Raw genomic sequence first — 52,880 nt, 5'->3', positions numbered from 1 at the left:
CAGAAGGCCTCAGCAAGCAGGAGATCCTGCGCTGCCTCAAGCGCTACATCGTCCGCGACGTCTACACGGCCCTACGCGCCGACTTCGCCGCCCTCACCCCTTGACCTCCATAGGAGCATCGGGATGGCATTACGCCGTCAGTTTGGCGCTGCCGCTCTAACGCCTGGACCGCTTGGTGTTCTCTCTGCGCATCGACTGAAGCAGACCAGCAGCGGCGACCATGATGGCCGCGGCCTCAGCTCCGGTCAGCTTCAGACCGATTGCTTGGCTCAACGCGTGGACTGGGTAACGGTCGTATATGGGGGCCCTGAGCTGCGACTCAGAGCCCCCAAGCAACACCTCCGGACTCCTCCAGCGGGTCAAGCGGGCTTGGCCTGCAAGATCGTCGTCGGATGCGCGTCGGCGAGTTTACGGACCACGGCGCTGTGAGGTCCCGGGCTGCTCCGCTCGCCGTCGGATGGCAAGCTCATGCCTCATGATCCATGACTTCGCTAAGGACTATCTGCACCGCCAGCTCAGGTCGAGACGTCAGGCGCTGATCTGGAAGCTCGGTGGGGACGCCGTGAGAAGTCCGGATCGCGTGGAGGTTCGCCCGTGAGGGCGGTCATCGTCGCGGCCGCGGTCGCGTTCATCATCTCCCTGTTCGGCACGCCGGTGGCGATTCGCGTCTTCACCGCGCTCAAGGCAGGCCAGCCGATCCGATCCATCGGGCTCGCCAGCAACCAGGGCAAGAAGGGCACGCCCACGATGGGCGGCGTCGTCTTCATCGTGGCGACCGTCTTTGCCTACGTCGCCGGGCACATCGCCCTGACCACCCTGCCTGAGCGGCAGATCGCGCAGGAGGGCCCGACAATGACGGCCCTGGTGCTGCTCGGCCTGTTCGTCTTCTGCGGCGCGGTCGGCTTCTTCGACGACTTCCTCAAGGTGCGCCAGCGTAACTCCGACGGACTGTCCGCCAAAGGCAAGCTGCTCGGGCAGGCGATTGTCAGCGCAGGCTTCGGCATCGCCGCGCTCTACGTGCCGAGCACCAACGGCCAGACCGTGGCCAGCGAGCACATCTCGCTCATCCGCGACATCAGCTGGCTCGACGTCGGCAAGGTCGGCGCGGTCATGGTCATCGTCTTCGTGATTACGGCGATGTCGAACGGCGTGAACCTCACCGACGGCCTCGACGGCCTGGCCACCGGCGCGTCGATCCTGGTGCTCGGCGCGTACGCGCTGATCGGCTTCTGGCAGTACCGGCACTGGTGCGCCGACGACGCGTACGGCCGCGTGAACGACTACTGCTACCAGGTCCGGGATCCCCTGGAGATCGCCATAATCGCGGCGGCGGCGGCCGCCGCCTGCGTGGGCTTCCTGTGGTGGAACACGTCCCCGGCGCGGATCTTCATGGGTGACGTGGGCGCGCTCGGACTCGGCGGCCTGATCGGCGGGCTCGCGGTGGTAACCCGCACCACGCTGCTTTCGATCATGATCGGCGGGCTCTTCGTCATCATCACGACGACCTGGGTGATCCAGATCGTCTCGTTCCGGACCACCGGTAGACGCGTCTTCCGGATGGTGCCGTTGCACCACCACTTCGAGCTGGCCGGATGGAGCGAGGTCAATATTGTGGTCCGGTTTTGGATCGTGGCCGGCGTGTGCGTGGCGGTCGGCCTGGGCCTGTTCTACTCGGATTTTCTGGCGGTCGTTGGATAAGAGCCACGCGACAAGCCTTGTCGCGCCACCGACGGTGATCCACCTGGCAGCCTGGTTCCCCACCCGGGTGCCAGCTGGGGTGGCTGTGACCGAAGCTGTTTGGGTACCTCTTGCCTCCGGCGTTCCCCTCCTCCGTCAGCAAGACGTCAGCGAGACGCGCAACAACGGTCGACAACCGCCGGCACAAGACAGCAAGGTTCTTGACGCCAACGCCACCCGCCGGCACCTATCGGCAAGCGCCCAATCCATGGAGCCGCCTTTGCAAGGCAGGGGTTAGGGGTTCGAGTCCCCTGGGCTCCACCAGCACTTCGGTTGATCTCGGTCCCGGGTGCAGCCGAGCGGTCACGCCGCCACCACGTCGCTCAGCATCTGATCGACGGCCGAGGCAGAGGCCACGTCATCATCGGGCTGGCCGTCACCACGCCAGCAGCCGCACCGACCTGGCCCGAGGCGGAACGCGACTCGCGATCGTTTACCGGCATAGAGGGCGCGGGGAACCAGCCGCCCGCTCGATTCTCGTGCTTCCATGCCGCTCTGGCACTCGGAGGCGTTGAACCGCCACGGCTGGGCGACGAGCACGATTTGCAGGGGGCATGAGCGGGGAGCGTCCGGCCAAGCGAGCCGCCGAGAAGTCGCGAGAACTCACCGAGGAGGACGACCTCCTTCGGGGGACCGCGGAACAGAAGCTGGGGGGCTTCTACGCGATCGCGTTCGGTGCCTCGCTGTACGCCTGGGACGTCGCGTTCACCCTCGGCGCCCACCGGACCATCTTCTACTACCGGCGGCAGGAACTGTTCGTGCTGTCCCTCGTGGTGCTGCTGAGCGTTATCCTGCTTCGCCGCCAGGTGCACACCCACCGTTGGGTGCTGCTTCTCTTCCTGCCCCCGTTTGTGCTCCTGCTGCTGCGGCTCGCCGTGCCACACCCCCTCGGGGACGTGGGGCGGATCGCCGACCGGGTGCTGAACGTCGCTTCCCTCGCCGTGGTGCCGTTCGTGGCGGCCATTGTCCTACGGTTGCTCGCGCCCGAGTACTTCACTCTCCCTGGCCGTCGTCTCAAACTCACGGTGGCGGCGATCGTCGCCACCGTGGCGCTGACCGGCCTTCTCGTCGGGCACTTCAATTACCGCTTTGTCACCTGTGCGGACTTCACTGTGGCCGGTGAAGACCCTCCGTCGAACTGCGCCCATGGCGCGGAGCAGTGAGCCGCGCGCGGCCGGTTCGTTCGCATGGTCGAGGGCGGTCGGGGTAGGAGGAACAGCAACAACCCCCCTCGGAAGTGAGGTGTCAGACCAATGCCGACCGCACGCGAGATCATGACGAACGACGTGAGCTGCGTACGTGAGCAGGACGACCTGAAGTCGGCCGCGAAGCGGATGGCCGAGCTGGGGGTCGGCTCGCTGCCGATCTGCGGCGACGACAACCGACTCAAGGGCATGCTGACCGACCGCGACATTGTCGTTAAGGTGCTGGCGGAGGGTCGCGACCCGGCCAACGTGACCGCCGGCGAGCTGGCCCAGGGTGAGGCGGTGACCATCGGCGCGGACGACGACGCTGCCGAGATCCTGCGGACCATGGGCCGGCACAAGGTACGCCGGCTGCCGGTGATCGACGGGCATCAGCTCGTCGGCATCGTGGCCGTGGCCGATGTGGCCCGGTCCCTGCCGGAGCGACCCGTGGGTGACCTCATCGAGGCCATCTCCGAGCGCAGCTGACCGTCGTCCGTCCCTCGATCGTCGTCACCGGCCGGCCGGTGACGACGATCGGTGTGCTGGTGCCTGCTTCGATCGGCGGGTCGGGCCGAGAGGGCCGCCGCGGGGGTGAGTCCGTGTCGAGCGTGATGACTCTGAGGTATCAATATGACTCTGAGGTATAGCGCTCCTGAGTGGAGGTGGCCGTCCGCCGCCGGTCGTGGGGTGCGCGGGCCGCAGGCGGTCAGGCGGGCGAGGTGAGGGGGACGGTCTCACCACGGGCGATGGTGCGTACCTGCGCCAACCAGCCCCGGCGTCGGGCCTCGTCCACGAAGTGCGCCAGCGGTGAGCGGAAAACCCCGTAGTCGTCGTAGTGGATCGGCACGGTCAGCTTCGGCCGAAGCAACTCCACCAGGTCGGCGCCCTGCTGGGCGTCCATGGTGAGCAGAATCCCGGCAACCTTCGTGCCGCCGAGGTGGATCAGCATCGCGTCGATGTCCGGGTACCGCTCGGGGATGGCGGCGAGCAGCGGCCGGTTCAGCGTGTCGCCGGTGACGTAGAGCCGGAACTCGCGTCGCCCGGCGCGCTCCACGTCGATCATCGTGCCCATCACATCGGGCAGCAGCCGGTCCAGGGGACCCGGGCCGTGCTTGCCGGGCATCGAGGTCAGCCGCAGGGTCGCACCGTCGCGGTGCAGCTCCCGGGACGACCAGGTCGGCAGGCCCTCCGCGGCCCGGAATCCCCAGCGACGCAGCTTGCGTTCCGCCGCTGGGGTGGTGACGATGGGCAGCTCGCGGTCCAGGTCGCGGCGCGCCACTCGATCGAAGTGGTCGCCGTGCAGGTGGGAGAGGACCACCGCGTCCAGCTCCGGGAGTTGGGCGATCCGCAGTGCCGGATCCGTGCGTCGGCGCGACCACATGCCCTTGCCCAGGTACGCCCGCTGGCCCCGGTGCAGGAAGTTCGGATCGGTCAGCAGGGTGAACCCGCCGATCCGTAGCACCGTTGTCGCGGTACCGATGAACGTCACCCGCGGCTGCTCCGTCACCGTGCCCACCTCCTCCCGTGCTGCGGTACCCCGGCATGGGGCGGGCATGCGCGGGCGGGCGGTCAGCCCTCGGAGTCGCTCGCTCCACCGCCGTGGGGCCGGGTCTGCGGCAGGTGCTCCACCAGCTTGGTGAGCGCACCGTTGGCGAAGGTGGCACCGAGCGCGGACCCGGCCCCGATGGTCCAGCCGACCGGTCCGAGCGGGGTGCAGCCGAAGAACTGGCTCACCCCCGGCGTCTGCACCACCACGACCAGCACCCCCAGGGACGCCGCCGTGGACGCCAGAACCGCAGGGCTGGTGCCGCCGGCCAGGATCGTCTGGCCGAGCTGGGTGCCGACCAGCGAGACCAGCGCGACCGTGCCGGCCCGCTGACGGCGGCCGGTGTACCGGGCCAACGTCCAGCCGGCGGTGGCGCCCAGCGTGGTGGCCGCCGCGCGCAGCCCGATCTCCCTGGTGAGCGTCTCGCCGAGCGACGCGTCCGGGCCCTCCCGGAGCAGGCCGTCGGTGCGGTCCGACGCGGGCGGGCGGATCGCGATGGCGAGCGCCGGCGCCAGGTCGGTGAGGAGGTTGACCAGCAGCAACTGCCGTCCGGTGAGCGCGGAACGGCCCGTCGCCGCGGCGGTGAGCACGCTGAACGCGATCTCGCCGAGGTTGCCGCCGACCAGGATGCTGAGCGCGTGCCGCACCGACGACCACATCGCCCGCCCCTCGACCAGGGTGGCGATGATGGTCTCCAGCCGGTCGTCGGTGACCACCAGGTCCGCGGCGGCCCGAGCCGCCGGGGTGCCCCGCTGGCCGAGGGCGATCCCGACGTCGGCCAGTCGGATCGCCGGGGCGTCGTTGGCACCGTCGCCGGTCATCGCCACGGTCCGCCCGCACTTCTGCAACGCCTGGATGATCCGTACCTTGTGCGTCGGGGTGCAGCGGGCCACCACGTCGGTGTTGGCCAACCGCTCGGCGAGCGCCTCGTCGTCCAGCTGGTCGAGTTCGCCGGCGGTGACCACCCGCTGCTCGTCGTGCTCACTGATGGTGGCGGCGATCGCCTCGGCGGTGGCGGGATGGTCCCCCGTGATCATGATGGTGTGTACGCCGGCCTGACGGATCCGGCGTACCGCCGGGGCGGCACTCTCCCGGACCCCGTCCGCGAGGGCGAGAAAGCCCACGAAGGTCAGGTCCCGGACGTCCCCGTCGGCCACCTTCGGGTCGTCCACCTCGCACTCGGCGACGGCCAGGATTCGGTGCCCCGCACCGGCCCGATCGGCCAGCATCCGGTGCAGCTCCGCCCGGCCGGCGTCGTCCAGCGGCTCCTGGCGGCTATCGGTGCGCCGGGCCGAGCAGCGCGGCAGCACCGTCTCCGGGGCACCCTTGACGCTCAACAGCAGGTGCCCGTCGGTCTCCCCGATGCTCGCGTGGTAACCGCGCGAGGGTTCGAACGGCAGCCCGCCGGCGGCCCGCCAGCCTGCGGCACCGGTCTGCTCCACCACCCCGGCCACCCGGGCGCCCCGCCGGACCGCACGGTCGGTCTGGAGCGCCAGCTCCTCCGGGTCATTCGCGGCGGGGGTGGCCCGCAGGCCCGCGGCCAGCGTCAACCGGAGGCGGTCGTCCAGCCGGTCCACCGGCGCGTACCGGTCGCCGACGCTGTCGCCGACCCCGGCGAGCAGCAACTGGCCCTCGGTGAGAGTGCCGGTCTTGTCGAAGCAGAGCACATCCACCCGGCCCAACGCCTCGATGGTGCGCGGGTTGCGGACCAGCGCGCCGTGCTCGGCCAGCCGGCGGGCGGCGGCCAGCTGCGCCGCGCTGACCAGGAACGGCAGCCCCTCCGGCACCGACGCCACGGCGAGGTTCGCGGCGGTCGCCGCCGTCTCGGCCAGCGGTACGCCCCGGAGCAGGCCAGCGCCGGCCACCGCCACCGCCGAGCCGGCCGCCAACGGGATGGCGGCGCTGGTCAACGAGCCCAGGCGGGCCTCCACCCCGCTGGCCGGTGGCGCCTGCCGGACCAGCGCCAGGCTGCGGCCGGCCTCAGTGTCGGCGCCGGTGGCCACCACCACGGCGGTGCCGTGCCCGGCGGCGACGGTGGTGCCCTCGTACAGCATCGAGTGCCGGTCGGCGACGGTGGCGGCGACCACCGGTCGGTCGCTCTTGGCGACCGGCAGAGACTCGCCGGTCAGCGACGACTCGTCCGCCTCCAGCCCCACCGATTCGAGCACCCGGCAGTCGGCGGGCACGGAATCACCCGGCTCGACGGTGATGACGTCCCCGAGGACCAGGTCCTCGGCGGCGACCACCCGCTCGGCGCCGTCCCTATGGACCCGGGCGGTCACCGCCGAGCGGGACAGCAGCTCCGCCAGCGACCGTTCGGTGTTGCGCTCATGCACGGCCCCGATCAGGGCGGACCCGCCGACCACGCTGCCCACCAGCGCGGCATCGACCAGCGAGCCGAACGACGCGGACAGCACCGCGCCGGCGACCAGCACCGGGGTGAGCGGGTTCGCGAGCTCGTCCACGAAGGCACGCAGCAGGCCACCACTTCCGGGTGCGTCGCCGCCGCGCCCGCCGTGCCCGTCCTGTCGACGCTGCGCCTCAGCGCTGTCCAGCCCGTCCGGTCCGGTGCCGAGCCGGTCGAACACGGTGCCGACCGGCATCAGGTGCCAGGCGGTCGCCACTGGCGCCGGGGTGTCCGACCGGTCCGGCAGCCGCCGAGCCCGCCAGACGCCGTGCGCGAAGGCCAGCCCGGCCGCGCCGTTCACGGCACCCAGTGACCTGCCGGGCAACTGGGTCGGGGCGGCGGTGAACGCGCCCAGCGCCCCGAGACCGGTGCCGGCCATGGCCAGTCGGATGTTCTGCTGGGTCATTCGCCGGGCCACCCCGGTCGCCTCCACCAGCAGCGCCACCACCCGGAGGTCCGCCCCGACCAGCAGATGCGCACCCCACGGCGGCAGCTCCTCCGGAGCGGACACCCCGAGGCCGCAGTCGGACGCGCCGAGCGCCGACCGGTCCGCGGAGACCAGCATCACCACCGCCCCGTCGCGCTGCAACGCGCGTACCGAGTCGGTCAGCCGGTCCCCGCCGGGCAGCATCGCATCGGCGAAGCCGTACCGCTGCTCGTCACCGCCGGCCACGACCAGCCGCAGGCCGGCCTGTCGGGCCGCGGCCGGTAGGCCGTCGACACCCGGCGCGGGCTCCGGTTCGACCCGGAGCAGCGCCGCGAGCCGGTCGCCATGGGCCAGGCCGAGCAGCTGACCACCGGTCGCCCGCAGCCGGTCGCTGTCCGGAGTGTCATCAGGGTCGCCGGAGGGCAGTTGGTCGAGTGGCGCGAGCCGCCAGCCGTCCACCGCCCGCGAGCCGGCCGGATCAGCCGGGTCGAACAACGCGAACGCCTGTTCCGCCACCTGCTCGACGTCCACTCCCCGCGCCGGGGCCAGGTCGGCCAGCACGCCCCGGTCCGAGCCGAGCACCGCGGCGTCCAACACCAGCGTGTCGATCCGGTCCAGTTCGCGCAGCACATTGCGGTCCATCGCGATCACGCCGCGGCGGGCCAGGATCCGGCCGAGCTGGGCGGCGTACCCCTCGCGGCCGCCGCCCGGGGCCTTGGGCAGCGCGGACAGGCCCAGCGCGGCGGCCCGCTTGGGGCCCGCGAACGGCGCCGCGGCCGCGGCAGCCGCCGCGCCCGCGGCCAGCATCCGGTTGACGTACCGCTCGACCGGGCCGTGCGGCTTCGGCCGGGGGCGGTCCATCACCGGCCACGGGGCCGTAGCGCGCTCCGGGTCGCCGGTCAGCCGCGGCTCGGCCTTCTCCCACGCGGAGAGTTGGGCCCGCGCCTCGCCCCACTGCACCACCCGTTGGGCGCCATCGAGGACGATCCCGGTCCAGCGGCCGGTCAGGCCCTGCACCACCGCTTCGGCCAGGGGAAAGAAGATGTCGGCTCGCGGGTCGGAGCTCAGGCGTTTGCCGACGAACGCGTGCAGCTTCGGTTGCAGGTCCACTGCGGCAAGCAGGCCGGCGACCTCGCCGGGCAACGGCGCGAACGGCAGGATCCGGGTCGCCGCCGAGATGGTCAGGCCCAACGCGTCCGAGGCGAGTGCGCCGAGGGTGCGCGGAGTGCGCGGCCCCTCCTCCGGTGGGTGCGGTGGCGGGATCTCCGGGTCCGGCTCGTGGTCACAGGTCTGCTCGACCCGGGCGATCGTGGCGATCAGGTCGCGCAGCTTGGGCTCGGGTGCCTGCACGGCCACCACCACCCGACCGGACGGCGCGTTCACCCGCGCCCAGGCCACCCCGGGCAGCCGCTCCAGCGCGCTCTCCACCTGCCGTGCCAGCCGGTCACCGCCGTCCTGGCAGACACCGTGCACCTCGATGTGGTGTCGGCCGGGCCGGGACCAGACCCGACGCCGGGTCAGGCCGGCCGTCCGGGCCAGCCGGGTCGCGGCCGAGCCCACGGTCCGGGACGCCTCGCCGACCAGACTCGGCACGCCGATGGAGGGCAGGAGGCGGCCGATGCTTCGGCCTGCGGCCGTCATCGAGGCGTACGGCCGGACGGACGCCGGCCCGACTCCCCATCGCCGCTGGTCCTGCGCTCGCCCATCGCCGCCCTCCCACCGCCTCACGTCCGGCGGCCTGGCTTCCCGGCCTGCCATCCGTTATGCCCTGCGAGCAGCGGAACTTTCCGCCGTCGGCGGCGCATGGACGGGATGGGCGGTGGAATCCGGCGAACGTCAACGGATACGGGGAGGCCGGAATGAGCACGCTGACGCGACACCTGAACGGTGCGCAGGAGACCGTCCGGACGTACAGCCGGCGGGTGGAGGTGCCGATGCTGGGTGAGGTGGCGGTGCCACCGCCGGACCGGATCGCGTACTACGCGGGGCTGGGGGTGCTCGCCGCACTCCAGGTGATCGAGTGGCCGCTGGCCCTGGTGATCACCGCCGGCCACCTGCTGTCGGACCAGCACTTTTCGGGACTCGTACGGGGCGTCGGGCAGGCACTGGAGAACGCCTGACGAGAGGCGGGTCACCACCGGTTGACATGAATTCGGGTTGAGGTCGCAGGCTGGGCGCATGCCGAGGACACCGCTGGGGACCCGCCCGCCCGACGACAGCTCGGCGGGTGCGCGGTGACCGCCACCGCCGTACCGGCCCCGCCGGGACTGTTCGCGCCCCGGCTGCGGGCGATGACGGTGGGCAGCGTCGCGCTGATCTCGCTGCTCGCGTTCGAGGCACTGGCGGTCGGTACGGCGATGCCGACCGTTGCCCGCAACCTGGACGGGCTGGCGCTGTACGGCATCGCCTTCGGCGGCCCGTTCGCCGCGGGCGTGCTGGCGATGGTGGTGTCCGGGATCTGGTGCGACGCGCGCGGGCCCCGGGGGCCGATGTGGCACGGCGTCGCCTGGTTCGTGGTCGGGCTGCTGATCGCCGGGACCGCCCCCGTGATGGGTGCGCTGGTCGTCGGCCGGGTGGTGCAGGGGTTCGGCTCCGGACTGCTCTCGGTGGCGCTCTACGTGATCGTCGCGCAGGCGTACCCGGAGGAGCTGCACCGGCGGATCTTCGCCGCGTTCGCGGCGGCGTGGGTCGTACCGTCGCTCGTCGGGCCGGCGCTGGCCGGCCTGATCGTGGAGTACCTGGGCTGGCGGTGGGTCTTCCTGGCGGTGCCGGCGGTGGCCGTGCCGGCCGTGCTGCTGATCCATCCCGGACTGCGGTCGCTGGACCGGAGTGTGCCGACCCGGCCGCCGGCGGGCGCGGCGGCCCGGATCGGGTGGGCGTGCGGGGCGGGGGTGAGCGCCGCACTGCTGCACATCGGGGGACAGCAGCGCGGTGCGGTCGCCGTGGTCCTGATCGCGCTCGCGGTGGCCGGCCTGCTGGTCTGCGCCCCGCGCCTGCTGCCGCCCGGGTTCCTGCGGGCGGCCCGGGGTCTGCCCACCGTGGTCGGGCTGCGGGGTCTGGCCTCGGCGGCGTTCGTCGGCGCCGAGGTGGTCATCCCGTTGATGCTGTCCCGGGAGCGGGGTCTGTCGCCGACCGCCGCCGGGCTGGTTCTCACGGTCGGGGCGCTGGCCTGGTCGGTGGGCTCCTGGTTGCAGGGCCGGATCCCGCTGCCGGCCTCCCGCGCCAGCCTGCCGCGGGCCGGGTTGAGCTGCATCACGATCGGCACCGCCACGGTGGCGCTGGCCGTCCGGCCCGAGCTGCCGGTGGCCGTCGCCGTGCTGGGCTGGGCGGTGGCCGGCCTCGGCATGGGATTGCTCTATCCGTCGTTGTCGGTGCTCACCCTGGAGTTGTCCGCCCCCGGGGAGCAGGGCCGCAACAGCTCCTCGCTGCAACTGGGCGACTCGCTGTTCGCGGCGACCGTGCTGGCGCTCACCGGCGCGGTGCTGGCCGCCGGGAGTGCGCCGGGCCCGGCCAGCTACGCGGCGACCCTGGTGGTGGCCGCCGGGCTGGCGCTGTTCGGTGCACTGCTGGCCGGCCGGGTGGTCGTTGGCGGGAGCGCGCGCCCGGGCGGGTGATCCGTGGATTCCGCGGCGTCCGACGCCGGTGGGCCGGGAGGATGGCGGGCGATGAGCTTCCTGACCGTCCTGCCACTGGCCGTGGTGATGGTCGCCGGGACCCAGTTGGTCGTGGCGGTCTTCCTCGCCTCGTCGGACCGTCCCCGGGCCGCGTCGCTGGGCTTCCTCGCCGGCGCCGGGCTGGTGGTCGCCGCCGGGGTGACGGTGGCGTGGCTGCTCGTCCGGCTGGTGGGCGGCCTGGCCGCCGATGCCACCGCCGTCGCCGGCCGGCTCGAGCGCGGGCCCGTCATCGATCTGGTGGTGCTCGTCCTGCTGGTCAGCCTCGCCGTGGTGGTCTGGCTGCGCCGGGGCCGGGCCGGGCAACCGAAGTGGCTGGGGAGCATCGGGCACGCCGACCCGGCCTGGGCGTTGCGACTGGGTGCGCTGCTCTTCGTGGTGACGCCCACCGATGACCTGACCATGGCCGCCGTCGGGGCGAGCGTGGCCCGGCACAACCTGCCGTGGTGGCACCTGCTGCCGTTCGTTCTGCTCACGGTGACGCTGCTCGCTCTGCCCCTGCTGGTGCTGCTCCTGCTCGGGCAGCGAGCGGCACGGGTGCTGGCGCGGATGCGGGAGTGGGCCCAGGGGCACGCCTGGGTAGTCAGTGAAGTGTTGATCGCATTCTTCGCGTTGCTGACCGTGCTGGACCTGATCCGCTCGGGATGACCCACCGCACACCCGGTCACGGGTCGTTCCGGCGCGCCGTCAACAGCAGGTGGCCCACGGGCGACGCGGGCAGCGTCGGACGGATCGGTGGGCTGGTGGATGCCGTGGTTTCGCGGCGGGACGGGAGGACGGGATGAGGGTTCTGGTCACCGGGGCGAGCGGTCGCCTCGGCCACGAGGTGCTGGCCCGGCTGCGCGACGACGGGGTCAGCGTCCGGGCCACCAGCCGACGGCCGCGTACCGGCGGTGAGGTCGAGTGGGTGGTGATCGACCTGGCCACCGGGGAAGGGCTGACCGAGGCGGTGGCCGGGATGGACGCGGTGCTGCACCTGGCGTCCGCGCCCCAGGGCCGGCAGGCCTACCAGGTGGACGTGCTCGGCACGCGCCGGCTGGTGGCCGCCGCTGGCGCCGCGGGTGTCCAGCACCTGGTGTACGTCTCGATCGTCGGCGTGGACCGGGTGCCGATCCCGTACTACCGGCACAAGCTTGCCGCCGAGAAGGTGATCGCGGCCGGCCCGGTGCCGTGGTCGGTGCTGCGGGCGACCCAGTTTCCGCAGCTCCTGGACGACCTGCTGACCGCCAGCGCGCGGCTGGGGGTGGTGATCGGGGACCGGGCGGTGCTCGCCCAGCCGGTCGACCCGGGCGAGGTGGCCGCGCGGCTGGCGGCTCGCCTGGTCGCCGGCCCGCTGGGTGGCATCGAGGAGTACGGCGGGCCGCAGGTGCTCCGCTTCGACGAGGCGGTACGCGCCTGGCGAGAGGCCCGGGGATCGCGTCGACCCCTGCTGCCGGTTCGGATCCCCGGCCGGCTCGGTCGTGAACTGCGCGCCGGCGGCCTGGTCACCGAGGCGCTGCCCCGGGGCGTTCGCACCTGGGCCGACCATCTCGCTGACACGTACGGGGGAACCGGGCGGAGATGAGACGTACACCGGTTCACGTTCGTCTTACGGTGACGCCATGTTCGCTGTCGTCACCACCGTGATCCTTTACGTCTTCGGCTTCGTCTTCCTCTACGGCGTGATCCGGCTGGGTGTCCGGCACGCGCTGGAGGACGTGGAGCTGTACCGCGCCAAGGCCCAGCGCGCCGAGGAGTTGGCCGCCTCCCGCGACCGCACCTTCCTGCGCGAGAACGCCTTCCTCGCCGGCAGTTGAGCCGCCGGTCCGCTCGGCCCGGACGGGCGGTGCCGCGTGGCGGCTCGGGAGTCGCCGGCGGTTCGGGAGTCGCCGGGCGGTTCGGCGTGGCGGGTGCGAGGATCGCACCCGTGATGGGAACGCTGAAGACCGAACCGGCCCGTGCCCGCCTGGACCTGCTCGCCCCGCCGGTGGCGGAGGCGATCGCGCAGTGGCCCGCCAACGCGCCCGTGGATGTCGATGAGGTGCTGGTCGCGCCGATCGACGCCGACCTCGCCGACACGGCCGCGTTCTGCGCGGCGTACGAGGTGGGGCTGGACGTCTCGGCCAACTGCGTGGTGGTGGCCGGCAAGCGCGAGGGTGTGGTCCGCTACGCGGCCTGCATCATCCTGGCCACCACCCGTGCCGACGTGAACGGAGTGGCTCGCCGGGCACTGGACGTGCGTAAGGCGAGCTTCGCTCCGATGGACGACGCGGTCGAGCTGACCGGCATGGAGTACGGCGGCATCACCCCGATCGGGCTGCCGGCCCAGTGGCCGATTCTGGTGGACGCGCGGGTGATCGCCACGCCGCACGTGATCATCGGGTCGGGCGTACGGCACAGCAAGATCGCGCTGCCCGGGCCGGCGCTGGGCGTACTGCCCGGCGCGCAGGTGGTGGAGGGCCTGGCCCGACCGGCCTGACCAGGCATCGGCATCGATACCGTTGCACGTGAAACATCACGCCGGTCGATGCCGGTGCCGTGGCTGGCTGCGGCCTGACTCAGTGCGAGTGCGCTCCGGACTCGCGCTGCTCGACCTCGGCCAGCGCGGCGAGCAGCGTCCGGGTCTCCTGGGCGCCGGTGACCGCGTACTTTCCGGCCAGCACGAAGGTCGGCACGCTGGTGACACCCAGCTCACGGGCGGCGGCCAACTCGGCGGTGATGTCGGCGGTCCGCTCGTCGGAGTCGAGGAACCTGCGCACATCGGCGGCCTCCAGACCGATCCCGCCGGCCAGCGTGGCCAGGGCCTCTCGGGAGCCGACGTCGACGCCCTGGGTGAAGTGCGCCTGGTAGAGCGCCTCCACCATGTCGGCCGCCCGGCCGTGGTCGGTGGCGTACGAGACCAGCCGGTGCGCGTCGAAGGTGTTCGCGATCACCGCCCGGTCGAAGTCCAGCCGGAGCCCGTCACCCGCCGCGACCTCGGTCACGTGGGCGAACATCTGCCGGGCCCGCTCCGGGCCGCCGAACTTGGCGGCCATCGCCTCCACCAGTGGCCGGGGCTCGGCCACCGGCGACGGATCGAGCTGGAACGGCCGGTAGCGGACGGTCACCTCGCCGCCGTAGCTGGCGAGCGCTTCCTCCAGCCGGCGCTTGCCGATGTAGCACCACGGGCACACGACGTCCGCGTAGATCTCGATCTCCATGATCGGTGCCAACTCGCCGGTCAGCCGATCTGTTCCCGGACCTGGCGCTTGAGCCGGCCCAGGATCGCGGTGCCGCCGCGTACCCGCAGCGGGCTGATCGCCTGCGCCAGGCCCATCCGCTGGTAGAGGTCGTCCGGCACGGCCAACACCTCCTCGGCGCTCGCGCCGGCCAGCCCCTCGGCGAGGATTCCGGCGAACGCCCGGGTGGTCGGCGCCTCCGGCGGGCAGTCGAAGAGCGTCTCGACGACCCCGTCCGGCGTCACCCGGGCGCGCAGGAAGAACGCCGTCTGGCACTCCGGCACCTGCTCCATGCCCTCGCGCTCGGCGGCCTCCAGTTGAAGCGGCGGGATGACGTCGGCGTACTCGAGCAGCATCTCCAGCACCAGGTCGCGCGGTGCGGAGGCGAACTCGTCGACGATCTCGGCCAGTCGGGCCGGCATGTCAGCCATGCGTCGAGGCTACCGCTGTCAACAGGGGGCCCTTCCTCTACCTCAGGCGATAAGAAGGGGCCCTTCCTTACACCGTGGGGGACTGTTCGCTGATCTCGCTGAGGGCGCTCGTCGGGTCGAGCTGCATGGCCAGGTCGCCGAGCGAGACGATGCCGACCAGCTTGCGGTCGGTGTCGCAGACCAGCACGCGCCGGATGCCCCGGTCCCGCATCAACGCAGCCGCCTCGCCCGCCGTGCAGTGCTGCTCGATCATGACCACCTCGCGGGTGACGATCGAGCCGATGGTCGTGGCGGCCGGCGAGCTGTTCTCGGCCACCGCCCGGATCACGATGTCCCGGTCGGTGAGCATGCCGGCGAGGCTGGCGCCGTCGGTGACCACCACGTCGCCGATGTCCGCCTCCTTCATCACCCTGGCCGCCTCGTCCAGGGTGGTCTCCGCCGGCAGGTACACCACCTGCTTGGTCATCACGTCGCTGACCCGGTAACCGGTCATGAGAGCCTCCGAAGACGTTTCCACCCGATCGAACTGCGGTACCCCGTGACGCGGTGGCTACACCACGTTCCCACGTTCCCGGCGCACCTCGTCGACCAACCGTTCCACCAGACCGTCCAGCGGCAACTCGGTGCGGCCGTCGCCGGCCCGCTCGCGCAACTCGACGTACCCGTCGGCCAGCCGGCGGCCGACCACGACGGCGCGCGGAACGCCGATCAGCTCGGCGTCCGTGAACTTCACCCCGGCCGAGACGTGCGTCCGGTCGTCGAGCAGCACCCGCAGGCCGGCGGTCGCGAGCTGCCCGCCGAGCTCCAGCGCCGCGTCGAGCTGCGGCCCCTTGCCCGCCACGACCAGGTGTACGTCGCACGGCGCGACCGCCGCCGGCCAGACCAGCCCCCGGTCGTCGTGGTGCTGCTCGGCGATCGCCGCCACCGCCCGCGACACCCCGATGCCGTAGCAGCCCATGGTCGGCCGGACCGGCTTGCCGGCCGGGCCGAGCACGTCGACCGCGAACGCGTCGGTGAACCGGCGGCCGAGTTGGAAGATGTGCCCGATCTCGATGCCCCGCCGGATGGTCAGCTCGCCGCTGTCGCAGCCGGGGCAGGGGTCGCCGGCACGCACCTCGGCCGCCTCGATCGTGCCGTCGGGCGTGAAGTCCCGCCCGCAGACCACGTCCGTCGCGTGCCGGCCCGGCTCGTTCGCCCCGGTCAACCAGGCTGAGCCGGGCACCACCCGCGGGTCGACGAGGTAGCGGATGCCCAGCTTGTCGAGCAGTTGCGGCCCGATGTACCCGCGAACCAGCTCGGGGTGGTCGGCCCACCCCTCGAAGATGGCCACCTGGGCCGGGTGCAGCGCGGCGCCCACCCGCTTCAGGTCGACCTCCCGGTCACCAGGAACGCCGACCACCAGCGGCTCGGCGCGGTCCGCGCCGGGCTGGCGCACGGCCAGCACGACGTTCTTCAAGGTGTCGGCGGCGGTCCAGCCGTCCCGACCACCCAGGCGGCGGGCGTTGGCCAGTGCCACCAGGCTGGCGATCGTCGGGGTCTCGGGAGTGTCGTGCACCTCGACGGCCGGCTGCGCGGTCGGGTCGCCGGCAGCGGGCGCCCGGGTGGTGACCGCCTCGGTGTTCGCCGCGAAGTCGCAGGCGGTGCAGCCGACGAACGTGTCCTCGCCTACCGGCGTCACGGCCAGGAACTCCTCCGACGCCGAGCCGCCCATCGCCCCGGACATCGCGTGCACCACCGTGTAGTCCAGGCCCAGCCGGTCGAAGATCCGCCGGTACGCCGCCCGGTGCCGTCCGTACGCGTCCCGCAGCCCCTCCTCGTCCAGGTCGAAGGAGTACGCGTCCTTCATCAGGAACTCCCGGCCGCGCAGCAGACCCGCCCGCGGGCGCGCCTCGTCACGGAACTTGGTCTGCACCTGGAACAGGGTCACCGGAAAATCCCGGTACGAGGTGAAGAGGTCCTTGACCAGCAGCGCCGCCAGCTCCTCATGGGTGGGTGCCAACAGGTGCTCGGCGCCGCGCCGGTCGGCGAGGGTGAAGATGTCGTCGCCGTACTCCGTCCACCGGCCGCTGGTCCGGTACGGCTCCGCCGGCAGCAGCGCCGGGAAGTGCACCTCCTGGTCGCCGATCGCGATGAGCTCGCCGCGTACCACCTCGGTGATCCGGTCCAGCACCAGCTTTCCCAGCGGCAGCCAGGTGTAGCCGCCCGGCGCGGCGCGGCGGATGTAGCCGGCGCGCAGCAGGAGCCGGTGGCTCGGCACCTCCGCGTCGGCCGGGTCCTCGCGCAGGGTCCGCAGCAACAGGGTCGACATGCGTAGCAGCATCAGCGCAGCCTACGACCGGTGCGGTGGGATGAGCGATGTATTTCGGCCAGTAGCGACCGGCTGATGTTCCGCCTGATCGACTCGGCTTTCATGATGTCGGGGTGTCCAGGTCGTGGGGATGCCCCGGTTTCCGGGATCCCGAGTGGGTCAGCGCCCGTGCGGCGAAGTCAGCGTCGTTTGGCCGCGGTGACGAAGGCTCGCCAGGACTGTGGGTCGAAGGTGAGCACCGGGCCGGCCGGGTCCTTGCTGTCCCGCACACCGACGACGCCGACGAGGTTGTCGGCCACCTCGACGCAGTCGCCCTGCGTGCCGCTGCGGGTGGACTTGCGCCAGGTAGCGCCGATCAGCTCCATGACGTCATCACTTCCTTCATCAGCTCGACCGACTGCCGGTGAGGCAGCGCTTGACTGCGGACGCTCTCCCACCTGGCGAGCAGGATAGCCACATCCTCGTCCCGGTCGACCACCACGCCGCCGAGCTGAGTCTCCAGATGGCCTACCCAGCCACCGTCGCCACCTCGCGCCAGAGCGAACGGGCCCACCAGTCCGACGTGCATGGGGATGTCGCCCGGGATGATGTGGATGCTGATGTGCGGGCGGTCCGCACACTCGACAAGGCGTGTCACCTGCTCCGCCATGAGCGCTTGGAAGCTCTCGTCTGAACGGCGCAGAACGGTTTCCTCGACGACGGCGACGTACACGGGCGGGTCGGCTTGGCAAAGGATGGTCTGCCGATCCATCCGGACCGCGAGACGCTTCTCGACCTCGTCGTCGCTGATCGTGTTGTCGCTCCGGATCACTGCCCGGGCGTAATTTTCCGTCTGTAGCAACCCTGGAACGAGAGTCGGCTGGTAACACCGCATCTGCTGGGCCTGGCGTTCGGCTTCCAGCCACGGTCGCAGCCAGCTCGGCTGACCGTCCCGCTCGGCCAGCTTGAGCAGCGACGTCAGCAGCCCACCCGTGCCCAACACCTCGTCCGCCCGCTTGAGGAAGAACCGGTCGAGGGGGCGCTGACCCAGCTCGACGGCGGACACCTGTGAGCCCGAGAAGTGGACGAGCTTCCCGAACTCCTCCTGACTCAGCTCGGCGCGCAGCCGCAGCCGCCGGAGTTGTGCCCGGATCAGCTCGGCGGTCGGTTCACCTTCCACACTTCCTCCACGCTCTTTCCGGCGTTGCCCCGGCCGGTCCGGACGATCGCCGGGGACCGACCCGACCTTGCCCCGACCACCGTCGATGCCTTCCGACAGTAGTGCCGTACTCAGCAGAGTGTCACGTAGCGCCTGAAGGAGGTCGAGATGCGCAAGCGCCTTTCCGGTGAGCTGCCCGTACCCCGGCTCGGTCCGCACGCCGATCGGCCTCGGCCGTACCCGCCGGGCCACCGGCCGCACCTACCGATCCGCCCGCTGTGGTTGTGCCGGAGCTGCGGGCTGCCCTGGCCCTGCGCGGAAGCGCGGCTGCTGCTCAAGGTCGAGTACGACGATCACCACGTCGACCTGGCCATCTACCTCTCCGGGCTCTACCACGAGGCGACCCACGACCTGTTCCGGTTGAACCCGCACGACGGCCCGACGCCGCGCGAACTGTTCGAGCGGTTCGTCGCCTGGGGGCCGTACCGCCGACCGATCGTCGAGCCGGACCGATGATTGCGACCCGGGCGTCGCGGGTGTGGCAACCATGGCCGCCCCAGCTCGCGTCTGGGATGGCAGCACATCGCCACTCCGGGCGCGACTGATGACCTCCGCCACGTCGTCCCTCCGGGGACACCGAAGGCCGCGTCTCCGGTGACAGACTGGTCGCCGCAGGCAACGAGTGGCGTGAGGGAGGCGCGGGTGCGCTGGCGCAGTTTTGTCGCGGTCGGGGACAGCTTCACCGAGGGTATGGACGACGCCTACCCGGACGGCACCTACCGCGGTTGGGCGGATCTGGTGGCGACCCGGCTCGCCGCCGACGTGGGCCCCGACTTCCGCTATGCCAACCTGGCCATCCGGGGCCGGCTCTTTCCCAGTGTGGTCGCCGAGCAGGTGCCCGCGGCGGTGGCGATGAAGCCCGACCTGATCAGCTTCGCGGCCGGCGGCAACGACGTGCTGCGCCGCACCTTCGATCCGGACACGATGGTCGCCCGCTTCGACAACGTGGTGCGGCAGTTGCGCTCGGGCGGCGCGGACGTGCTGCTCTTCCGGTTCGCCGACGTGATGGCCCGGCTGCCCGGCCAGCGTCTCGTCGCCCCCCGGGTGGAGCTGCTCAACCAGGCGGTCGGCGAGACCGCGGAGCGGCACGGCACCATCCTGGTCGACCTCTACGCCGACGACACCTTCCTCAACCCGATGCTCTGGAGCACCGACCGGCTGCACCTGAACCCGGCCGGGCACCGGCGGGTGGCCGGGCAGGTGCTCAACGCGCTCGGCGTCGGCTGCGACGAGGAGTGGCTGCTCGTTCCGGAGCGACCGCTGCCGAAGCCGTGGCTGGCCTCCCGGGGAGACGATCTGCGCTGGGCCGGCCGGCACCTCGCCCCATGGATCAAGCGCCGGCTCACCGGCCGCTCGTCCGGCGACACGGTCACCGCGAAGCGCCCCTCACTGAGCCCGGTCACCGACTGACCATGCTGACCCTGCACACCGCACCGCTGCTGCGGCTCACCCCCGAGGGCGAGCCGGTGCCGGAGCACGCCGTGGTGGTGAGCGGCGACCGGATCGAGGCCGTCGGCCCACGGGCCGAGCTGAGCGGGACGTATGCCGGGGTCCGGGTCCGCCGCTGGCCCGGCACGCTGGGGCCGGGGCTGCTGAGCGACGAGCCGCTGCCGGCCGCGCCGACCCCGCGCGAGCGGGTGTACGCGCTGCTGCGGCGCGGGGTGACGGCGGTGCTGGCGGAGAATCTCGCCGACCCGGCGCTGCGGGCCGCCGTCGACAGGAGTGACCTGCTGGTGCTGCCGGCCGCCGTACCGCCGACCCTGCTTCGGGGCGGGCGCGCCGATCTGGCGGTCCTCGACGCCGACGGTGCCTGCCTGGTGACCGTGGTCGCCGGTCGGATCGCCCACCGCCGCGCCTGACCAGTGCGCGGCGTCGCACCCGATGGCCGGTCGCCAGGCAGGGTTGCGGCGTACCTTGGGGATCATGTCTGTGCCGAACGATCCTGATCCCCGCCTCCAGTCGTACGCGGACCCGCAGCGGCTCGTCACCACCGACTGGCTGGCCGAGCACCTGGGCGACGAGGGCCTCGTCGTGGTCGAGTCCGACGAGGACGTACTGCTCTACGAGTCCGGTCACATCCCCGGCGCCATCAAGATCGACTGGCACCTGGAGCTGAACGACCAGGTGACCCGGGACTACCTCGACGCGAAGAGCTTCGCTGAGATGTGCGCCGCCAAGGGCATCGGCCGAGGCGACACGGTGGTCTTCTACGGCGACAACTTCAACTGGTGGGCCGCGTACGCCCTCTGGGTCTTCTCGCTCTTCGGGCACGCCGACGTGCGGCTGCTCGACGGTGGCCGGCAGAAGTGGATCGCCGAGGGGCGTGAGGTGACCCGGGACAAGCCGTCCCGTCCGCGCGCCGACTACCCGGTGCCGCTGCGTGACGACACGCCGCTCCGGGCGTTCCGCGAGCAGGTGATGGCGCACATCGCCTCGGGTCGGCCGCTGGTCGACGTCCGGTCCCCGGGCGAGTACACCGGCGAGATGCTGCACATGCCGGACTACCCGCAGGAGGGTGCGCTGCGTGGCGGGCACATCCCGGGTGCGGTGAACAAGCCGTGGAAGTCCGCGGCCAACGAGGACGGCACGTTCAAGTCTTCCGACGAGCTTCGCGCGATCTACGCCGACCAGCTCGGGCTCAGCCCGGACGACGACGTGATCGCGTACTGCCGGATCGGTGAGCGGTCCAGTCACACCTGGTTCGTGCTGCGGCACCTGTTGGGCTACCCGCAGGTGCGCAACTACGACGGCTCCTGGACCGAGTGGGGCAACCTGGTCCGGGCCCCTGTCGTGAAGGGCGACCAGCCGGGCGGCCTCGCCGCCTGAGCAGCCCAACCGTCCCCGCGCGGCCGTTGTGGTCTCGCGGGGACGGTGCTCAACCGGCCAGCGCCACCACGCCGGGCAGTTCGCGGACCACGCCGGTGATCTCGCCGGTCTCCGGGTGCCAGCGCGCCACGCCGGCCGGTTGCAGGCGGAGCAGCACGGCGCCCTCGTTGTCCCAGCCCAGCACCTCGCAGCAGCCCTTCCACCGGTCCCGACCCAGGTCGAGCACGTGGGCCACGGCGCCGGTGCGGGCGTCCAGCACGGCCACCCCCTCGGCCCCGTCGATCTCGCCGCTGGTGATCCACGCCGCCCGGGCCAGCCGCTCGCCGTGCAACCAACCCCGGCCGTAGAACTCGTTGACCTGGTAGGGCGAGGGCAGCGCCGAGCCGGTGATCCGCTGTTCGGAGCGAATCGTGCCCTCGCGGGTGCGGCTGCGCAGCATCAGGCCGCCCCGCTCGCCGCCCACCTCGACGAGCGCCGCCTCGCGGCCGGCCGCCGGATCGGGTGCGACCAGGTCCCAGGCCGAAACGTCGACCTCACTCGCCGCGCCGGTCACCCGGTCCACCGCGTACGTCCGGTCGTCGCCGCCGACCAGCACCCGGTCGCTCGCCCAGACCACCAGCTCCAGGTAGCCCTGAAGGGGGATCCGGCGCACGGTCGCCCTGGTGAGGTCGACCATGATCAGTTCGTCGGTCTGGGCGAACGCGGCCGATCGACCGTCGGGTGACAGCACTCCCGGCTTCACGGGGAGCGCTTCGTTGCCGCCCTCGTCCCGGGTGGGCGCCGGGGTCACGACGTCGAGGCTGCGCACCACGCCGTCGTCGCCGAGGACCCGGATCGGGCCGTTCGCGCGGTGCTCCTGATCCACTGGCTGGAACAGGGCCAACGCCCGCTGGACTGGTCGCGCGGAGAGTGGCACGGTCGCCGGGTCAACGAGCCGGGCCAGCGGGTCGGGCGGAAAGGTCAGCTCGGCGGGCGCCCGCACCACCGGCGGGGCATGGCTGGGCTCGACGGTCGGTGCCACCGAACGCTCCGGCGCCACCGGAAGGTCCGGTGCCACCGAAAGGTCCGGCGGCCGCTCGGCGGGTGGTCGCAGGGCGGCCACCGTGCCGCCGCCGATCAGTGCCACGGCCAGGGCGACCGCGCCGACCGCCCGTCGGGTACGCCGGGTACGCCGTGCCCGCTCCCAGCCGGCCACCGCCGGGTGGCTGGGGCGGACGTCCTCGACGCTGACCGTCAGCAGCCGGCGCAGCTCCTGCTCGTTCACGGGTTCACCTCCAGGCCGGTGGCCAGGTCGCCGCGCGCCGCCGGGTCCTGGGTCGGCCGGGAGTCCCGGGCGAGGTCCGGGGCCACCTCGCGAAGGCGGCGCAGCCCCGCGTGGCACTGGCTCTTCACGGTGCCGACGGTCACCCCGAGCGCCTCGGCGGTGGCCACCTCGGTCAGGTCCTCGTAGTAGCGCAGCACCAGCACGGCCCGCTGCCGGGGCGGGAGCAGGCCGAGCGCGTCGTGCAGCGTGAGCCGGAGCGTGCCGTCACGGTCCGGGGCCACCTGCTCCGGCGGCTCGGCGCTGAGCCGTTCCCGCCGCCGGCGGCGCCACCACGACACCGTGTCCCGGTAGAGGATGGCCCGCACGTACGCCGCGGGATCGCCGTCGCGGACCGTTGTCCAGCGCAGCGCCAGTTTGAGCAGCGCGTCCTGGAGCAGGTCCTCGGCCTGGTGCCGGTTGCCACAGATCAGGTAGGCCGCGCGCAGCAGGCGGTGCTGGTGGCTCTCCACGAAGGCGAGGTAGCCGTCGCGTCCGTCGCTTGCCGCCGGTCCCATCCGCCCACCTCCCGGCCGTCGCGTTCGGCCTCACCTGGCAGACGCACGGGGAGGGGGAAAAGGTTGGGTCAGCTGTCCGGCTGCCCGGTCAGGTAGCGCTGAAGGGTTGGTGCGACCCAGGAAACCATTTCTTCCGGATCCAGCTCCACCATCGGCGGCAGGCGGACGATGTAGCGGGTGAAGGCGAGGCCGAGGATCTGACTGGCCACGAGGCCGGCACGCCGAGCGGTGGTGGCCGGGTCGGTCCCGAACGTCGCCACGGCCGCGGTGAGCTGGTCGGCGAAGATGCCGCGCATTCGCTCCGCCGCGCCCGGATTGGTGCTGGCGGCCCGGAGCAGTGCCACGAGCGTCTCGTCGCCGTCCCACCGGGCGAGGAAGTGCCGTACCAGCACCGCACCGAACCGCCCGGGTGGCACGTCGGTCAGGTCGGGGAGCCGGAGGTCGAACTCGGCCGCAGCTGCGAAGAGCCCCTCCTTGCTGCCGTAGTAGCGCATCACCATCGACGGGTCGATCCGGGCGTCGGCGGCGATGGCCCGGATCGTGGCGCGCTCGTACCCGTCCGCCGCGAACCGTTCGCGAGCGGCTCGCAGGATCGCGGCCCGGGTGACGTCCGAGCGGCGGGGTCGGGTCGGGTGGGCGGGCGCTGTCATGTCAACGACCGTATGCCAACACCTGTTGACACACAATGAGCGGCGACCTAGCGTTGCCAACAAGTGTTTGCCAACAAGTGTTGGCAACGTCGTTCGGGAGGTGGCCATGCTGCCCACACATACCGACGTCCTGGTGGTGGGCGCCGGCCCAACCGGCCTCGCCACCGCGCTGACACTGGCTCGCCGAGGAGTCGAGGTGGCCGTGGTGGACCAGCTCGGCAGCCCGCCGGTGACCTCCCGCGCGGCCGTCGTGCACGCGTACACCCTGGAGGTGCTGGACCGGATCGGCGCCGCGGCGCCGCTGGTCGCCCAAGGGGTGCGGGCGCCGCGCTTCACCGTCCGGGATCGGGACCGGGTGCTGCTGTCGGTCCCGTTCCACCAGTTGCCGTCCCGCTTTCCCTACGCGCTGATGGTCTCCCAGTCGGTCACCGAGGCCGTGCTCACCGAACGCCTGGCCGACGTCGGCGTCCAGGTGCGGCGGCCGTGCCGGCTGACCGGTCTGAGCCGGACCGCGGACGGGGTGGTCGCGCAGGTCGACGGCGCCGGGGTGCGTGCCCGGTTCGTGGTCGGCGCGGACGGTCTGCACAGCACGGTCCGGCAGTTGGCCGGCATCGGCTTCACCGGCCCCAGCGACGAGGAGTCGTTCGTGCTGGCCGACGCCCGGGTGCGCAGCACCCTGCCCCGCGACGAGGCGGCGCTCTTCCTCGCCCGCTCCGGGCCGCTGATCTGGGCGCCGCTCCCGGACGGGGTGGTCCGGCTGGTCGCCGCCGTGCCGGCGGCACCGGCCGAGCCGGACGCGGCGTACCTCCAGGCGCTGCTCGACGAGCGCGGCCCGGCCCGGCGACCCGACCGGGTGACGGAGGTGCTCTGGGGATCCCGGTTCCGGGTGCACCACCGGATCGCCGACACCTTCCGGGCCGGCCCGGTGCTGCTGGCCGGCGACGCCGGGCACGTGCACAGCCCCGCCGGCGGGCAGGGCATGAACCTCGGCATCTGCGACGCGGTGGCGCTCGGCACCGCACTGGCCGATGTGCTCGGCGGCGGCCCGGAGACGCTGCTCGACGAGTACACCGCCCGGCAGCGCCCGATGGCCGAGGACGTGCTGAGGTTCGCCGCCGGGCTGACCCGGCTGGCCACCCTCTCCCCGGCCCGCCGGCCGGTCCGGGACGTGCTGCTCCGGCTGCTCGGTGCCCTACCGCCGGCCCGGCGCCAGATCGCGCTGCGCCTGTCCGGGCTGTCCCACCGGGAACGAACGCCGGGCTAGGCCCGCAGTGTCCGCCACGCCGCCAGGGTGACCAGTGCGAACGTCCCGGCCGCCGCACCCGCCACCGGCACGGTTCCGTACGCCGAGGCGACCAGCCCGGCGAGCGCCGCGCCCACCGGTGCGGTGAGCAGCCCGACCATCCGCTGGGCGGCACCCACCCGACCGAGCAGTCCGCTCGGCACGTGCCGCTGCCCGTACGACGCCCACAGGCTGTTCCACACCACGGTGCCGGCGGCGAAGACGGCCAGCGCGATCCCGCCGGGCACCGGATGCCGGGCCAGCGCGAACCCGGTCAGCGCGACGGTCTGCACGGCGAGAACCGCGCCGAGCGCGGGCACCGTGCCGAGTCGGGCGGCGAGCCGACCCGCCCCGAGCGCCCCGGCCACGCCGCCGAGGATCGCACCCGCGGCGAACAGCCCGTACCCGGCCGGTGGCACCCGCAACACGTCCAGGGCGTAGAGCACCAGCACCGCCAGCACGCCGCTGATCGCCAGGTTGCTCGCGGCGGTGAGCAGAGTGACCCGCCACAGTGTCCGGTGCCCGCGCAGCCACCGCACCCCCTCGACGATCTCGCCCCACACCGACCCCCGCCGAGCTCCGGTCACCGCGTGCGGAGCGGGTGTCGGAGTGAGGGCCAGGACGAGCAGGGCGGCCACGGCGAAGGTGACGGCGTCGACGGTGAACGGAAGGGCGGGAGCGGCGGCGAAGAGAATGCCGGCGGCGGGCGCGCCGAGGAAGCCGCCGGCCACCGCCGTACCGGCCTGGAGCCGGCCGTTCGCCCGGGTTAGCGCGGCCGGCGGCACCAGCGCGGGCAGCAGCGCGAACGAGGCCGCGTCGAAGAGGGTGCCCAGCGCGGCGAGGAGGAACGCGGCCACCAGCAGCGCCGGGACGCCGGCCCGGTCGAAGGCGACCGCCACGGCCAGCGCCGCCACCACGACGGCGCGTACCCCGTCCACCAGGGCCATCGTCCGCCGGCGGTCCCAGCGGTCCGCGTACACGCCGCCGAGCAGGCCGAGGAGCAGCGGCGGCAGCTGAGCGACCACGGTGACCGCCGCGATGACCCGGGGGTCGTGGGTCAGCGTCGCGGCCAGCAGCGCCAGGGCCGGGGTACGCAGCGCGTCCCCCAGCCGGGAGGAGACGGCGGCGGACCAGAGCAGCCGGAAGTCCCGGCCGAGAGCGGAGGAGGTCATGGCGGTGACCGTGCGGGTTCGACCGGGTCGAGGGTCAAGCCACCGGGCGAAAGGGGGACGCACGCGTCGGTGATCATCGGTACGGTGGGCGCCGGCATCGGACCGGGGAGAACTCAGGCGTGGACCACACCTTCCAGGTTGACCTCCGTGGCGTGGTCGACCTGCTCAGTCATCACCTCTACGGCAGCCCGCGGGTCTACGTCCGCGAGTTGCTCCAGAACTCGGTGGACGCGATCACCGCGCGGCGTGCGAGTGAGCCGGACGCTCCCGCGCTGGTCCGCATCGAGCCGCCGGACAGCACCGGCGACGGCACGCTGCGGGTGCACGACACCGGCATCGGCCTCACCGAGGCGCAGGTGCACGAGCTGCTGGCCACCATCGGCCGCAGCTCCAAGCGCGACGAGCTGGGTTTCTCCCGGCACGAGTTCCTCGGCCAGTTCGGCATCGGCCTGCTCTCCTGCTTCCTGGTGGCCGACGAGATCCAGGTGCTCACCCGACACGGGGACCACCCCACGGTCCGCTGGACCGGGTACGCCGACGGCCGCTACGCGGTGACGGTGGCGCCGCCGGAGGCCGCCCGCTCCGAGCCGGGCACCACGGTCACGCTGGTGCCCCGCCGCGACGCCGACCAGTGGTTCAGCACCCCGACCGTCACCGACCTGGCCCGGCTGTTCGGTTCCCTGCTGCCGGTCACCGTCCGGGTCGGCGACGTGGTCACCACCACCGGCGAACCACCCTGGCCGACGACGGCGGGAGCGCCGGTCGACCGGGCGGCGCTGATCCGGTACGCCCGGGAGATGCTCGGCGTCGACCCGTTCGACGTGGTGCCACTGACCGTGCCGGAGGCCGGGGTGACCGGTGTCGCCTTCATCCTGCCCACCCCGGTGAACCCGGCGGCCCGGGCCGGGCACCGGGTCTACCTCAAGCGGATGCTGCTCACCGAGCACGCCGACGGGCTGCTGCCGGACTGGGCGTTCTTCGCGCACTGCGTGGTGGACGCGACCGAGCTGCGCCCGACCGCCAGCCGGGAGGCCCTCTACGAGGACACCCTGCTGACCGCGACCCGGGAGGCGCTCGGCGACCAGGTACGCGGCTGGCTGGTCCGGCTGGCCCGGCACGACCCGCACCGGCTGGCCGAGTTCCTCCAGGTGCACCACCTCGGCGTGAAGGCGTTGGCGCTGCACGACGACGAGATGCTCCGGCTGGTCGACCGGTGGTGGCCGATGGACACCAACGTCGGCACGCTCACCCTCGCCGAGTTCCGGGAGCGCTACGGCGTGGTCCGTTACGCGGCGAGCCTCGACGAGTTCCGTCAGCTCGCCGCGGTGGCCGCCGCGCAGGACCTGGCGGTGGTCAACGCCGGCTACACGTACGACACCGAGCTGATCGAGCGGCTGCCGGTGGTGGACCGCTCGGTGCTGATCGAGCGGCTGGAGCCGAGCGACCTCACCACCCGGTTCGACGCGCTCGACCCGCAGGTGGAGTTGGCGCTGCGACCGTTCCTCACGGCGGCGCAGCGGGCCGTCGAGCGCTCCGGCTGCGAGGTGGTCATCCGGGCGTACGACCCCGTCTCGCTGCCCGCGCTCTACCTGGTCAGCCGGTCGGCGGCGTTCAACGACCAGCTCGCGGCCAGCCGGGACCGGGCCGACGAGCTGTGGGGCGGCGTGCTCGACGCGCTCGCCGCCACCGCCCCGCCGGACCGCCCACAGCTGGTGCTCAACCACCGCAACCCGCTGGTCCGCCGGGTCACCATGCTGGCCGACCCGGAACTGGTCGGGCTCGCCGTCGAGGCGCTGTACGGGCAGGCGCTGCTGCTCGGTCACCATCCGATCCGCGCGGCCGACGCCGCGCTGCTGAACGATTCGTTCCTCGGCCTGCTCGGCCGGGCCGTTCCGGGACGGGAGTGAGCATGAGCGACGAGGATCTCTGGCGTGTGCTGCGCGGCATCGCCGACATGCCGTACGGGGCGGGGCAGATCGCCGCGCTGGAACAGTTGCTGCGTCGGGTGGACGCCGCGGACGACCGGCACCTCGCCTTCGTCACCCGGATGCAGGCCACCACCGGGTACGTCTACGGCGGTGAGCCGGCGAAGTCCTTCGTGACCTTCTCCTGGTGCCTGTCCGAGTTCGACCGCGATCCGCAGCCCTACCACCAGCGCCACCTGCACCAGCTGCTGTGGCACTTCAAGTACATGGTGTCCGGCCTGCTGAAGTTCCCCGAGGTGCCGCTGGACCGCACGTACGCGGTGCTGGACGACATGGAGCGGCGCTACAAGGCCGGCGGGCACAGCCTGCAGACCGTCCACAAGCACCGGTTCCGGGTCGCCGACCACGTGGGCGACGCCGATGCGGCCGCGCACTGGTACCGGCTCTGGCAGACCACCCCGCGCGACGAGCTGTCCGACTGCGCCGGCTGTGACCCGACGAGCCAGGTGGGCTACCTCGCCGACACGGGGCGGGACGCCGAGGCGGTGACGCTGGCCGAGCCGGTGCTCGCCGGTCGACTCACCTGCACCGAGCAGCCGCAGGCGATCCTCACCGCGCTGCTCCTGCCGTACCTGCGCACCGGGCGGGGTGAGTCGGCGCGGGACGCGCACCGGGAGGCGTACCGCCGGCTGCGCGGCAACCTCGCCGACCTGTGGGACATCGGCGACCACATCGAGTTCTGCACGTTGACCGGCAACGAGGCGCGTGCGGTCGAGCTGGTCGAACGGCACCTGGACTGGCTGGACCGGCCGCCGTCGCCGGCCGCCGCGATGCACTTCGCGGCGACCGCCGCCGCCGCGCTGCGCCAGGCCGGCCAGGCAGGCGCGCCGACCGTGTACCGCCGTGCCGCCGAGGGTCGGCCGGCCGGCGAGGTGCCCGCGCTGGCGCTCGCCGACGAACTGGCGGAGACCGCGACCACCCTGGCCGCGCGCTTCGACGCCCGTAACGGCACCGTGCACCAGTCGGAGTGGATCGCCCAACGGCTCGCCGTGCGGGCCAGCGGTGAGCACCTGCCGCTCTCCGCCAGCGTCCGCCGCCGTCCGGCCCGCCCGGCCGGGGACGAGCCGAGCGTCCGCCGCGACCGGGGTGCGTCACCGGCCGTCGCAGACCGGACGCGCGCCGGCGACGAGGCCACCGTGACCCTGCCCGCCGACGCCGGCCCGGACGAGCTGCTGGCCCTCGCCGAGGAGAGCTGGGGCCGGCACGACCGGGCCACCTTCCGGGCGGCGCTGGCCGCCTGCGACGAACGGTTCGGCACCGACGACCTGCCACCGCGCACGGTCGCGCACCGGCTGGCGCTGCGGGCGGCCGAGCGTGGTGACGAGGACGACATCGCGGGCGCGATCGAGATGAACCGGGCGGCGTTGAGCCGGTACCGGGAGGCGGCCGAGGAGGTGCCCGCCCAGGTGGTCGCCGGGCGGCTCGGCGTGCTGCTGACCCGCTCCGACGACGACGCCGAGGAGGGGCTGGCGCTGGTCCGGGCCGCTGCCGAGGCGTTGGAGCGGCTCGGCGACGCCCGACAGCGGGCCGCGGGGTACGACCGGGTGGCCCTGGCGCTGCTGCACCGGGAACGCTGGGCGGAGGCGCTCGCCGCGCTCGACCGCGTGCCGGCCGAGGCGGGCGGCGACCGGCACCTGGCGGCCCGGATCGCGCTGCACCGGGCGCATCTGCTGGAGCAGTCGGACCGCGTCGACGAGGCTCGCGCGGCCGCCGACGAGGCCCGCCGGATCGGCCGTGAGCTGGGCGTCGGCGAGCTGACCACGGCGGCCTGCCTGACGTACGTCAGGACGGTGGACGATCCGGCCGACGCGGTGGCCGCCTGCGACGAGGCGTTGAGGGTGGCACCGGCGAATGCGGAGCTGCCGGTCCGGGTCGCCCGGGCCCGGGCCCTGCTCTCCGCCGGGCGGGCCGCCGACGCGGTGGACGACTTCGTCGAGGCGGTGACGCTCTGCGTGGAGCGGGGCGCGGAGGGGGACGCCTTCCTGCGCTGGGAGTTGGCGAACGCGTACCGGGTGGTGGGTCGGCTCGGTGAGGCGGCCGAGGTCGCCGAGGAGGCCGTCCTCGGTCTGGACCGGCTCGGCGCCCAGGCGGAGGCGGACCGCTGCCGGCACCTCCTGGCCGGCGTCTACGCCGGGCTCGGCGAGATCGACCCGGCGCTGGCGCTGCTGGAGCGGCTGGCCGACAATCTGGACGGCCCGGACAACCTCCCGCACCGCGCGCAGGTGCTGGAGGAGGCCGGCGGGATCCTCTACGACGCCGACCGGGACGCGGTGGCCGCCGAGCGGTTCGCGGCTGCCGCCACGGCGTACCGGCTCGCCGACCTGCCGCTCGACGAGCTGCGGGCCCGCCGGCGGGAGGCGTACGCCTGGTTCTGGTCCGATGACCGGCCGGCAGCGGTACGCGCCATCGAGCTGGTGGACGGGTTGGCGGCGACGCTGACCGGGCAGCCGGATCAGTCGCCGCCGGTGACGTATGAGCTGGCGATGGCGGCCGAGGCCGGGGCGCGGGTGCTGACTGGGGAGGACCGGCCGGACGAGGCGCTGGGCCGGCTCGCCGGGGTGCCCGACCGGTTGCGGTCGATCGAGGCGTTCGGCGAGGCCGCGCAGGTCGAGATCCTCACCGGTGAGCTGCTGCTGCGCCTGGACCGGCCGGCCGAGGCGGAGCCGCTGCTGCGCCGGGTGCTCGGTGGACTTCCGGCGGACTCGCGACCGGTGCGCCAGACCGCCTGGCTGCTGGCCCGTGCGCTGGACCTCTTGGACCGGCCGGAGGAGGCCGCGGCGCTGCGGGCGGAGCACGACCTCGACCCGGACGACTGACCCGACCGGCGGTGCGGCATGCGCAACCGACCGGTAACCACCGCTCCACCGCACGCAGCTCGCGGTCTACGCTTGCCCCGTGACGGTGGAGCAGCAGGCACGGGGCGCGGCGGGTGCGGGCCGGCGCCGGTCCCGCAAGGACGAGATCCTGGAGATCGCGGTCGGCCTGTTCGCCGCCCGGGGCTACCACGGGGTGTCGATGGACGACATCGGCGCGGCCGCCGGGGTGACCGGTCCGGCGCTCTACCACCACTTCGCCGGCAAGGAGGCGATGCTGGCCGCCGCGCTGATCCCGGTCAGCGAAGGGCTGCTCGCCGGTGGGCGGGAGCGGTCCACCGGGCGCCCGGACGACCCGCGCGGCGTACTGGAGTCGTTGATCGACTTCCACGTCGAGTTCGCGCTGGCCAACCCGGCGGTGATCGCGCTGCACCTGCACGAGCTGGACCGCCTGCCGGACGAGCCGCGACGGCGGATCCGCCGCCTTCAGCGACTTTACGTCGAGGAGTGGGTGACCGTGCTCACCGCGCTGCACCCGGGCATGCCCGACGGTGAGGCGCGGGTGCTGGCGCACGCCGCGTTCGGCCTGATGAACTCGACCCCCTTCCTCGGTGGCGAGGTGGACCGGCGACGCCGTGCCGAGCTGCTGCGCGACGCCGCGCTGGCCGCGCTGCTCGCCTGAACCCGACTCGTCAGAAGCGTGCCGGTCATGGTTCCCTGACATCCGTCCCAACATCCGGACGCCGGGAGGAAACATGATCGAGTCACTGCTGGTCGCCAATCGGGGCGAGATCGCCCGCCGGATCGTCCGGACCGCCAGGCGGCTCGGCATCCGCGCGATCGCGGTGTACTCGGAGGCCGACGCCCACCTGCCGTTCGTCGCCGAGGCGGACGAGGCCGTCCTCATCGGCCCGCCGAACCCGGCGCAGAGCTACCGCGACACCGGGGCGATCCTCGCCGCCGCGAAGTCGACCGGCGCGCAGGCCATCCACCCCGGGTACGGCTTCCTGTCGGAGAACGCCGAGTTCGCCCGTACCGTCGAGTCGAGCGGCCTGATCTGGGTCGGCCCCGGCGCGGACGCGATCACCGCGATGGGCGACAAGATCAACGCTCGGAACCTGATGGCGGCGGCCGGCGTTCCGGTCGCGCCCGGCACCACCGACCCGGCCGTCGACCTGGACACGGCGGTGGCCGCCGCCTCCGAGATCGGTTACCCGGTGATGGTCAAGGCCGCCGCCGGTGGCGGTGGCATGGGCATGGGCGTGGCCGTGGACGAGGCCGCGCTGCGCACCGAGTACGACAAGGTGCGCGCGTTCGCCGAGCGGATGTTCGGTGACGGCTCGGTGCTGATCGAGCGGTACTTCCCCCGGGTACGCCACGTCGAGGTGCAGATTCTCGGGCTGGCCGACGGCCGGGTGGTGGCGCTCGGCGAGCGGGAGTGCTCGGTGCAGCGCCGCAACCAGAAGCTGGTCGAGGAGTCCCCGTCCCCGGCCGTGTCGCCGGAGCTGCGCGAGCGTTTCCTGGCGGCTGCGGTGCGCGCCGGTGAAGCGGTCGGCTACCGCAACGCGGGCACGGTGGAGTGCCTGCTCGATCCCGCTTCCAACGAGTTCTTCTTCCTGGAGATGAACACGCGGCTCCAGGTGGAGCACCCGGTGACCGAGTACGTCTACGGCGTCGACCTGGTCGAGGAGCAGTTGCGGGTGGCGTCGGGGCTGGCGCCGACCTTCGATCCGGACGCGCTGGCGCCGAGTGGGCACGCCATCGAGATGCGGATCAACGCCGAGGACCCGAAGCGCTTCCTGCCCGGCCCCGGCGTGATCAGGACCTGGGTGGAGCCGGCGGGTGAGGGTGTCCGGGTGGACTCCGGCTACACCGAGGGCAACACGGTCACCCCGTTCTACGACAGCCTGATGGCCAAGCTGATCATCAGCGGTGACACGCGGGAGCAGGTGATCGAGCGGGCCCGGACGGCGGTCGCCGCCTTCCAGATCGAGGGCCCGAAGAACAATCTGCCGTTCTTCGCCGAGCTGTTGGAGAACGAGGAGTTCCTCTCCGGCGCGTACGACACGGCCATCGTCTCCCGCATGCGCTGACCGGCCAGGTCGTCGTCCCAACGGCCTCACGAGACTGGTACCTGCGCCCTTTGCTCTGCTTACCTGGACGCAACAGCGGTTGTCCGGATACCGGACGGTCGCCGTTGCGTCGGTTGAAGCAGAGCAAAGAGGCCGACATCCCGCCCCGATCCGACGTCACAGCGAGGTGACCAATGAGCCAGCTGCCAAATTCCGTGTCGATCCGCGAGGTTGGGCCGCGGGACGGGCTGCAGAACGAGGACCCGATCCCGACCGACGCCAAGGTGCGGCTGCTCGACGCGCTCTCCGGCACCGGGGTACGCCGGATCGAGGCGGTGTCGTTCGTGCACCCGAAGGCGATCCCGCAGATGGCCGACGCCGACGAGGTGTGGCGGCGGGCGGCGCGGGTCGAAGGGGTGCGCTACTCGGCCCTGGTGCCGAACACTCGCGGCGCCCAGCGGGCCCTGGCCGCCGGGTTCACCGAGATCGAGGTGGTGGTCTCGGCCAGCGACACGCACAACCGGCGCAACGTCAACCGCTCCACCGACGAGTCGCTGGACGACATCGCCGAGCTGATCGACCTGCTGCACGGCGCCTCCGCACGGGTCGAGGTGATCGTGGCGACCAGCTTCGGCTGCCCGTACGAGGGGGACGTCGACCCGGAGCGGGTGGCCGGCATCGTCGACCGGGTGGTCCGCGACGGCGCGGACCGGGTCGCGTTCGGCGACACGACCGGCATGGGCACTCCGCGCCGGGTCCGTGAGCTGCTGACCGCGGTACGCGACCGCAACGCGCACGTGCCGGTGCTGCTGCACTTCCACAACACCCGGGGCACCGCGCTGGCCAACCTGCTGACCGCGCTGGAGCTGGGGGTGACCGAGTTCGACGCCAGCGTGGGCGGCCTGGGTGGCTGCCCGTACGCCCCGGGAGCCAGCGGCAACCTGGCCACCGAGGAGGCCGTGCACATGCTGCACGACATGGGCATCGACACCGGCATCGACCTGGCCGCCCTGATCGAGGCGGCCGAGCTGGCCGAGCATCTGCTCGGCAAGAAGCTCCCGTCCGGCGTGCTGCGCGCCGGCCCCCGTACCCGTCTGACCCCGATGCCGAGCTGAGCGATCGGGAACGCGGGGAGGGGCCGGCAACGTGCCGGCCCCTCCGTCGTGTCTGCTCGCTCGGTCAGCCCACCGTGGTGAGCGCGGCCGGCCAGCTGTCGCGGAAGATGTCCGCTCCGGTGCGGTCCGTGCTGCGCTCGGTGGCGATCCGGGTGCCGGCGAAGAGGTTGCTCACCCGGTTCGCCTCGGCGGTGCTCGGGTACGGGTTGGTGCAGCTGGTGCCGGCGCTGCCGCCGGACATAAGGAGCGCGCAGTTCCCGTTGTAGTTGTCCGGGAGGCCGAGGATGTGCCCGATCTCGTGGGTCATGATCCGCAGCACGCTGTACTGGGCAGCCTGCTGGGTGTCGATGTAGACCCGGCCGTTGCCGAGGCTGGTCCGCACCGCGTACGAGCCGCCGCCGGTGATCCGGTAGATCCGCAGGTTGGAGCCGCAGTTCGCCGAGAGCGTCAGGTTGACGGTGGCGTTGTTCCAGATCGATGCGGCCTGGTTGGCGACGCTGGCGTAGCTTCCCGCCTGGCTGGTGTTGTAGCAGATGGTCATGGCGGCGGACGCGGGCGCCGGGTTGGCGACCGTGACGCCGAGGGTGGCGAGCGCCGTCGCGACGAACGCGACCGCGAGCCGATTGAGTCGTGAGGTCATCGCTGACTCCAATCTCGGAGGGGGGTGCCAGGAGCCTAATCGCAGAGATTAATAGATTTCAATGTTTGGTTCGAATTCACAGTCTCCCGATGCCACCCGACGCCCGGCCCGCCCAGGGGTCGCCGCGTGTCGCGCGAATGCGATAGCCTAACGATCGTTCAGGTCAGTACGGGTGAGGAGTCAGCGTGACGCTCGACGGTGAGGCGCTGGAGCAGCTGCGCAAGCGGGCCCGGTCCGGCGGCGCGGACAAGTACCACGCGGCGAACGCGGCCAAGGGCAAGCTCTTCGCCCGGGAGCGGGTCGCGCTCCTGGTCGACGAGGGCTCGTTCGTCGAGGACGGCCTCTACGCCAACGCGCTGGCCGAGGGGCTGCCCGCCGACGGCGTGGTCACCGGCACCGCCACCATCGACGGCCGGCAGGTCTGCCTGATGGCCAACGACTCCACCGTCAAGGCCGGCAGCTGGGGCGCCCGCACCGTCGAAAAGATCATCCGGATCATCGAGCGGGCGTACGGCGCCGGCGTGCCGATGGTCTACCTGGTCGACTCGGCCGGCGCCCGGATCACCGACCAGGTCGACCTCTTCCCCGGCCGGCGCGGCGCCGGCAAGATCTTCTGGAACCAGGTTCGCGCCTCGGGCTCGATCCCGCAGGTGTGCGCGCTGTTCGGCCCGAGTGCCGCCGGTGGGGCGTACATCCCGGCGTTCTGCGACGTGGTCGCCATGGTCGACGGCAACGCCAGCATGTACCTCGGCTCCGACCGGATGGTCGAGATGGTCACCGGCGAGAAGACCACCCTGGAGGCGATGGGCGGGGCCAAGGTGCACACCGCCGAATCCGGCGTCGGGCACTTCCTCTGCCAGACCGAGGCCGACGCGCTGGACGTGGTGCGTCGCTACCTGTCGTACCTGCCGGCGAACTGGACCCAGGCGCCGCCGGCCGCCGAGGCCGTCGCCGCGCCGGCGAAAGCCGACCTGGTCGCGCTGGTGCCGGCCAGCGAGCGGCAGGCGTTCGACATGCGGCGGTACGTCAAGGGCCTGCTCGACGAGGGTTCCTTCTTCGAGATCCAGGCGCTCTGGGCCAAGGAGCTGACCATCGGCTTCGGTCGCCTCAACGGCGAGGTCGTCGGCGTGGTCGGCAACAACTCGATGTTCAAGGGCGGCGTGCTCTTCGTCGACTCGGCCGACAAGGCGACCCGGTTCGTGCAGCTCTGCGACGCGTTCAACGTGCCGCTGCTCTTCCTCAGCGACGTGCCCGGCTTCATGGTCGGCAGCGTGGTGGAGAAGCAGGGCATCATCCGGCACGGCGCGAAGATGATCACCGCCATCTCCGAGGCGACGGTGCCGAAGATCTGCGTGGTGGTCCGGAAGGCGTACGGCGCCGGCCTCTACGCGATGGCCGGCCCCGGCTTCGAGCCGGACGCCACCATCGCGCTGCCCACCGCGAAGATCGCGGTGATGGGGGCCGAGGCCGCGGTGAACGCGGTCTACGCCAACAAGATCGCTGCCATCCCGGACGCGGACGAGCGGGCCGCCTTCGTCGCTGCCAAGCGGGCCGAGTACGAGCAGGACATCGACGTCGTCCGGCTCGCCAGCGAGCTGGTGGTGGACGCCATCGTCGAGCCGCACGACCTGCGTACCGAGCTGGTCCGCCGGTTCGCCGCGGCCCGTACCAAGGATCGGCACTTCTCCCGACGCCGGCACGGCGTCACCCCGGTCTGACCCCTCGACCGGGCCAGCACAGCGAACCGTCCCGGCGTCACGAGCGCCCGGCGGCCCCGTCCACACAGGAGGATGAGATGGACTTCCGGCTCACCGACGAACAAGCGGCGCTGCGGGAGAGCGTGCGGGACTTCGCGCGCGAGGTGGTCGCCCCGGTCATCGCCGAGCACTACGAGCAGCACACCTTCCCGTACGAGGTGATCCGGCAGATGGGCAAGATGGGCCTGTTCGGCCTGCCCTTCGGCGAGGAGCACGGCGGCATGGGTGGCGACTACTTCGCGCTCTGCCTGGCCCTGGAGGAGCTGGCCCGGGTCGACTCCAGCGTGGCGATCACGCTCGAGGCGGCGGTCTCGCTCGGCGCGATGCCGATCTACCGGTTCGGCACCGATGAGCAGCGCGCCACCTGGCTGCCGAAGCTGCTCAGCGGCGAGGCGCTGGCCGGTTTCGGGCTCACCGAGCCGGGCACCGGCTCGGACGCCGCCGGCACCCAGACGCGGGCGGTGCTGGACGGCGACGAGTGGGTGATCAACGGCTCGAAGGCGTTCATCACCAACTCGGGCACCGACATCACGACCCTGGTCACCGTCACCGCGGTGACCGGCACGAACCCGGACGGCTCGAAGGAGTTGTCGACCATCATCGTGCCCAACGGCACGCCGGGGTTCACCGTGGCGCCGGGTTACTCCAAGGTCGGCTGGACCGCCTCGGACACCCACGAGCTGACCTTCGACGACTGCCGGGTGCCGGCGGCGAACCTGCTCGGCGGGCGGGGGCGCGGCTTCGCCCAGTTCCTCCAGATTCTCGATGAGGGCCGGATCGCCATCGCCGCGCTGGCCGTCGGTCTTGCCCAGGGCTGCGTCGACGAGTCGATCAAATATGCGAAGGAGCGGCACGCCTTCGGCCGGCCGATCGGTGCCAACCAGGCCATCCAGTTCAAGATCGCCGACATGGAGCTGAAGGCGCACACCGCCCGGCTGGCCTACTACGACGCCGCCGCGCGGATGCTGGCCGGCGAGCCGTTCAAGCGGCAGGCCGCCATCGCCAAGCTGCACGCCAGCACCATCGCGGTGGACAACGCCCGGGAGGCGACCCAGATCCACGGAGGCTACGGCTTCATGAACGAGTCCCCGGTGGCCCGGTTCTGGCGGGACTCCAAGATCCTGGAGATCGGCGAGGGCACCAGCGAGGTGCAGCGGATGATCATCGCGCGCGACCTCGGCATCTGACCGGAGCTGGAGACGGCCGGCGGCCGGTCGACCCGCCCTCCGGCAGGGCTGTCCGGCCCGGTTGTCGGATATCGGCGGGTGGGCGTCGGCAGCCCGACGTTCGACTGCCGACGGTCGGAGTCCATCCGTACTCTTCGTGCCCATGACTCCGGATCATCAACGGTCGCGGAGCCCGGCCGGTCGTGGCGGGCTGGCGGAGCTGCTCCGCGGGCACCGGCGCGCCGCCGGCCTGACCCAGGCGGAGCTGGCCTCCCGGGCCGGCGTGGGTGTGCGGACGGTGCGTGACCTGGAGCGCGGCCGGTCGGTCCGGCCGCAGCGCACCACCGTCGAGCTGCTCGCCGGGGCTCTGGAGCTGACCGGGGCCGCCCGGGCGGCGTTCCTGGCCGCTGCCCGGGGCCAGGCCGGCGGTGAGTCGACCCGGCCGGACGTCACCCTGGCGGCCCTCGCGGTCACCGGCCCCACCACGTCGGCAGCCGAGCCGGTCGGGTCTGCCCCGCCGGTCGCCCTCCCACCGGCGGTCGCGCTGATCGGTCGGGACCGCGACGTCACCGAGTTGGCCGCGATGCTGACCGCGGAGCACGGCCCCCGGCTGGTGAGCCTGGTCGGGCTGGCCGGGGTCGGCAAGACCGCGCTGGCGCTGTCCGTCGCGCACGTCGCCGCCGACGCCCACCCGGCCGGCGTGGCCGGAGTGCTGATCGGCGAGGGCTCGGACGGGCCGGATGTGCTCGCCGCCTCGATGGCCGTACTCGGCTCGGCCCGGCTGCCGGAGCTCACCGCCCGGCTCGCCGGCCGTCCGGCGCTGCTGCTGATGGACGCGGTGGAGCGCGCGCCCGGCCCGGTGGCCGAGACACTGCACCGGCTGACCGGCGCGCTGCCCTCGCTGCGGGTGCTGGTCACCGGGCGGCACCCGGTCGGGCTGCCCGGCGAGCGGGTCTGGCCGGTCGCGCCGCTCGACGTGCCGCCGCCGGACGCCGAGCGGTCCGGTCCGGCCACGCTCGGGTTGTCGCCGGCGGTAGCGCTGTTCACCGCCCGGCTCGCCCAGGTCCGTCGGGAGCCGCCCACCCCCGACGAGTTGCCGGCGCTGGCCGCGCTGGTCCGCCGGCTGGGTGGGCTGCCGCTGGCCATCGAGCTGCTGGCCGCCCGGGGCCGGCTCCTCGACCTCCCCGAGCTGCTCGACCGGTACGGCGACCGGGTGCTCGACCTGGCGACGCCTGTCGACCCGTCGGTCCACCCAGGTTGGGACGGACCGGACGCGGCCACCCACCGCTCGAACGCCACCGCTGCCAACCCGGCCGGGGTCGCGGTCACCCTGCGGGACGCGGTGGCGACCAGCTACCGGTTGCTCGCGCCGGACGAGCGGGATGCGCTGCGGCGGCTCGCCATGTTCGGCAACCGCTGGTCGGTGGAGATGGCCGAGGAGATGCTCGCCGACGAGGCCGACCGGGACGGCACGGTGGCGATCGACCCGGTCCCGCTGCTCGACCGGTTCGTCGAACTCGGCCTGCTGAGCGTGCGCGGCACCGGGCCGTTCCGGTTCCGACTGATCGACGCGGTCCGCGACTTCGCCCTCGAACAGGCGGCCGGCGGTGGCGAGCTGACGTGTGTCCGGCGCCGGCACGCGGAGGTGATCGCCCGCCTGGTGGCGCGGACCGCCACCGACCTGGCCGGTCCCCGGTTGCCCGACGCGGTGCATCGGCTGGATGAGGTGAGCAGCGACATCAGCTCCGCGTTGGCCCACGCGGCCACCGACGACCCGGTGACCGCGCTTCGCCTGGCGGCCTGCCTGACCCGCTGGTGGCGGTTCCGGGGGCGGGACGTCGCCGGCCGGCAGTGGCTGCGCCGGTTGCTGGCCGACCCGCGGACCGCCGACGCTGATCTCGTCCTGCGTGGCTGGGCCACCCTCGGGGTGGCGCGGCTCGCCGCCGAGCACGGTGCGGGTCCCGACGAGCTGCCGACCGCGCGGTCCGCGCTGGACCTGTTCCGGCAGGCCAGCGACGTGACCGGAGAGCTGGAGGCGCGGACCGTGCTCGGCGCGCTGCTGGTGACCGTCGGCGGGCACGACGAAGCCCGCGAGCAGGCCGAGGCGGTGCTGCGGCTGGCGGCCCGCAACGGTCGGACCCGGCACCTCGCGGTGGCCCAGAACAGCCTCGCCTGGCATGACATCCGGGTCGGTGACCTGGCCGCGGCGCGTCGCCGGCTGGCTGCGGTGGACCGGCTCGCCGCCGAGAGTGGGGAGCAGCGGCTGCGGGTGCTGGCCTGGGCCAACCGTGCCGAGGTCGCCCGTCTCGAGGGCCGGTACGCCGATGCCGTCGACCAGGGCTGGCGGGCCGTGGCGGCGTTGTCCGAGCTGGGTGATCCGCGGCATCGGCGCCGGGTGCTCGGCACGGTCGGGTTGGCGCTCGCCCAGGATGGTCGCGGTGCCGAGGCGACCGAGGTGCTCACCGAACTGCGGGCGGGGATCGCCGAGGTGGCGGTGGCCGTACCGGCGCGATCGTGGGTGGAGCGGGCCGGCCCGCCACGGCCCCGGGCGGACGCGGTGCTGTCCCCGGGCGGGCCAGAGGCGGGGATCTGCGCGTTGATCGAGGGGAACCTGGCGCTGCACCGGGGTGACCGGGAGTTGGCTGCCGAGTGGTTCGCCGCCGCCGCCGACGCCGGTCAGGATCGACGGGACGTGGTGGAGGCGCTGGTGGGGTTGGCCGCGAGCACTGCCGACCCGGCGGTCCTGGACCGGCTCGACGAGGTCTGCCGGGAGAGTGGCATCCGACTGTTGCCGCAGGAGTCGGGACTGCTCTATGCGCTGATCGCCGCCCGGGGTGGGCCGGGCGCGGGGTAGTCGCGGCGGGCCGGCCCGCTCCGCCGTCGCGGGGTGGGGTGGCATCGCGCGGACGGTCGGGCGGGAGTGGCGCGGACGAAAGCCCCCTTGGTGCTACCCCTCGCTGTTCGCCCGCGCCGTCACCCCCCGGTGAATCCCCGGTGCAGGAAGCCTGCCACCGTTATCCGGGCGGAAAGTCTATTCCGAGCGATAGGTCCGGTTGCCAAGGTCAGTTCTGCCGGTCTTTCTGCCGGTGGCGTGACACCGCTCAGGCCGGTCCGTTCGCCGCGCACTGCCGTGCCGGTGGGGCCGGTGGTCGCCGGCCGTCAGGGTCGGCCGGCTCCGTCGGCGGCGGCGATCTCCTGCTCGGGGGCGGCATCGGTGCTGCCGGCGGTGGCGTACGGGTGGACGGCGTCGCGCACCCGGCGCAGGCCGTCGAGCAGTGCGGCCAGGGCCTCGGGGTCGAGTTGGCCGGTGAACCACTGCTCGATGATCCGGAGGTGCCCGGGCAGCGTCTCGTCCAGCCGCTGCATGCCGGCGGCCGTAACCACGGCGAACGAACTGCGGCGGTCGGACGGGCAGGCCCGGCGGGTGAGCAGTCCGTCGCGTTCCATCCGGTCCACGACGCGGGTCACCCCGCTGGTGGACAGGGAGGTCTGCGCGGCGAGATCCGTCATCCGCAACTGGTTGCCCGGCGAGCGGGCGAGTCGGGTGAGCACCTCGAACTCGACCACGGAGAGGCCCTGCTCGTCGAGTTGCGCAGCGAACCGGGCCGAGAGCCCGGCATGCACCTCGTAGAGCAGGCCGACGGCGGTGATCCGGGGATCGTCGAACACGTTGGTCACTCGTTCATCCTACCAGTACTTGACACGAGGAATATTGCTATGGCTATAGTTGCTGAGGCAGTCGTTGGGCTACTAAACATCCTTCTGGAGGACATCAGCATGACCAGCAGCACCGATGCGGTTACCCGCGACTGGGACGGCCTCACCATTCCGGCGGCCGGCACCTACGCGCTGGACGCGGCACACAAGCGGGTGGGCTTCGTCGCCCGGCACATGATGGTGAGCAAGATCCGCGGCGTGTTCAACGAGGCGGCCGCCACCATCACCATCGCCGAGGACCCGCTGCAGTCGTCGGTCGTCGCGACCATTCAGGCCGCCAGCATCGACACGACCCAGGACGACCGGGACGCGCACCTGCGCAGCCCCGAGTTCCTGGAGGTCGAGAAGTACCCGACGCTGGAGTTCCGTAGCACCGGGGTCAAGTCCCGTCGCGGCAACGAGTTCGTGCTCACCGGTGAGCTCACCATCAAGGACGTCACCCGTCCGGTCGACCTCGAGGTCGAGTTCGAGGGCGTCGGCCGCAGCCCGTTCGGCCAGGACATCTTCGGCTTCTCCGCGAGCACCGAGATCGACCGCGAGGAGTTCGGCCTGACCTGGAACGTCGCGCTGGAGACCGGCGGCGTGCTGGTCGGCAGGAAGATCAAGATCGAGATCGAGGGCGAGGCCATCCGCCAGGCCTGATCCTTCGGATCGCCGGTACGTCCGGGCCCGCGCCGCATGTCGGCGCGGGCCCGTCGCCGTCTCCGCCTGCCCTCGCCTGGGTGTGAATTGTCACGGGTTGTTCGCACCTCGGGTGGGTCCGGCACCCTCCCAGCGGGGTACAGATGACGCCACGAGCGCGTCCGTGCCGGCCGGTTTCGCATCATCGGTACCGGCCCCTGGCTCCGGTCAGGTGGGCGCTCTTAACGTGGATGGTTCACAATGCGCTTTCCGGGACGGCAGGATCCCGACCGCGCCGGCCGCCGGGAGGACACATGGGCAGGGACGTCTCGCAGGGCGCCTTCACCCGGGAGGACCGCGTCCGCTACCGGCAGAAGGTCCGGCGGTGCCTGGACGTCTTCGCCCTGATGCTGGACGACTTCGGCTTCGACGCCGACCGGCCGATGACCGGCCTGGAGATCGAGCTCAACCTGGTCGACTCGGCGGCCGAGCCGGCGATGCGCAACGAGGAGATCCTCGTCGACATCGCGGATCCGCTCTTCCAGACCGAGCTGGGGCAGTTCAACCTGGAACTCAACGCCGAGCCCCGGCTGATCGAGGGCACCGGCTTTGCCGACTACGAACACGACCTGCGCAGCAGCCTCTCCCGAGCCGACGAGCGTGCGGCCAAGTCCGACGCGAAGATCGTCCTGGTCGGCATCCTGCCCACCCTCACCGAGGGGCACCTCGTCGAGGACAATCTCTCCACCAATGAGCGCTACCGGGTGCTCAACGACCAGATCGTCGGCGCCCGGGGCGAGGACATCGAGCTCGACATCCGCGGCGTCGAGCAGTTGCGGACGCACACCGACTCGATCGCGCCCGAGGCCGCCTGCACCAGTCTCCAGTTCCATCTCCAGGTCGCCCCGGACAGCTTCGCCGACTACTGGAACGCGTCCCAGGCCATCGCCGGGGTGCAGGTGGCGATCGGGGCGAACTCGCCCTTCCTGTACGGCCGTCAGCTCTGGGCCGAGACCCGGATCGCCCTGTTCGAGCAGGCGACCGACACCCGCCCGGACGAACTCAAGGCCCAGGGCGTACGCCCCCGGGTGTGGTTCGGCGAGCGCTGGATCACCTCGATCTTCGACCTGTTCGAGGAGAACGTCCGGTACTTCCCGCCGCTGCTGCCGATCTGCGAGGACGAGGATCCGGTGGAGGTGCTGCACTCCGGCGGCGTGCCCCAGCTCGGCGAGCTTCGGCTGCACAACGGCACGGTCTACCGGTGGAACCGCCCGGTCTACGACATCATGAACGGCCGTCCGCACCTGCGGGTGGAGAACCGGGTGCTGCCGGCCGGCCCGACCGTGGTGGACATGCTGGCCAACGCGGCCTTCTACTTCGGGTTGGCCCGCGGCCTGGCCGAGGCGGACCGCCCGATCTGGAGCCAGCTCACCTTCAGCTCCGCCGAGGAGAACTTCCACGCCGCCGCCCGGCGCGGCCTGGACGCCGTGCTGCACTGGCCGCGGGTCGGCGATGTGCCGGTCACCAGGCTCGTGCTGGAGCAGTTGCTGCCCACCGCCGCGGCCGGCCTGGACGGGTTCGGCGTCGCCCCGGAGCAGCGCGACCGGTTGCTCGGCATCATCGAGCAGCGCTGCCGGACCGGCCGCAACGGCGCCGTCTGGCAGACCGAGGTGGTCTGGGCGGCCGAGCGGCACCGGGGCATGGACCGCGCCGCCGCGCTGCACCACATGGTCCAGCGCTACGCGGAACTCCAGCGCGGCAACGAGCCGGTCCACACCTGGCCGGTCGACTGACCCTGCACGCCCGACCGGCCGCCGGCTCACCGTCGGTCGTCCGGGACTCAGTCGGCGACGGGCCGCCCGGTCCGCCGCGGTGACCGGCTCCGCCGGCCGCCGGGCGCCGCGCCCTCCACCGGTTCGCCGTCCATGGAACCGGTCGGCTCGGCGTCCGGATCCGTGCGGGGCGCCGGCACCCGGGGTACGCGGGCCGCGTCCCGCTTTCGCGGAACGGTCCCCGCCGCCGGCGGTGCACCGGCTGCGTCCGTTCCCCGTCCCGTGCTGGCCTCGGTCGTGGGGCTCACCGGATCCGCGTCTTGTCCGCCGGCCCGGGTCGAGTCAGGCTCGGCGGCCCGCTTCGCGTCCGCTCGGACCGGGACGGTCGCGTCCGGGTCGGCCGGCCGGCTCCGGGTGGCCCGCTCGGCGAGGACGGCGACCAGCACCGAGCCGCCGACGCCGGCGATCACCGCGTACGGGGCGATCAGCTGGGTGGACAGCTGCGCGGGGCCCAGCGCCGACCAGCGCGGCACGGTGGTCAGGTAGGCGAGCGCGACGAGCACCGGGCCGGCCGCGCCGGAGGCCGCCGCGCCGACCCGGTGCCCGGTCGACCGGGCGGCTCGCCGGGCGGCCAGCGCGCCGATCAGCAGCGCGGGAACGAGCGCCAGCAGCGCACCGGGCCAGTAGAGCTGGTCTCCGATCCAGTACCGCGGGTGGTCCGGGTCGAGCTGCCAGGTGCCGAGCTGGGCGCCGGTCAGCCCCCGCCCGACGCGTACCCCGTCGATCACCGAGACCACCGCGAGCAGCCAGAGCCAGGCGGCCGTCGCGGTCACGTTCACCGCGGCGGCGCGGGAGCGCAGCGCCCAGAGCGAGACGAGCACCCCGATCAGGATGCCCAGCCCCGCGTGTACGGCCGCCACCCGTTGCGGCGCACCGGTGTCGGCGCCCACCGCGACCCGCGCGGGTACGGCGACCAGAAGCACGGTGACCAGCCCGCCGATCGCGGCGCCGAGCGCCACGGACACCCGTCGCAGCAGGCCCCCACGCTCGCTGGGCAGAACCTCGGCAACCTGTGCCGACGTGCCGTCCGTGGCGCTCGCCCGGTCCGCCGCCGGGCCGGTGCCCTCGACCGCAGCGGGACGCGCGGCTCCGAGCGTCACCGGCTCCGACCGCTCTGCCGGCCCCGAACCGCCCGCCGGGGCCGGCGCGACGGGAGGCATCGGAGCCGGGCCGCTCACCGTCGGCTCGGCCGCTGGCGGCACGGCCCTGGAGTGCAGGCGCTGCGCACAGACCGCACCCAGCACAGTGGAGCTGGCAGCGAGCCACGTGGCCCAGGCGAGACCATCCGCCCAGGCCGTGTCGGTGGCCCCCGCATCGGTGGGCGTCCAGGTGATGACGCCGAGCCCGTAGCCGAAGCCAAGTTGCGCGGCGCCAGCGCCGGCAGCGACCCCGATCGCCGTCACGATCGATACTCCCCAGCCCCGTCTGGCCATGCCGGGCAGCGTAACGTCCCGTCGTCGGCGCGGCGAGGGGCAACTACCCGCCGGGGTGGACCGCAGACGCAACGGGTTGGGCGACGACCGGTACGGTCGCCGGTGATGAGGCGGTGGGCGCAATGACGGACGCGAACACGGGTCGGCAGGATTCCGTCGCCGGCCGGGACGGCGGCGGTGCGGGCCGGGCCAGCGTGCTGCTGGGTGGCGGGCTGGTCGCTGTGCTCCTCGCCGCGGTCGGTGCGACCGGTGGCTGGCTGCTGGCCGGCGAGGGCGAGGCGCCTCCGGCGGATCCGTTGGCGGTGGCGACGGCGACCCGTACGCCGACCGGACGGGCCACCGCACCCCGGCCGAGCACCGGCCGGACCACACCCTCCGCCCCCCGGACCTCCGCCACCGCGACCAAGGGGACCGGACTGACCGTGCCCCCGGTGGTCGGCACCGATTTCGTCGAGGCCCGGGACGCCCTGCGCAAGCAGCGGCTGGGCTGGCGGCTGGTCTTCGGCACCGGCACCGGTCGTACGGTCGAGAGCACCTCGCCCGCCGTCGGCACGGAGGTGGCCCGGGGCGCCACCGTGCAACTGCGGATTGCCGGTCCGCCGCCCGAGGCCGAGGTGCCGGACGTGGTCGGCGACGACTGCGCGAAGGCCGCCGACGACCTGGTCGACGAGGGGCTCTACCCGCGCTACCGCAGCGGCCGCAGTGGCAAGGTGAGCCGGCAGGAACCGGCCGAGGACGGCTCGGCCCGCTGGAACGACGAGGTCAGCATCTGGTGCGGCGCGACGCCGCCGAGCCTGCAGGGCACGAATCCGCCTCTCTGATCTCCGGTCCGCGAACCCATCTCCACCGCTGATCTGGCGCGTACAAGCGATCCCGCCCCGGAGTCCGGCCCTCAGCGGCGGGCGAATGCCGGGCATCCCTCGGTGCCCGACCGGGCCGGGCGGTTCGGGCCGCTGATCCCGGCCGATGACCGTGCGGGCGGTTAGGTTGGCGGTCGAGGGCCATGGCGCCCGCCCGGTTCGGGAAAGGACGTGCGATGAGCGACGACCGCCAGGAGCCGCCCGCCGGGGAGCACGACGACCGGACGCGCCCGCTACCCCCCACCGCCGACCGGCCGGAGCCGCCACCGTCGCCCGGACCCGTCACCCCTACCACCGCGTCACCCGACGAGACCATGCCGATCGACCGTGCCGCGTCGCCGGATGAGACCGCGCCGATCGACCGTGCCGCGACGGGTCCCGCTGCGTCGCCCGACCAGACCATGCCGATCGACCGTGCCGCGCTGGCGCAGCCGGGCACACCGGTCGACCCGACCGCGCGGATGCCTGCCGAGCGGGTGAGCCCGGCGCCGTGGTCCGGGCGGGCGGAGGTACGGGCGCCCCGACCGGCCGAGCCCTCCGGAGAGTGGTACGCCGAGGAACAGGGTGGCCGACGCTGGTGGCTGCCGATCCTCTGGGGAGTGCTCGCGCTCCTGCTCGCCGGGCTGCTCGGCGCCGCGCTGTGGGTGGCGCTCGCCGCGCAGGACTCCGACCGGGACGACGATCCGGGGTCCACTCCGTCGCTACCGCCGCCCGGTGCCACCAGCGCCGCACCGACCAGCGCCGCACCGACCAGCGCGGCCCCGACCTCGGCGGCGCCGACCAGCGCGGCGCCGAGCAGCCCGGCGGCCACCACGGCGGCGGCCGCGGTGCCGGTGCCGCCACTTGCCGGTCTGCCGCAGGCCACCGCGGAAGGGCTGCTGGACCGGCTCGGCCTGAGCTACCGGGTGGTGTACCGCCCGTCCGAGCTGCCACCGGGGACGGTGGTGGGCACCGAACCGGATTCCGGCAGCACCGTGCCCACCGACGAGGAGGTGCTGCTGGTCGTCTCCCAGGCCCGGCCCTCGACCGGGACCAGCCCGGCCAGGCCGAGCCCGACGGTGACGCGCACGCCGTGACTGACCGGTGCTCACCACATCCGGCGGCGGGTGCCGACCAGGCCGAGGCCGACCAGCGAGATGGTGAGGCCGAAGATCCCGGACCAGAACAGCGAGCGGCGGACGTCCGTCGCGGTGTGCCGTGCCGGACCGGCTTCGGTGATCTCCTGCCGCCCGTCGGACTGACCGCCGCCGGCGCCGGCCCCGGTCGCCGGGCCGGTCGGGTCGATCGCGTCGGCGCGGCCGTCAGGGGCGTGGGTGTCGAACCAGCCGGGTTCGTCGTCCGTCGGTGGGTCGGCGTCGACCACGGTGATTTCCGGTGCCGGCACCGGAGTGGTCAGCCGGGTGGACGACAGCGCCGGGTCGCGGGCCAGGACCACGAGCATGGTCACGGCCCCGAGCAGGGCGAGCAGTCCAAAAGCGTAGGCGGTACGGGAGCGGTGGTGCCGCCGCATGGCGGGCTGATTGACCATGACCATCCCAGGCTCAGGGCCCTGGACGCGCGGGTGGAACGGTGCCGGGGTGGGCGTACCAATTCTATGGCGCTGGCACGCCCACCGGCGGCGGATCGCGTTGGTCAGCCCACCCGGACCGGCGTACGGACGACCGGTCGCCGGCTCCGTACGGTGTGCGGGCGGGGCTCCGGTGCGGCGTGCACCTGTTGCAGCCCGTCCCGCTGGACGAAGATCGACCGACGGGTGACCGCGTCGCCCGCGGTGTTCAACTCGTAGCCGTCGAGCCAGAGCCAACCGTCGTAGGTTGGCCAGTCGAGCACCCGGATCACCCGGAACTTGATGGGCCTGAGGAACTGGACACTCGCCGCGCGAGTCACGTGCAGTACGTCACCGGAGCGGGGAAGCACATGGGCTCCTGGGAAGGTCGGCCGGCAGGCGTGCCGGCGGTGACTGATCGGGGGAACGTCTCGGCCCGGTGACGGGGTCGCGCCTCGTGGACCGGTGGTGCGGGTGGTGGTGGTCGGGCCGTACTGCGCTGGTGGCGTGCCGCCACCCGACCATCACCCGGCTGCTTCCGGGAACCGCGCCCGCCGCCGCAGCCGGCTGGCTTGCAGCGGCGGGGTCCTCACCCCGGAGCAGCTCTCGGTGTCGCCGGCCGGGCCCGCGTCGTGCCCGGCTTCCCGGGGTCGGTGGGATCACCACACCGGGGGACCGGACGGAGACGCTGAGTGATCCGTGCCATACGGACAGAGTGCATCAGGGACGTGCTTCATGCAAGTTGCACGTCGACTTTTGCCGATACGTGAGTCCCTTCCGCAAAGCGGCGCTTGAAGCCATCCGTGTCCGGGCGGCACACTGAGGGCCGGTTTCGCCCGTCGCGGCCGGCCGATGACCGGCACCACCCCCTTCGCCGCGAACGCTCGCCGGTCGACGGTCGCGCCCCCGGCGGGCGGCAGCCAGTGGCGCGTCGACCGGAGGTAGCCCGAGTGGGGTCGAGCAGCCAGCGGCGGGGACCAGTGACCGGGGAGCGCCATGAGTGAGCGGCGCAGCCCCACCATCCGGCGGCGGCGGCTCGGTGCCGAGCTACGCCGCCAGCGGGAATCCGCCGGGATCACCATCGAAGTCGTCGCCGAGCAGTTGGAGTGCTCGGCGTCGAAGGTCTCCCGGATCGAGACCGGGCACACCACGGCCACCCCGCGCGACGTCCGGGACATGCTGCGGATTTACGGCGTGGTCGGTGCCGAGAGCGACGAACTCGTGCAGATCGCCCGGGAGGCCCGGCAGAAGGGCTGGTGGCACCCGTACAGCACCGTGCTCGTCGGCGCGTACGTCGGGCTGGAGGCCGCGGCGAGTTCGATCCGGGCGTACGAGCAGCAGGTGGTGCCCGGTCTGTTGGAGACCGAGGAGTACGCCGGGGCGATGATCCGCGCCGCTCGGCCGGACTTCACCCCGGACCAGGTCGCACAACGTGTCCGTGTCCGCCTCGGTCGTCAGTCGTTGCTGACTCAGGACGATCCGGTCGATCTGTGGGTGGTGCTCGATGAGGCGGTGGTAAGCAGGCCGGTGGGTGGGGACGAGGTGATGCGTGGCCAGCTCAAGCGGTTGGTCGAAGTGGCCGAGTTGCCGAACGTGACGTTGCAGATCCTGCCTTTCGAGGTGGGTGCGCACGCCGGCATGGACGGCACCTTCACGATCCTCAGCTTCCCCGAGCCCGGTGATCCGGATGTCGTGTACGCGGAGAACGCCACGGGTGGGCTTTTCCTTGAGAAGAGCGACGAACTACAGAAGTACAGCTTCATCTTCGATCACATCCGCGCCGCGGCCATTCGTCCGGAGGAGTCCGTCGCACACATCGCAAAACTGGCAGAGGAGCCGTTGTGGAAATGGCGACCAAGGGGTTCCCCGTGGACCTGACGCAGGCAACGTGGTTCAAGAGCTCGAAGAGCGGGCCGAACTGTGACAACTGCGTGGAGGTGGCGTACGTGACCGGGGCGGTCGGAGTGCGGGACTCGAAGGACAAGGCCGGCCCGGCCCTGGTCTTCGCCCCGGGTGACTGGCATGCCTTCGTCGCCGGCACCAGAGGTGGTGCGTTCGGCTCGGCCTGACCGAGCGGTCACGTGACGTCCCCGTCCGGTCCCGACCGGACGGGGACCTTCGCGTGGCCGGGCTGGCCGGGCCCCGCTCGCCGCGCGGAGGTGCGGTCGGCGAGGTTCCATCGGGAATCCCGTCGCCACAGCGGGTCCGTCTCGTTGAACCCGTCGGTACGGCGCTGGCCGACGACGACCCGCCGCACCGATCCGCAACCCAGCGAGGCAGGCGAGACGGATGACGACGATCGGGTCAGACAACCTCACCAACGGTCCGGGCAAGCCGGAGCGGTTCGGTGGCAAGTACCGCGGGGCGCGTCGGGACACCGTACTGACCGAGGTGGTCTCGACCGACCAGGAGATGAGCGGGCGGGAGGCTCCGGCGGCCGAGGCGAGCGACACGCCGCTCTCCCTGCCCTCACTGGACCCGAACCCACTGGTCGAGCCGTCCTTCCCGCCGAGCGGCTGGCCGATGGAGCCTACCGGGTCGCTGGCTGACCACCCGTTGCTGCGCGGCCTGCTGATGGAGCTGCCGCCGAAGGGCAGCGTGCCGCCGCCGGGCTGGCTGGACCGCTGGTTCGAGGCGACCCGGGCGATCCTGGAGCTGCTATACGTGCAGGGGTCCGGTCGCTCGCGCTGACCGCGGTGGGTCCGGCCGGGCCCGCTCGGCGAGCCTGCTGTGCCGGAGCGCGTGCCGGACGCCGATGGCCAGGATCCCGAGCGCGCCGACGGTGATCGCCGGACCGGTGACGCCCGGTGCGGCGAGCAGATCGGTGCCGCTCGCCGCGACCACTGCGGGCACCGTCAGCACAGCGGTGACCTGCAACGGCAACCCGATCAGAGGGTGCGCCGCGGCGGCCCGAAGGCCGTGCGGCGCGGGCGTCTCCGGCGCTGCGGCGAACGCTCCCGCGCCGGCTTGGAGCCGGCGCACCCGGCGTACGGTGCAGACCGCCACCACGAGGGTGGGAAGCCCGGCGATGTTGAGGGCGGCGGCGGCCTGATCGGCCGGGCTGTTTCCGGCAGTGAACAACCCGGCCGCAAGCACGGTCACCGTGAGCGTGAGGCCCACGAGGGTCAGGATGAGCAGGTGTCCAGCGCGTCGGCGCAGCGCGCGGGCGCGGTCCAGCCGGGGCAGGCCGTCCGCGACCACGCCGGCGGCCAGCCACAGGACGGCGATCGGCAGCAGGGCGGCGAGGGGGCTCTCCATGCTGGTCAGCCTCTCCGATCGCGGCCGTCCGCGAATCCGGGCGCAGCCCTCGTTCGTCCCGGACGCCGTCCCCGTAGGGGCATCCTTTCCGCGTTATGGAAGATCCGACATGTTTATCTCCGTCACTGCACTGATCTACTCTCGGAAAGATCGGCGGTCATGGATCTGAGCGGGACCCGCGTCGGGCGGCTGCCGGTCGGAGGGAGGTAAGAGATGAATCTTGCCCACAGGTCCGTACTCGTCGGGGTGGCCGCACTGACGCTGTTGGCCGCAGCCACACCCGCCCTGGCCGCCGAACCGACCGGAGCCATCCGGGCGGCGGGTGGGGACACGGCCGTCGCGGACAGCTACATCGTCGTCTTCGAGGACACCGCCGTCAGCCGGGGCACGGTCGGCGACAACGCGGACCGGCTGGCCAACCGGCACGGTGGCACGGTGGCACGCACCTACGGCGCGGCGCTGCGCGGCTTCGAGATCCGGGTCGGCGCGAAGGCCGCCGCACGGATCGCAGCCGACCCGGCGGTGGCGTACGTCGAGCAGAACCACACCGTCTCGATCGCCGGCACCCAGCCCAACCCGCCATCCTGGGGCCTGGACCGGATCGACCAGCGGAACCTGCCCCTGAACAGCTCGTACACCTACCCGAACACGGCGTCGAACGTCCGCGCCTACGTCATCGACACCGGCGTGCTGTACGGGCACAACGACTTCGGCGGGCGAGCCGTCTCGGGCTTCGACGCGGTGGACGGCGGCTCCGCCGACGACTGCAACGGCCACGGCACGCACGTGGCGGGCACGGTTGGTGGCTCGGCGTACGGGGTGGCCAAGGGCGTCCAGATCGTCGGCGTCCGAGTGCTCAACTGCCAGGGCAGCGGCACCAACGCCCAGGTGGTGGCCGGTATCGACTGGGTGACCGCCAACGCGGTCAAGCCGGCCGTGGCCAACATGAGCCTCGGTGGTGGCGCCAACAGTTCGATCGACGCGGCCGTCACCAACTCGATCAACTCCGGCGTCACGTACGCGGTCGCCGCCGGCAACGGCAACGCCCTCGGTGTCCGGCAGAACGCCTGCAACTACTCCCCGGCCCGGGTCGCCTCCGCGATCACCGTGGGTGCGACGCAGAACAACGACGCCGCAGCGAGCTTCTCCAACTTCGGCACCTGCGTCGACATCCTGGCCCCGGGCGTCAACATCACCTCGGCCTGGTACACCGGCAGCAGCGCGACGAACACCATCAGCGGCACCTCGATGGCGTCGCCGCACGTCGCCGGGGCCGCGGCGCTCGTGCTCTCGGCGAACCCGTCGTGGAGCCCGCAGCAGGTCCGGGACAACCTGGTCAACAACTCCACCCCGAACGTGGTGACCAACGTCGGCACCGGCACCCCGAACCGGCTGCTCTACGTCGTGAACGGCACCCCGCCGGCCAATGACTTCTCGGTCTCGGTGTCGCCGACCTCCGGCTCCACCGCGCCGGGCGGTTCGGTGACGGCCACCGTCGGCACGGCCACCACCGCCGGCTCCGCCCAGTCGGTCAGCCTCTCCGCCAGTGGCCTGCCGGCCGGGGCGACCGCGTCGTTCAGCCCGTCGACGGTGACCTCGGGCGGCTCGTCCACCCTCACCATCGCCACCTCGGCGAGCACCCCCGCCGGCAGCTACCCCGTGACCATCACCGGCAGCGGCGCGGCAGGCACCCGTACGGCCACGTACACGTTGACCGTGACCGGCTCGGGTGGCGGCGGCTGCTCCGGCAGCAACGGCACCGACGTCGCGATCCCGGACACCGGCGCCACCGTGTCCAGCTCGATCACGATCGCCGGCTGCGGCCGCAACGCCTCGGCGTCCTCGACCATCGCGGTGAACATCGTGCACACCTACCGCGGTGACCTGGTGGTCGACCTGGTCGCCCCGGACGGCTCGGCGTACCGGCTGAAGAACAGCAGCTACTTCGACAGCGCCAACAACGTGAACACGACCTACACCGCCAACGTCTCCAGCGAGGCGGCGAACGGCACCTGGCGGCTGCAGGTGCGGGATGTCTACTCCGGGGACACCGGCTACATCAACACCTGGACCCTGACCCTCTGACCTGGTTCCCACGGCCGAGGCCCCACCCGGAACGCCGGGTGGGGCCTCGTGCCGTACGGGTCGGGCTCAGACCGCGAAGGTGGCCGGCCGCTCGGTGGCGGGCGCCGGTGGGCGGGCCTTCCA

At 72.7% G+C, this 52,880-nt stretch carries 50 protein-coding genes (1 of these 50 only partly in view); 30 read left to right on the top strand and 20 right to left on the bottom strand.

The features are described 5' to 3' along the window. Positions 1-594 precede the first annotated feature (594 nt). Positions 595-1,698: a phospho-N-acetylmuramoyl-pentapeptide-transferase gene (gene mraY, locus KBX63_RS20690; RefSeq protein WP_210913086.1), complete on the top strand. Its 1,104-nt coding sequence runs from the start codon at positions 595-597 to the stop codon at positions 1,696-1,698. A gap of 342 nt (positions 1,699-2,040) precedes the next feature. Here mraY and KBX63_RS20685 read toward each other — a convergent pair whose 3' ends face one another. Beyond that, positions 2,041-2,277 carry a hypothetical protein gene (locus tag KBX63_RS20685; protein WP_210913084.1) on the bottom strand — a complete coding sequence of 79 codons (237 nt, stop codon included), beginning with the start codon at positions 2,275-2,277 and terminating at the stop codon, positions 2,041-2,043. A gap of 14 nt (positions 2,278-2,291) precedes the next feature. Between KBX63_RS20685 and KBX63_RS20680 the strand changes: the two genes are divergently transcribed. Together KBX63_RS20680 and KBX63_RS20675 are read left to right on the top strand one after the other, a co-directional pair. Next, a complete protein-coding gene (locus KBX63_RS20680; protein ID WP_210913083.1) occupies positions 2,292-2,900 on the top strand; it encodes a hypothetical protein in 609 nt (202 codons plus the stop codon). A 90-nt stretch (positions 2,901-2,990) separates the two neighbouring features. Then, positions 2,991-3,410 carry a CBS domain-containing protein gene (locus KBX63_RS20675; RefSeq protein ID WP_210913080.1) on the top strand — a complete coding sequence of 140 codons (420 nt, stop codon included), beginning with the start codon at positions 2,991-2,993 and terminating at the stop codon, positions 3,408-3,410. Between the two features lie 220 nt (positions 3,411-3,630). Here KBX63_RS20675 and KBX63_RS20670 read toward each other — a convergent pair whose 3' ends face one another. After that, positions 3,631-4,431 carry an MBL fold metallo-hydrolase gene (locus KBX63_RS20670; RefSeq protein WP_307871776.1) on the bottom strand — a complete coding sequence of 267 codons (801 nt, stop codon included), beginning with the start codon at positions 4,429-4,431 and terminating at the stop codon, positions 3,631-3,633. 62 nt (positions 4,432-4,493) lie between these two features. Beyond that, positions 4,494-8,945 (bottom strand): cation-translocating P-type ATPase, encoded by a 4,452-nt coding sequence (locus tag KBX63_RS20665; protein ID WP_210913077.1) that lies wholly within the window; start codon positions 8,943-8,945, stop codon positions 4,494-4,496. Between the two features lie 218 nt (positions 8,946-9,163). On the opposite strand from KBX63_RS20665, the gene KBX63_RS20660 reads away from it, so the two are divergent. The 6 genes from KBX63_RS20660 to KBX63_RS20635 all read left to right on the top strand — a co-directional run bounded on the left by KBX63_RS20660 (position 9,164) and on the right by KBX63_RS20635 (position 13,433). Next, positions 9,164-9,424 carry a hypothetical protein gene (locus tag KBX63_RS20660; protein ID WP_210913075.1) on the top strand — a complete coding sequence of 87 codons (261 nt, stop codon included), beginning with the start codon at positions 9,164-9,166 and terminating at the stop codon, positions 9,422-9,424. Between the two features lie 114 nt (positions 9,425-9,538). Beyond that, positions 9,539-10,918 (top strand): MFS transporter, encoded by a 1,380-nt coding sequence (locus KBX63_RS20655; RefSeq protein WP_307871775.1) that lies wholly within the window; start codon positions 9,539-9,541, stop codon positions 10,916-10,918. 51 nt (positions 10,919-10,969) lie between these two features. Continuing rightward, positions 10,970-11,623 carry a GAP family protein gene (locus KBX63_RS20650; RefSeq protein WP_210913073.1) on the top strand — a complete coding sequence of 218 codons (654 nt, stop codon included), beginning with the start codon at positions 10,970-10,972 and terminating at the stop codon, positions 11,621-11,623. Positions 11,624-11,756: 133 nt separating this feature from the next. After that, positions 11,757-12,539 carry an SDR family oxidoreductase gene (locus KBX63_RS20645; protein WP_210913071.1) on the top strand — a complete coding sequence of 261 codons (783 nt, stop codon included), beginning with the start codon at positions 11,757-11,759 and terminating at the stop codon, positions 12,537-12,539. A gap of 37 nt (positions 12,540-12,576) precedes the next feature. Next, complete coding sequence (locus tag KBX63_RS20640; RefSeq protein WP_074315607.1) at positions 12,577-12,771, top strand: hypothetical protein; 195 nt, start codon at positions 12,577-12,579, stop codon at positions 12,769-12,771. Between the two features lie 113 nt (positions 12,772-12,884). Next, positions 12,885-13,433 carry a YbaK/EbsC family protein gene (locus tag KBX63_RS20635; protein WP_210913069.1) on the top strand — a complete coding sequence of 183 codons (549 nt, stop codon included), beginning with the start codon at positions 12,885-12,887 and terminating at the stop codon, positions 13,431-13,433. 79 nt (positions 13,434-13,512) lie between these two features. Here KBX63_RS20635 and KBX63_RS20630 read toward each other — a convergent pair whose 3' ends face one another. From KBX63_RS20630 to KBX63_RS20605, 6 genes are all read right to left on the bottom strand, one after another. Further along, complete coding sequence (locus KBX63_RS20630; protein WP_247662741.1) at positions 13,513-14,154, bottom strand: DsbA family protein; 642 nt, start codon at positions 14,152-14,154, stop codon at positions 13,513-13,515. A 20-nt stretch (positions 14,155-14,174) separates the two neighbouring features. Beyond that, the gene (locus tag KBX63_RS20625) at positions 14,175-14,603 is read right to left on the bottom strand and encodes a SufE family protein (protein ID WP_210913066.1); all 429 of its coding nucleotides are present in this window, start codon (positions 14,601-14,603) and stop codon (positions 14,175-14,177) included. Positions 14,604-14,670: 67 nt separating this feature from the next. Then, positions 14,671-15,096 (bottom strand): CBS domain-containing protein, encoded by a 426-nt coding sequence (locus KBX63_RS20620; protein WP_210913065.1) that lies wholly within the window; start codon positions 15,094-15,096, stop codon positions 14,671-14,673. A gap of 57 nt (positions 15,097-15,153) precedes the next feature. Further along, complete coding sequence (locus KBX63_RS20615) at positions 15,154-16,923, bottom strand: proline--tRNA ligase (protein ID WP_210913064.1); 1,770 nt, start codon at positions 16,921-16,923, stop codon at positions 15,154-15,156. A 167-nt stretch (positions 16,924-17,090) separates the two neighbouring features. Next, positions 17,091-17,276, bottom strand: coding sequence for a DUF397 domain-containing protein (locus tag KBX63_RS20610; RefSeq protein ID WP_121654199.1), 186 nt, complete (start codon positions 17,274-17,276; stop codon positions 17,091-17,093). Continuing rightward, positions 17,267-18,070: a helix-turn-helix transcriptional regulator gene (locus KBX63_RS20605; protein ID WP_210913098.1), complete on the bottom strand. Its 804-nt coding sequence runs from the start codon at positions 18,068-18,070 to the stop codon at positions 17,267-17,269. The genes KBX63_RS20610 and KBX63_RS20605 overlap by 10 nt, the downstream gene beginning before the upstream one ends. Positions 18,071-18,217: 147 nt before the next feature. Between KBX63_RS20605 and KBX63_RS20600 the strand changes: the two genes are divergently transcribed. From KBX63_RS20600 to KBX63_RS20585, 4 genes are all read left to right on the top strand, one after another. Next, positions 18,218-18,565, top strand: a complete 348-nt coding sequence (locus KBX63_RS20600) for a hypothetical protein (protein ID WP_210913063.1) — start codon at positions 18,218-18,220, stop codon at positions 18,563-18,565. A gap of 186 nt (positions 18,566-18,751) precedes the next feature. After that, positions 18,752-19,519, top strand: a complete 768-nt coding sequence (locus KBX63_RS20595) for an SGNH/GDSL hydrolase family protein (protein ID WP_210913062.1) — start codon at positions 18,752-18,754, stop codon at positions 19,517-19,519. A gap of 2 nt (positions 19,520-19,521) precedes the next feature. Next, positions 19,522-19,968 carry a hypothetical protein gene (locus tag KBX63_RS20590; protein WP_210913061.1) on the top strand — a complete coding sequence of 149 codons (447 nt, stop codon included), beginning with the start codon at positions 19,522-19,524 and terminating at the stop codon, positions 19,966-19,968. A gap of 64 nt (positions 19,969-20,032) precedes the next feature. Continuing rightward, complete coding sequence (locus KBX63_RS20585) at positions 20,033-20,935, top strand: sulfurtransferase (RefSeq protein ID WP_210913056.1); 903 nt, start codon at positions 20,033-20,035, stop codon at positions 20,933-20,935. Between the two features lie 49 nt (positions 20,936-20,984). Here KBX63_RS20585 and KBX63_RS20580 read toward each other — a convergent pair whose 3' ends face one another. From KBX63_RS20580 to KBX63_RS20570, 3 genes are all read right to left on the bottom strand, one after another. Next, positions 20,985-22,199: a hypothetical protein gene (locus KBX63_RS20580; protein ID WP_210913054.1), complete on the bottom strand. Its 1,215-nt coding sequence runs from the start codon at positions 22,197-22,199 to the stop codon at positions 20,985-20,987. Beyond that, positions 22,196-22,753, bottom strand: a complete 558-nt coding sequence (locus KBX63_RS20575) for a SigE family RNA polymerase sigma factor (RefSeq protein WP_247662740.1) — start codon at positions 22,751-22,753, stop codon at positions 22,196-22,198. The genes KBX63_RS20580 and KBX63_RS20575 overlap by 4 nt, the downstream gene beginning before the upstream one ends. A gap of 68 nt (positions 22,754-22,821) precedes the next feature. After that, on the bottom strand, positions 22,822-23,403 hold the full coding sequence (locus tag KBX63_RS20570) for a TetR family transcriptional regulator (protein ID WP_210913047.1): 582 nt from the start codon (positions 23,401-23,403) through the stop codon (positions 22,822-22,824). Positions 23,404-23,509: 106 nt separating this feature from the next. On the opposite strand from KBX63_RS20570, the gene KBX63_RS20565 reads away from it, so the two are divergent. After that, complete coding sequence (locus KBX63_RS20565) at positions 23,510-24,667, top strand: FAD-dependent oxidoreductase (RefSeq protein WP_210913046.1); 1,158 nt, start codon at positions 23,510-23,512, stop codon at positions 24,665-24,667. On the opposite strand, the gene KBX63_RS20560 is transcribed toward KBX63_RS20565, so the two are convergent. Next, complete coding sequence (locus tag KBX63_RS20560; protein WP_210913045.1) at positions 24,664-25,857, bottom strand: MFS transporter; 1,194 nt, start codon at positions 25,855-25,857, stop codon at positions 24,664-24,666. The two genes, KBX63_RS20565 and KBX63_RS20560, sit on opposite strands and share 4 nt — an antisense overlap. A gap of 119 nt (positions 25,858-25,976) precedes the next feature. Between KBX63_RS20560 and KBX63_RS20555 the strand changes: the two genes are divergently transcribed. The 5 genes from KBX63_RS20555 to KBX63_RS20535 all read left to right on the top strand — a co-directional run bounded on the left by KBX63_RS20555 (position 25,977) and on the right by KBX63_RS20535 (position 33,842). After that, complete coding sequence (locus KBX63_RS20555) at positions 25,977-27,764, top strand: HSP90 family protein (protein ID WP_210913044.1); 1,788 nt, start codon at positions 25,977-25,979, stop codon at positions 27,762-27,764. A gap of 2 nt (positions 27,765-27,766) precedes the next feature. After that, positions 27,767-30,658, top strand: coding sequence for a hypothetical protein (locus tag KBX63_RS20550; RefSeq protein ID WP_210913043.1), 2,892 nt, complete (start codon positions 27,767-27,769; stop codon positions 30,656-30,658). Between the two features lie 79 nt (positions 30,659-30,737). After that, on the top strand, positions 30,738-31,337 hold the full coding sequence (locus KBX63_RS20545) for a TetR/AcrR family transcriptional regulator (protein WP_210913042.1): 600 nt from the start codon (positions 30,738-30,740) through the stop codon (positions 31,335-31,337). 73 nt (positions 31,338-31,410) lie between these two features. Then, positions 31,411-32,748, top strand: coding sequence for an acetyl/propionyl/methylcrotonyl-CoA carboxylase subunit alpha (locus KBX63_RS20540; protein ID WP_210913041.1), 1,338 nt, complete (start codon positions 31,411-31,413; stop codon positions 32,746-32,748). 173 nt (positions 32,749-32,921) lie between these two features. After that, positions 32,922-33,842: a hydroxymethylglutaryl-CoA lyase gene (locus tag KBX63_RS20535; RefSeq protein ID WP_210913039.1), complete on the top strand. Its 921-nt coding sequence runs from the start codon at positions 32,922-32,924 to the stop codon at positions 33,840-33,842. 64 nt (positions 33,843-33,906) lie between these two features. Here the strand turns inward: KBX63_RS20535 and KBX63_RS20530 are convergent, their stop codons facing one another. After that, entirely contained in the window at positions 33,907-34,482 is a 576-nt protein-coding gene (locus KBX63_RS20530) for a snapalysin family zinc-dependent metalloprotease (RefSeq protein ID WP_210913037.1), read from the bottom strand. A gap of 185 nt (positions 34,483-34,667) precedes the next feature. On the opposite strand from KBX63_RS20530, the gene KBX63_RS20525 reads away from it, so the two are divergent. From KBX63_RS20525 to KBX63_RS20515, 3 genes are all read left to right on the top strand, one after another. Continuing rightward, the gene (locus tag KBX63_RS20525; RefSeq protein WP_210913035.1) at positions 34,668-36,200 is read left to right on the top strand and encodes an acyl-CoA carboxylase subunit beta; all 1,533 of its coding nucleotides are present in this window, start codon (positions 34,668-34,670) and stop codon (positions 36,198-36,200) included. 77 nt (positions 36,201-36,277) lie between these two features. Next, entirely contained in the window at positions 36,278-37,426 is a 1,149-nt protein-coding gene (locus KBX63_RS20520; RefSeq protein WP_210913033.1) for an acyl-CoA dehydrogenase family protein, read from the top strand. Between the two features lie 142 nt (positions 37,427-37,568). Next, positions 37,569-40,259, top strand: coding sequence for a helix-turn-helix domain-containing protein (locus tag KBX63_RS20515; protein ID WP_210913031.1), 2,691 nt, complete (start codon positions 37,569-37,571; stop codon positions 40,257-40,259). Between the two features lie 305 nt (positions 40,260-40,564). On the opposite strand, the gene KBX63_RS20510 is transcribed toward KBX63_RS20515, so the two are convergent. Further along, a complete protein-coding gene (locus tag KBX63_RS20510; protein ID WP_210913030.1) occupies positions 40,565-41,083 on the bottom strand; it encodes a MarR family winged helix-turn-helix transcriptional regulator in 519 nt (172 codons plus the stop codon). A gap of 99 nt (positions 41,084-41,182) precedes the next feature. Here KBX63_RS20510 and KBX63_RS20505 point away from each other — a divergent pair, with 99 nt between their 5' ends. Next, positions 41,183-41,764 carry a YceI family protein gene (locus KBX63_RS20505; RefSeq protein WP_210913029.1) on the top strand — a complete coding sequence of 194 codons (582 nt, stop codon included), beginning with the start codon at positions 41,183-41,185 and terminating at the stop codon, positions 41,762-41,764. Between the two features lie 293 nt (positions 41,765-42,057). Next, the gene (locus KBX63_RS20500; protein ID WP_210913028.1) at positions 42,058-43,536 is read left to right on the top strand and encodes a glutamate--cysteine ligase; all 1,479 of its coding nucleotides are present in this window, start codon (positions 42,058-42,060) and stop codon (positions 43,534-43,536) included. A 47-nt stretch (positions 43,537-43,583) separates the two neighbouring features. On the opposite strand, the gene KBX63_RS20495 is transcribed toward KBX63_RS20500, so the two are convergent. Continuing rightward, positions 43,584-45,008 (bottom strand): hypothetical protein, encoded by a 1,425-nt coding sequence (locus tag KBX63_RS20495; RefSeq protein ID WP_210913027.1) that lies wholly within the window; start codon positions 45,006-45,008, stop codon positions 43,584-43,586. 122 nt (positions 45,009-45,130) lie between these two features. Between KBX63_RS20495 and KBX63_RS20490 the strand changes: the two genes are divergently transcribed. Both KBX63_RS20490 and KBX63_RS20485 read left to right on the top strand, forming a co-directional pair. Beyond that, entirely contained in the window at positions 45,131-45,829 is a 699-nt protein-coding gene (locus tag KBX63_RS20490) for a PASTA domain-containing protein (protein ID WP_210913026.1), read from the top strand. 215 nt (positions 45,830-46,044) lie between these two features. Further along, complete coding sequence (locus KBX63_RS20485; RefSeq protein WP_210913025.1) at positions 46,045-46,944, top strand: PASTA domain-containing protein; 900 nt, start codon at positions 46,045-46,047, stop codon at positions 46,942-46,944. Positions 46,945-46,955: 11 nt separating this feature from the next. Here the strand turns inward: KBX63_RS20485 and KBX63_RS20480 are convergent, their stop codons facing one another. Both KBX63_RS20480 and KBX63_RS20475 read right to left on the bottom strand, forming a co-directional pair. Then, positions 46,956-47,402: a hypothetical protein gene (locus KBX63_RS20480; protein ID WP_210913024.1), complete on the bottom strand. Its 447-nt coding sequence runs from the start codon at positions 47,400-47,402 to the stop codon at positions 46,956-46,958. A 98-nt stretch (positions 47,403-47,500) separates the two neighbouring features. Next, the gene (locus KBX63_RS20475; RefSeq protein WP_210913023.1) at positions 47,501-47,785 is read right to left on the bottom strand and encodes a hypothetical protein; all 285 of its coding nucleotides are present in this window, start codon (positions 47,783-47,785) and stop codon (positions 47,501-47,503) included. A 625-nt stretch (positions 47,786-48,410) separates the two neighbouring features. Between KBX63_RS20475 and KBX63_RS20470 the strand changes: the two genes are divergently transcribed. The 3 genes from KBX63_RS20470 (at position 48,411) to KBX63_RS20460 (ending at position 50,105) form a co-directional block, all read left to right on the top strand. Then, positions 48,411-49,292 carry a helix-turn-helix transcriptional regulator gene (locus KBX63_RS20470; RefSeq protein ID WP_210913022.1) on the top strand — a complete coding sequence of 294 codons (882 nt, stop codon included), beginning with the start codon at positions 48,411-48,413 and terminating at the stop codon, positions 49,290-49,292. Further along, positions 49,262-49,483, top strand: a complete 222-nt coding sequence (locus KBX63_RS20465) for a DUF397 domain-containing protein (RefSeq protein ID WP_074315665.1) — start codon at positions 49,262-49,264, stop codon at positions 49,481-49,483. The genes KBX63_RS20470 and KBX63_RS20465 overlap by 31 nt, the downstream gene beginning before the upstream one ends. A gap of 220 nt (positions 49,484-49,703) precedes the next feature. Continuing rightward, on the top strand, positions 49,704-50,105 hold the full coding sequence (locus KBX63_RS20460; RefSeq protein ID WP_210913021.1) for a hypothetical protein: 402 nt from the start codon (positions 49,704-49,706) through the stop codon (positions 50,103-50,105). On the opposite strand, the gene KBX63_RS20455 is transcribed toward KBX63_RS20460, so the two are convergent. Then, on the bottom strand, positions 50,073-50,672 hold the full coding sequence (locus KBX63_RS20455; RefSeq protein ID WP_210913016.1) for a hypothetical protein: 600 nt from the start codon (positions 50,670-50,672) through the stop codon (positions 50,073-50,075). The genes KBX63_RS20460 and KBX63_RS20455 overlap by 33 nt on opposite strands. 213 nt (positions 50,673-50,885) lie before the next feature. On the opposite strand from KBX63_RS20455, the gene KBX63_RS20450 reads away from it, so the two are divergent. Continuing rightward, positions 50,886-52,757 carry a S8 family serine peptidase gene (locus tag KBX63_RS20450; RefSeq protein WP_210913014.1) on the top strand — a complete coding sequence of 624 codons (1,872 nt, stop codon included), beginning with the start codon at positions 50,886-50,888 and terminating at the stop codon, positions 52,755-52,757. 66 nt (positions 52,758-52,823) lie between these two features. Here KBX63_RS20450 and KBX63_RS20445 read toward each other — a convergent pair whose 3' ends face one another. Next, positions 52,824-52,880 carry the final stretch of a WecB/TagA/CpsF family glycosyltransferase gene (locus tag KBX63_RS20445; protein ID WP_210913012.1) on the bottom strand. 750 nt of this gene lie beyond the right edge of the window, so the window shows 57 of its 807 coding nt (coding positions 751-807); the start codon falls outside the window, past its right edge; its stop codon occupies positions 52,824-52,826.

Source organism: Micromonospora sp. U21, from assembly GCF_018070045.1.
In the GTDB taxonomy this organism is placed as follows: Bacteria; Actinomycetota; Actinomycetes; order Mycobacteriales; family Micromonosporaceae; genus Micromonospora.
Note: the sequence above shows the minus strand (reverse complement) of the source record. Positions and strands in the feature narration are given on the sequence as shown.

What these genes read in the sequence shown, in the direction of transcription:
- KBX63_RS20640 (WP_074315607.1), top strand. Translation starts at nt 12,577, where the DNA reads ATGTTCGCTGTCGTCACCACCGTGATCCTTTACGTCTTCGGCTTCGTC.
- KBX63_RS20680 (WP_210913083.1), top strand. Translation starts at nt 2,292, where the DNA reads ATGAGCGGGGAGCGTCCGGCCAAGCGAGCCGCCGAGAAGTCGCGAGAA.
- KBX63_RS20600 (WP_210913063.1), top strand. Translation starts at nt 18,218, where the DNA reads ATGCGCAAGCGCCTTTCCGGTGAGCTGCCCGTACCCCGGCTCGGTCCG.
- KBX63_RS20495 (WP_210913027.1), bottom strand. Translation starts at nt 45,008, where the DNA reads ATGGCCAGACGGGGCTGGGGAGTATCGATCGTGACGGCGATCGGGGTC.
- KBX63_RS20465 (WP_074315665.1), top strand. Translation starts at nt 49,262, where the DNA reads ATGGCGACCAAGGGGTTCCCCGTGGACCTGACGCAGGCAACGTGGTTC.
- KBX63_RS20660 (WP_210913075.1), top strand. Translation starts at nt 9,164, where the DNA reads ATGAGCACGCTGACGCGACACCTGAACGGTGCGCAGGAGACCGTCCGG.
- KBX63_RS20500 (WP_210913028.1), top strand. Translation starts at nt 42,058, where the DNA reads ATGGGCAGGGACGTCTCGCAGGGCGCCTTCACCCGGGAGGACCGCGTC.
- KBX63_RS20450 (WP_210913014.1), top strand. Translation starts at nt 50,886, where the DNA reads ATGAATCTTGCCCACAGGTCCGTACTCGTCGGGGTGGCCGCACTGACG.
- KBX63_RS20455 (WP_210913016.1), bottom strand. Translation starts at nt 50,672, where the DNA reads ATGGAGAGCCCCCTCGCCGCCCTGCTGCCGATCGCCGTCCTGTGGCTG.
- KBX63_RS20535 (WP_210913039.1), top strand. Translation starts at nt 32,922, where the DNA reads ATGAGCCAGCTGCCAAATTCCGTGTCGATCCGCGAGGTTGGGCCGCGG.
- KBX63_RS20615 (WP_210913064.1), bottom strand. Translation starts at nt 16,923, where the DNA reads ATGCTGCTACGCATGTCGACCCTGTTGCTGCGGACCCTGCGCGAGGAC.
- KBX63_RS20490 (WP_210913026.1), top strand. Translation starts at nt 45,131, where the DNA reads ATGACGGACGCGAACACGGGTCGGCAGGATTCCGTCGCCGGCCGGGAC.
- KBX63_RS20610 (WP_121654199.1), bottom strand. Translation starts at nt 17,276, where the DNA reads ATGGAGCTGATCGGCGCTACCTGGCGCAAGTCCACCCGCAGCGGCACG.
- KBX63_RS20570 (WP_210913047.1), bottom strand. Translation starts at nt 23,403, where the DNA reads ATGACAGCGCCCGCCCACCCGACCCGACCCCGCCGCTCGGACGTCACC.
- KBX63_RS20530 (WP_210913037.1), bottom strand. Translation starts at nt 34,482, where the DNA reads ATGACCTCACGACTCAATCGGCTCGCGGTCGCGTTCGTCGCGACGGCG.
- KBX63_RS20630 (WP_247662741.1), bottom strand. Translation starts at nt 14,154, where the DNA reads ATGGAGATCGAGATCTACGCGGACGTCGTGTGCCCGTGGTGCTACATC.
- KBX63_RS20575 (WP_247662740.1), bottom strand. Translation starts at nt 22,753, where the DNA reads ATGGGACCGGCGGCAAGCGACGGACGCGACGGCTACCTCGCCTTCGTG.
- KBX63_RS20485 (WP_210913025.1), top strand. Translation starts at nt 46,045, where the DNA reads ATGAGCGACGACCGCCAGGAGCCGCCCGCCGGGGAGCACGACGACCGG.
- KBX63_RS20560 (WP_210913045.1), bottom strand. Translation starts at nt 25,857, where the DNA reads ATGACCTCCTCCGCTCTCGGCCGGGACTTCCGGCTGCTCTGGTCCGCC.
- KBX63_RS20650 (WP_210913073.1), top strand. Translation starts at nt 10,970, where the DNA reads ATGAGCTTCCTGACCGTCCTGCCACTGGCCGTGGTGATGGTCGCCGGG.
- KBX63_RS20620 (WP_210913065.1), bottom strand. Translation starts at nt 15,096, where the DNA reads ATGACCGGTTACCGGGTCAGCGACGTGATGACCAAGCAGGTGGTGTAC.
- KBX63_RS20520 (WP_210913033.1), top strand. Translation starts at nt 36,278, where the DNA reads ATGGACTTCCGGCTCACCGACGAACAAGCGGCGCTGCGGGAGAGCGTG.
- KBX63_RS20635 (WP_210913069.1), top strand. Translation starts at nt 12,885, where the DNA reads ATGGGAACGCTGAAGACCGAACCGGCCCGTGCCCGCCTGGACCTGCTC.
- KBX63_RS20645 (WP_210913071.1), top strand. Translation starts at nt 11,757, where the DNA reads ATGAGGGTTCTGGTCACCGGGGCGAGCGGTCGCCTCGGCCACGAGGTG.
- KBX63_RS20565 (WP_210913046.1), top strand. Translation starts at nt 23,510, where the DNA reads ATGCTGCCCACACATACCGACGTCCTGGTGGTGGGCGCCGGCCCAACC.
- KBX63_RS20540 (WP_210913041.1), top strand. Translation starts at nt 31,411, where the DNA reads ATGATCGAGTCACTGCTGGTCGCCAATCGGGGCGAGATCGCCCGCCGG.
- KBX63_RS20460 (WP_210913021.1), top strand. Translation starts at nt 49,704, where the DNA reads ATGACGACGATCGGGTCAGACAACCTCACCAACGGTCCGGGCAAGCCG.
- KBX63_RS20665 (WP_210913077.1), bottom strand. Translation starts at nt 8,945, where the DNA reads ATGACGGCCGCAGGCCGAAGCATCGGCCGCCTCCTGCCCTCCATCGGC.
- KBX63_RS20590 (WP_210913061.1), top strand. Translation starts at nt 19,522, where the DNA reads ATGCTGACCCTGCACACCGCACCGCTGCTGCGGCTCACCCCCGAGGGC.
- KBX63_RS20550 (WP_210913043.1), top strand. Translation starts at nt 27,767, where the DNA reads ATGAGCGACGAGGATCTCTGGCGTGTGCTGCGCGGCATCGCCGACATG.
- KBX63_RS20505 (WP_210913029.1), top strand. Translation starts at nt 41,183, where the DNA reads ATGACCAGCAGCACCGATGCGGTTACCCGCGACTGGGACGGCCTCACC.
- KBX63_RS20675 (WP_210913080.1), top strand. Translation starts at nt 2,991, where the DNA reads ATGCCGACCGCACGCGAGATCATGACGAACGACGTGAGCTGCGTACGT.
- KBX63_RS20625 (WP_210913066.1), bottom strand. Translation starts at nt 14,603, where the DNA reads ATGGCTGACATGCCGGCCCGACTGGCCGAGATCGTCGACGAGTTCGCC.
- KBX63_RS20515 (WP_210913031.1), top strand. Translation starts at nt 37,569, where the DNA reads ATGACTCCGGATCATCAACGGTCGCGGAGCCCGGCCGGTCGTGGCGGG.
- KBX63_RS20480 (WP_210913024.1), bottom strand. Translation starts at nt 47,402, where the DNA reads ATGGTCATGGTCAATCAGCCCGCCATGCGGCGGCACCACCGCTCCCGT.
- KBX63_RS20470 (WP_210913022.1), top strand. Translation starts at nt 48,411, where the DNA reads ATGAGTGAGCGGCGCAGCCCCACCATCCGGCGGCGGCGGCTCGGTGCC.
- KBX63_RS20585 (WP_210913056.1), top strand. Translation starts at nt 20,033, where the DNA reads ATGTCTGTGCCGAACGATCCTGATCCCCGCCTCCAGTCGTACGCGGAC.